Source organism: Vibrio sp. N418 (genome assembly GCF_000222565.1).
Lineage (GTDB): Bacteria > Pseudomonadota > Gammaproteobacteria > Enterobacterales > Vibrionaceae > Vibrio > Vibrio scophthalmi.
In genome coordinates this window covers 1-57,671 of record NZ_AFWD01000089.1, presented here as the reverse complement: position 1 = coordinate 57,671, position 57,671 = coordinate 1, and the positions used below count along the sequence as shown (strand labels likewise).

General features: G+C 43.8%; 53 protein-coding genes and 2 tRNA genes (1 of these 55 running past the window's edge). 23 read left to right on the top strand and 32 right to left on the bottom strand.

The features are described 5' to 3' along the window. On the bottom strand, positions 1-1,179 hold the 5' portion of the coding sequence (gene metG / locus RH86_RS17990; RefSeq protein WP_005593883.1) for a methionine--tRNA ligase. Its footprint begins 879 nt before the window's first position; only the first 1,179 of its 2,058 coding nucleotides appear in the window; the start codon lies at positions 1,177-1,179; the stop codon falls past the left edge of the window. Between the two features lie 158 nt (positions 1,180-1,337). On the opposite strand from metG, the gene apbC reads away from it, so the two are divergent. The 3 genes from apbC (at position 1,338) to RH86_RS17975 (ending at position 5,599) form a co-directional block, all read left to right on the top strand. Beyond that, positions 1,338-2,411 (top strand): iron-sulfur cluster carrier protein ApbC, encoded by a 1,074-nt coding sequence (gene apbC, locus RH86_RS17985; RefSeq protein ID WP_005593884.1) that lies wholly within the window; start codon positions 1,338-1,340, stop codon positions 2,409-2,411. 244 nt (positions 2,412-2,655) lie between these two features. Then, the gene (gene udk / locus RH86_RS17980; RefSeq protein ID WP_005593888.1) at positions 2,656-3,297 is read left to right on the top strand and encodes a uridine kinase; all 642 of its coding nucleotides are present in this window, start codon (positions 2,656-2,658) and stop codon (positions 3,295-3,297) included. 172 nt (positions 3,298-3,469) lie between these two features. Next, a complete protein-coding gene (locus tag RH86_RS17975) occupies positions 3,470-5,599 on the top strand; it encodes an AsmA family protein (RefSeq protein WP_009387860.1) in 2,130 nt (709 codons plus the stop codon). Positions 5,600-5,765: 166 nt separating this feature from the next. Here the strand turns inward: RH86_RS17975 and RH86_RS17970 are convergent, their stop codons facing one another. Continuing rightward, a complete protein-coding gene (locus RH86_RS17970) occupies positions 5,766-6,752 on the bottom strand; it encodes a DUF6929 family protein (RefSeq protein ID WP_009387859.1) in 987 nt (328 codons plus the stop codon). A 283-nt stretch (positions 6,753-7,035) separates the two neighbouring features. Further along, the gene (cobO, locus tag RH86_RS17965) at positions 7,036-7,641 is read right to left on the bottom strand and encodes a cob(I)yrinic acid a,c-diamide adenosyltransferase (RefSeq protein ID WP_009387858.1); all 606 of its coding nucleotides are present in this window, start codon (positions 7,639-7,641) and stop codon (positions 7,036-7,038) included. Positions 7,642-8,182: 541 nt separating this feature from the next. Here cobO and RH86_RS17960 point away from each other — a divergent pair. From RH86_RS17960 to RH86_RS17915, 10 genes are all read left to right on the top strand, one after another. Next, positions 8,183-8,599 carry a hypothetical protein gene (locus tag RH86_RS17960; RefSeq protein ID WP_009387857.1) on the top strand — a complete coding sequence of 139 codons (417 nt, stop codon included), beginning with the start codon at positions 8,183-8,185 and terminating at the stop codon, positions 8,597-8,599. Further along, positions 8,600-9,370, top strand: a complete 771-nt coding sequence (gene atpB, locus RH86_RS17955; protein ID WP_009387856.1) for a F0F1 ATP synthase subunit A — start codon at positions 8,600-8,602, stop codon at positions 9,368-9,370. A gap of 39 nt (positions 9,371-9,409) precedes the next feature. After that, positions 9,410-9,661, top strand: coding sequence for a F0F1 ATP synthase subunit C (atpE, locus tag RH86_RS17950; RefSeq protein ID WP_406734049.1), 252 nt, complete (start codon positions 9,410-9,412; stop codon positions 9,659-9,661). Positions 9,662-9,712: 51 nt separating this feature from the next. Next, positions 9,713-10,183, top strand: coding sequence for a F0F1 ATP synthase subunit B (locus RH86_RS17945; protein WP_009387855.1), 471 nt, complete (start codon positions 9,713-9,715; stop codon positions 10,181-10,183). Between the two features lie 17 nt (positions 10,184-10,200). Further along, a complete protein-coding gene (locus tag RH86_RS17940; protein WP_009387854.1) occupies positions 10,201-10,749 on the top strand; it encodes a F0F1 ATP synthase subunit delta in 549 nt (182 codons plus the stop codon). Between the two features lie 12 nt (positions 10,750-10,761). Beyond that, entirely contained in the window at positions 10,762-12,303 is a 1,542-nt protein-coding gene (gene atpA, locus RH86_RS17935) for a F0F1 ATP synthase subunit alpha (RefSeq protein WP_009387853.1), read from the top strand. A gap of 37 nt (positions 12,304-12,340) precedes the next feature. Next, entirely contained in the window at positions 12,341-13,207 is an 867-nt protein-coding gene (gene atpG, locus RH86_RS17930) for a F0F1 ATP synthase subunit gamma (RefSeq protein ID WP_009387852.1), read from the top strand. Positions 13,208-13,227: 20 nt separating this feature from the next. After that, positions 13,228-14,613, top strand: a complete 1,386-nt coding sequence (gene atpD / locus RH86_RS17925) for a F0F1 ATP synthase subunit beta (RefSeq protein ID WP_009387851.1) — start codon at positions 13,228-13,230, stop codon at positions 14,611-14,613. A gap of 16 nt (positions 14,614-14,629) precedes the next feature. Next, positions 14,630-15,076: a F0F1 ATP synthase subunit epsilon gene (locus tag RH86_RS17920; protein WP_009387850.1), complete on the top strand. Its 447-nt coding sequence runs from the start codon at positions 14,630-14,632 to the stop codon at positions 15,074-15,076. Positions 15,077-15,248: 172 nt separating this feature from the next. Continuing rightward, on the top strand, positions 15,249-15,695 hold the full coding sequence (locus RH86_RS17915; protein ID WP_009387849.1) for a low molecular weight protein-tyrosine-phosphatase: 447 nt from the start codon (positions 15,249-15,251) through the stop codon (positions 15,693-15,695). 25 nt (positions 15,696-15,720) lie between these two features. Here RH86_RS17915 and RH86_RS17910 read toward each other — a convergent pair whose 3' ends face one another. The 3 genes from RH86_RS17910 to sodB all read right to left on the bottom strand — a co-directional run bounded on the left by RH86_RS17910 (position 15,721) and on the right by sodB (position 17,781). Then, positions 15,721-16,383, bottom strand: a complete 663-nt coding sequence (locus RH86_RS17910) for an SDR family oxidoreductase (protein ID WP_009387848.1) — start codon at positions 16,381-16,383, stop codon at positions 15,721-15,723. 186 nt (positions 16,384-16,569) lie between these two features. Then, on the bottom strand, positions 16,570-17,073 hold the full coding sequence (locus tag RH86_RS17905; protein WP_009387846.1) for a VC2046/SO_2500 family protein: 504 nt from the start codon (positions 17,071-17,073) through the stop codon (positions 16,570-16,572). 123 nt (positions 17,074-17,196) lie between these two features. Beyond that, on the bottom strand, positions 17,197-17,781 hold the full coding sequence (gene sodB / locus RH86_RS17900) for a superoxide dismutase [Fe] (protein ID WP_005593916.1): 585 nt from the start codon (positions 17,779-17,781) through the stop codon (positions 17,197-17,199). A gap of 387 nt (positions 17,782-18,168) precedes the next feature. Between sodB and RH86_RS17895 the strand changes: the two genes are divergently transcribed. Together RH86_RS17895 and RH86_RS17890 are read left to right on the top strand one after the other, a co-directional pair. Then, the gene (locus tag RH86_RS17895; protein WP_005593917.1) at positions 18,169-18,504 is read left to right on the top strand and encodes a Grx4 family monothiol glutaredoxin; all 336 of its coding nucleotides are present in this window, start codon (positions 18,169-18,171) and stop codon (positions 18,502-18,504) included. Positions 18,505-18,603: 99 nt separating this feature from the next. Continuing rightward, positions 18,604-20,547, top strand: coding sequence for a DNA topoisomerase III (locus tag RH86_RS17890; RefSeq protein ID WP_009387842.1), 1,944 nt, complete (start codon positions 18,604-18,606; stop codon positions 20,545-20,547). 52 nt (positions 20,548-20,599) lie between these two features. Here RH86_RS17890 and RH86_RS17885 read toward each other — a convergent pair whose 3' ends face one another. Next, positions 20,600-20,803 (bottom strand): hypothetical protein, encoded by a 204-nt coding sequence (locus tag RH86_RS17885; RefSeq protein WP_005593921.1) that lies wholly within the window; start codon positions 20,801-20,803, stop codon positions 20,600-20,602. Positions 20,804-21,197: 394 nt separating this feature from the next. Here RH86_RS17885 and RH86_RS17880 point away from each other — a divergent pair, with 394 nt between their 5' ends. Continuing rightward, complete coding sequence (locus tag RH86_RS17880) at positions 21,198-22,115, top strand: histone deacetylase (protein ID WP_009387839.1); 918 nt, start codon at positions 21,198-21,200, stop codon at positions 22,113-22,115. 18 nt (positions 22,116-22,133) lie between these two features. On the opposite strand, the gene RH86_RS17875 is transcribed toward RH86_RS17880, so the two are convergent. The 22 genes from RH86_RS17875 to RH86_RS17770 form a co-directional block, all read right to left on the bottom strand. After that, complete coding sequence (locus RH86_RS17875; protein WP_009387838.1) at positions 22,134-23,762, bottom strand: sensor domain-containing diguanylate cyclase; 1,629 nt, start codon at positions 23,760-23,762, stop codon at positions 22,134-22,136. Positions 23,763-23,971: 209 nt separating this feature from the next. After that, positions 23,972-25,408 carry a Na+/H+ antiporter NhaC family protein gene (locus RH86_RS17870; RefSeq protein ID WP_009387836.1) on the bottom strand — a complete coding sequence of 479 codons (1,437 nt, stop codon included), beginning with the start codon at positions 25,406-25,408 and terminating at the stop codon, positions 23,972-23,974. Between the two features lie 3 nt (positions 25,409-25,411). Further along, complete coding sequence (locus tag RH86_RS17865) at positions 25,412-26,563, bottom strand: trans-sulfuration enzyme family protein (RefSeq protein ID WP_009387834.1); 1,152 nt, start codon at positions 26,561-26,563, stop codon at positions 25,412-25,414. A 213-nt stretch (positions 26,564-26,776) separates the two neighbouring features. Next, positions 26,777-27,685 carry a glucosaminidase domain-containing protein gene (locus RH86_RS17860; RefSeq protein ID WP_009387833.1) on the bottom strand — a complete coding sequence of 303 codons (909 nt, stop codon included), beginning with the start codon at positions 27,683-27,685 and terminating at the stop codon, positions 26,777-26,779. Positions 27,686-27,819: 134 nt separating this feature from the next. Further along, a complete protein-coding gene (locus RH86_RS17855; protein WP_009387831.1) occupies positions 27,820-28,548 on the bottom strand; it encodes a GntR family transcriptional regulator in 729 nt (242 codons plus the stop codon). Positions 28,549-28,710: 162 nt separating this feature from the next. Further along, positions 28,711-29,652, bottom strand: coding sequence for a transketolase family protein (locus tag RH86_RS17850; protein WP_006712375.1), 942 nt, complete (start codon positions 29,650-29,652; stop codon positions 28,711-28,713). Continuing rightward, on the bottom strand, positions 29,649-30,500 hold the full coding sequence (locus RH86_RS17845) for a transketolase (protein ID WP_009387827.1): 852 nt from the start codon (positions 30,498-30,500) through the stop codon (positions 29,649-29,651). Before RH86_RS17845 ends, RH86_RS17850 begins: the two co-directional genes overlap by 4 nt. Positions 30,501-30,553: 53 nt before the next feature. Further along, positions 30,554-31,906 (bottom strand): PTS ascorbate transporter subunit IIC, encoded by a 1,353-nt coding sequence (locus tag RH86_RS17840; protein WP_009387825.1) that lies wholly within the window; start codon positions 31,904-31,906, stop codon positions 30,554-30,556. An 11-nt stretch (positions 31,907-31,917) separates the two neighbouring features. Then, positions 31,918-32,184, bottom strand: a complete 267-nt coding sequence (locus RH86_RS17835) for a PTS sugar transporter subunit IIB (protein ID WP_005593935.1) — start codon at positions 32,182-32,184, stop codon at positions 31,918-31,920. A gap of 10 nt (positions 32,185-32,194) precedes the next feature. Continuing rightward, the gene (locus tag RH86_RS17830) at positions 32,195-32,638 is read right to left on the bottom strand and encodes a PTS sugar transporter subunit IIA (protein WP_005593936.1); all 444 of its coding nucleotides are present in this window, start codon (positions 32,636-32,638) and stop codon (positions 32,195-32,197) included. Between the two features lie 578 nt (positions 32,639-33,216). Next, on the bottom strand, positions 33,217-33,924 hold the full coding sequence (gene aphA / locus RH86_RS17825; protein WP_009387822.1) for an acid phosphatase AphA: 708 nt from the start codon (positions 33,922-33,924) through the stop codon (positions 33,217-33,219). Between the two features lie 267 nt (positions 33,925-34,191). Further along, positions 34,192-35,514: a CoA-disulfide reductase gene (locus tag RH86_RS17820; protein ID WP_009387820.1), complete on the bottom strand. Its 1,323-nt coding sequence runs from the start codon at positions 35,512-35,514 to the stop codon at positions 34,192-34,194. Between the two features lie 76 nt (positions 35,515-35,590). Continuing rightward, positions 35,591-37,003 carry a cation:dicarboxylate symporter family transporter gene (locus RH86_RS17815; RefSeq protein ID WP_009387818.1) on the bottom strand — a complete coding sequence of 471 codons (1,413 nt, stop codon included), beginning with the start codon at positions 37,001-37,003 and terminating at the stop codon, positions 35,591-35,593. A 39-nt stretch (positions 37,004-37,042) separates the two neighbouring features. Then, on the bottom strand, positions 37,043-37,426 hold the full coding sequence (locus RH86_RS17810; protein WP_005593941.1) for a RidA family protein: 384 nt from the start codon (positions 37,424-37,426) through the stop codon (positions 37,043-37,045). A gap of 27 nt (positions 37,427-37,453) precedes the next feature. Next, positions 37,454-38,119 (bottom strand): transcriptional regulator, encoded by a 666-nt coding sequence (locus tag RH86_RS17805; protein WP_009387815.1) that lies wholly within the window; start codon positions 38,117-38,119, stop codon positions 37,454-37,456. Positions 38,120-38,579: 460 nt separating this feature from the next. Next, complete coding sequence (locus tag RH86_RS17800) at positions 38,580-39,986, bottom strand: YfcC family protein (protein WP_009387814.1); 1,407 nt, start codon at positions 39,984-39,986, stop codon at positions 38,580-38,582. Positions 39,987-40,034: 48 nt separating this feature from the next. Further along, a complete protein-coding gene (locus tag RH86_RS17795; RefSeq protein WP_009387813.1) occupies positions 40,035-41,144 on the bottom strand; it encodes an NAD/NADP octopine/nopaline dehydrogenase family protein in 1,110 nt (369 codons plus the stop codon). A 254-nt stretch (positions 41,145-41,398) separates the two neighbouring features. Continuing rightward, on the bottom strand, positions 41,399-42,322 hold the full coding sequence (locus RH86_RS17790) for a LysR family transcriptional regulator (protein WP_009387811.1): 924 nt from the start codon (positions 42,320-42,322) through the stop codon (positions 41,399-41,401). Positions 42,323-42,608: 286 nt separating this feature from the next. Beyond that, positions 42,609-42,699 (bottom strand) — tRNA-Ser (locus RH86_RS17785). 329 nt (positions 42,700-43,028) lie between these two features. Next, positions 43,029-43,105 (bottom strand) — tRNA-Pro (locus RH86_RS17780). 51 nt (positions 43,106-43,156) lie between these two features. Continuing rightward, a complete protein-coding gene (locus RH86_RS17775) occupies positions 43,157-44,956 on the bottom strand; it encodes a DUF3413 domain-containing protein (RefSeq protein WP_009387810.1) in 1,800 nt (599 codons plus the stop codon). Between the two features lie 25 nt (positions 44,957-44,981). Then, positions 44,982-45,206 (bottom strand): YejL family protein, encoded by a 225-nt coding sequence (locus tag RH86_RS17770; protein WP_005593944.1) that lies wholly within the window; start codon positions 45,204-45,206, stop codon positions 44,982-44,984. Positions 45,207-45,292: 86 nt separating this feature from the next. Between RH86_RS17770 and yejK the strand changes: the two genes are divergently transcribed. The 3 genes from yejK to RH86_RS17755 all read left to right on the top strand — a co-directional run bounded on the left by yejK (position 45,293) and on the right by RH86_RS17755 (position 49,195). Beyond that, a complete protein-coding gene (yejK, locus tag RH86_RS17765) occupies positions 45,293-46,291 on the top strand; it encodes a nucleoid-associated protein YejK (protein ID WP_009387808.1) in 999 nt (332 codons plus the stop codon). A 201-nt stretch (positions 46,292-46,492) separates the two neighbouring features. Then, complete coding sequence (locus RH86_RS17760; protein WP_009387805.1) at positions 46,493-47,836, top strand: Hpt domain-containing protein; 1,344 nt, start codon at positions 46,493-46,495, stop codon at positions 47,834-47,836. Positions 47,837-48,040: 204 nt separating this feature from the next. Then, the gene (locus tag RH86_RS17755) at positions 48,041-49,195 is read left to right on the top strand and encodes a hypothetical protein (protein WP_009387803.1); all 1,155 of its coding nucleotides are present in this window, start codon (positions 48,041-48,043) and stop codon (positions 49,193-49,195) included. Positions 49,196-49,271: 76 nt separating this feature from the next. On the opposite strand, the gene nhaC is transcribed toward RH86_RS17755, so the two are convergent. Next, positions 49,272-50,705: a Na+/H+ antiporter NhaC gene (gene nhaC / locus RH86_RS17750; RefSeq protein WP_009387801.1), complete on the bottom strand. Its 1,434-nt coding sequence runs from the start codon at positions 50,703-50,705 to the stop codon at positions 49,272-49,274. Positions 50,706-51,265: 560 nt separating this feature from the next. Between nhaC and asd the strand changes: the two genes are divergently transcribed. The 3 genes from asd (at position 51,266) to RH86_RS17735 (ending at position 54,059) form a co-directional block, all read left to right on the top strand. After that, positions 51,266-52,384, top strand: coding sequence for an aspartate-semialdehyde dehydrogenase (gene asd / locus RH86_RS17745; RefSeq protein WP_009387800.1), 1,119 nt, complete (start codon positions 51,266-51,268; stop codon positions 52,382-52,384). A gap of 327 nt (positions 52,385-52,711) precedes the next feature. Then, positions 52,712-53,368, top strand: coding sequence for a GntR family transcriptional regulator (locus tag RH86_RS17740; RefSeq protein ID WP_009387687.1), 657 nt, complete (start codon positions 52,712-52,714; stop codon positions 53,366-53,368). Positions 53,369-53,537: 169 nt separating this feature from the next. Continuing rightward, positions 53,538-54,059 (top strand): type II secretion system protein, encoded by a 522-nt coding sequence (locus RH86_RS17735; RefSeq protein ID WP_009387685.1) that lies wholly within the window; start codon positions 53,538-53,540, stop codon positions 54,057-54,059. A 114-nt stretch (positions 54,060-54,173) separates the two neighbouring features. Here RH86_RS17735 and RH86_RS17730 read toward each other — a convergent pair whose 3' ends face one another. Further along, entirely contained in the window at positions 54,174-55,025 is an 852-nt protein-coding gene (locus tag RH86_RS17730; protein ID WP_009387683.1) for an ion transporter, read from the bottom strand. 77 nt (positions 55,026-55,102) lie between these two features. After that, positions 55,103-55,744 (bottom strand): YchE family NAAT transporter, encoded by a 642-nt coding sequence (locus RH86_RS17725; protein ID WP_005593959.1) that lies wholly within the window; start codon positions 55,742-55,744, stop codon positions 55,103-55,105. Positions 55,745-56,394: 650 nt separating this feature from the next. On the opposite strand from RH86_RS17725, the gene RH86_RS17720 reads away from it, so the two are divergent. Next, on the top strand, positions 56,395-57,671 hold a 1,277-nt coding region (locus RH86_RS17720; protein ID WP_009387681.1), incomplete at its 3' end, for an aldehyde dehydrogenase family protein.

Below are 57,671 nucleotides of genomic sequence, written 5' to 3'. Positions count from 1 at the left end.
CGCTAGGTTAACAATCTTGTTGACGACGTCTGCGTTAACACGTTGAGTGAAGTCTTCAAGGTTAAGGTCTAGATCGTCAATACGGCTGTTTAGCTTCGCTGCGTAGTAGTAACGTAGACACTCTGGATCTAGGTGCTGAAGGTAAGTGCTTGCTTTAACAAACGTACCTTTCGACTTAGACATTTTCGCGCCGTTTACGGTTACGTAGCCGTGTACAAATACGTTGTTAGGCTTACGGAAACCAGAGCCTTCTAGCATTGCAGGCCAGAATAGGCTGTGGAAGTAAACAATGTCTTTACCGATGAAGTGGTAAAGCTCTGTGGTACTGTCTTTTTTCCAGTACTCATCGAAATCCAGACCGTCAGTTTTATCACATAGGTTCTTAAATGAAGCCATGTAACCAACCGGTGCATCTAGCCATACGTAGAAGAATTTGTTCTTCTCGCCTGGGATTTCAAAACCGAAGTACGGTGCATCACGTGAGATATCCCACTGTTGCAGACCTGATTCAAACCACTCTTGCATCTTGTTTGCGGTTTCAGTTTGTAGCGAACCAGAGCGAGTCCACTCTTGCAGCATGCTTTCAAACTGAGGCAGATCGAAGAAGAAGTGCTCAGAGTCTTTCATGATTGGTGTTGCGCCAGAAACGGCTGATTTCGGGTTAATCAGTTCCGTTGGGCTATATGTCTCACCACAAGCGTCACAGTTGTCGCCGTATTGGTCTTCTGACTTACATTTCGGACAAGTGCCTTTTACGAAACGGTCAGGAAGAAACATCTCTTTTTCTGGGTCAAACAGCTGAGAAATGGTACGGCTAGAAATAAAACCGTTTTTCTTCAGTTCAAGATAGATGTGAGAAGCCAACTCGCGGTTCTCTTCAGAGTGCGTGCTGTGGTAGTTGTCAAAGCTAATATCGAAACCAGCGAAGTCTTTTTGGTGCTCTTCGCTTACTGCTGCGATCATTTCTTCTGGCGAGATACCCATCTGTTGAGCTTTAAGCATGATTGGCGTGCCGTGAGCGTCGTCAGCACAGATGAAATTTACAGTGTTGCCACGTAGGCGTTGGTAACGAACCCAGATGTCAGCTTGAATGTGCTCAAGCATGTGACCTAGGTGGATCGAACCGTTAGCGTACGGAAGGGCGCAAGTTACCAGCAATTTTCTTGGATCGTTTGCCATACTTAATATTCGCTTATCTCGATAGGTATAAAAATTTGATGGATAATACTAACTCATGAAACCTCTAACTCCAAGGTGTCAGCGAATCGATTACCCTAGTTTTTTTGGGGTTCTGTAGCGCTTTACTCGGTGGTACGATGAAGTGATAAGGAGGGCCTATGCGCCAATTTACTTCAAAGCAAGATTTCTGTGATTGGTTGAACGAGTTTCGTCACCCAAATTTAACCCCTGGCTGGGCTGATGAGCCTAATTTAGTCAAGGTTGATCCTAATGGTTTTTTCGCCATCCAAATTCCTTACGCGGCCAATGATCTTGCCACTGCGATGCAGTGTTGGATTGAACATCAAGTTCGTACCGAGCAAGTGAGCCCATTTGAGTTTCAAATTAGTATTGCGCCGAAAGCGTTGCACACTCAGGTAACCACAGCGGTTAAAGGGGTGAAAAACATCATCGCGGTTAGTTCTGGTAAAGGTGGTGTGGGTAAATCAACCACTTCGGTCAACTTAGCCTTAGCGATCGCCCAATCGGGCGCGAAAGTGGGTTTGTTGGATGCCGACATCTATGGTCCATCAGTGCCGATCATGCTTGGCCAAGTGGAAGCAAAACCTGAGGTACGTGATAACAAATGGATGCAGCCGATCGCAGCGCATGGCATTTATACTCATTCGATTGGCTATTTAGTCTCTCAATCGGATGCGGCGATCTGGCGTGGACCAATGGCTTCAAAAGCCTTGGCGCAATTGATCAATGAAACCGAGTGGCCAAATCTCGATTATTTGGTGATTGATATGCCGCCGGGCACCGGTGATATCCAACTAACCTTGTCACAACAAATTCCGGTGACAGGTGCGGTGATCGTGACCACGCCGCAAGATCTTGCCTTAGCCGATGCCCGCAAAGGGGCTGCGATGTTTGATAAAATCGAAGTGCCAGTGATCGGTTTAGTAGAAAATATGAGTTACCACATCTGTAGCCATTGTGGCGAAAAAGAGCACATCTTTGGTTCGGGTGGCGCAGAGAAAATGTCAGCGGAATACGGTTTGGATATTTTGGCGCAAATTCCGCTGCATATTCACGTGCGTGAAGATCTTGATAATGGTGTTCCGACCGTGGTTGCAAGACCAGACTCTGAGCATACGGAACAGTACATGGCGTTGGCTGAATCGGTTTGTGCACGGATGTTTTGGCGTGGCGAAGTGAAGCCGGAAGCGATTGATATCACCTTGTTATAACGTCGATTTCATATAAGGAGTGGGCAGTTTCAAGCCAACTATAGCTAATTTTATACTGGTTAAACGTTTGCGTTGGTTTTGCTTATTCCTTTTTTGCTTTATCGTGAGAATAAAACTATTCCCTGCTGGAATCTCGGCAGGGTTCTCCCTATAATCAGGCGGTTTAATTAGGCACTGCTAACCATTCCATGCCACACTTTTAGCAGGCCACAGATCACCAATCAATTCATCGGGTGCAAGAATAATGTCTGATAATAATCAATGTGTCATCGTCGGTATTGCTGGCGCTTCTGCTTCAGGTAAAAGCCTAATCGCAAGCACTATTTATAATGAACTTCGTGAGAAGGTAGGCGATCATCAAATTGGTGTGATTACGGAAGATTGCTATTACAACGATCAGACTCATTTGAGCATGGAAGATCGTGTAAAAACCAACTATGACCACCCGAATGCGCTAGATCACAATCTATTGTGTGACCACCTAGAGAAACTGATCAAAGGTGAAGCGGTTGAAGTGCCAGAGTATAGCTACACAGAACATACTCGTATGACCAATACCACCACTATGACACCGAAAAAAGTGATCATTTTAGAAGGTATTTTACTGTTGACGGATCCACGCTTACGTAAGCTAATGCATGCGACCGTATTCATGGATACCCCTCTGGATATCTGCCTACTTCGTCGTGTTAAGCGTGATGTAGAAGAGCGCGGCCGTACGATGGAATCCGTACTAAAGCAGTACCAAGCAACAGTTCGTCCAATGTTTATGCAATTCATTGAACCTTCTAAGCAACACGCGGACATCATTGTTCCTCGTGGTGGTAAAAACCGTATTGCTATCGATGTACTAAAAGCTCACATTGCTAAATTGTTGAAATCTTAACAATACTCTCGCAATAGAGACTTTATTAATTTTTAGATAAGTGGCACTTTAAGTGTCACTTTTTTTTTGCCGCAAGTCAGCGCTGATTAGCGTAAACCTCGCCGTGAAGGGTTATACTTGCCGTAATCCCTGTTTATTTTTGGCCTTTGGCTGTGAAGTAAGGACACTGCTGATGAAAAAGCTTGCGTTAATAATCGCTATTCCTGTTGTAGCAATACTTGCGGTAGTACTCGCATTGGTATTGCTGGTTAACCCTAATCAATTTAAACCTCTTATCGTCGAACAAGCTAAGCAACAAACCGGCTTAGATTTAGTTATCGATGGTGATATTAGTTGGAAATTCTTCCCATCTGTTGGCTTTACGCTAGGCCAAACCGCGCTGAAAAACCCGCAAGGTTTTACTCAGCCTAACTTGTTTAAGGTTGAGCAAGTAGGTGTGGATGTTTCGGTTATGCCGCTCTTTAGCCAGCAGCTGGACATCGGTGAAATCACCTTAGATGGGGCTGAGTTCTACCTTGAAACTCGCAAAGATGGTGTTAAAAATATTGATGCGTTGAGCCAAAATCAAGCATCAGCGCAGCAAGAACCCGCGAATCAAGAAAGCAGTAGCAATGAAACTGCGCCAGCAGCATCTCCAGCGAGTGATTGGAGCATCAGCTTAGCGGGTGTGGCGATCACGAATGCTCTGCTGGATATTCAAGATCAGCAAACAGGTAGCCACACCAAGCTATATGATGTGTCATTGACCTTATCAGAGTTTGCATTTGATCAGTGGAGTAAAGCCGATTTTGCTGCCAAAGGTGAAACTAACCAACAAAAATTCACCGCGCAAGGCACCGCTGAACTGAATTTGGCCAAAGGTTTTAGCCAATACGCTCTGCGTAATATCGCCTTTGATGCGAGTTACAATGATGCCAATAATCAAATTGATGAAGCGAAAATCGAATTGGCGACTTTCGAGTTTGATAAAGCGAACGCGTTGAAATATTCAGTGAAAGGCACGGCGGCAGAGTTAGGTTTAAACCTGAAAGGTAACGCTCAGCTCAGTGTGGATAAAGCGCTATCAAAAGTAGTGATGAATCAGTGGGTGCTAGATGCTAACTTTGAAGGTGCCAGCCTACCGCAATCACCAATGAAAGTGGATATGCTGTCGGATCTCTCGTTTGATCTGACTAAAAACCATCTTAGTTTCATTCTTGAAAAGCTGACAGCAAACGCACTGCAATTTGACGGTAAGCTTGATGTCACGTTAACAGACATCCCTAAGATTGTGTTCAATCTGCATAGTCCAGATATCGATGTTGACGCGTTTTTAGGCCAGGGTAGCAGCGAGAAAACCGTCGCTAACTCTGAATCCGGCAGTAAGCCTGCGGCAGAAAAATCTTCTACACCAGCGGCGGCAACCACAGAGCAAGAGCCTGATCTCTCTGCGCTGAAATCACTGGATGTGACTGGTGCGATCACCATTGATAAATTCAAAGCTGCCAATGCCAAAATGCAGAATGTAACGGCGAAATTTAGTGTGAATCGCGGAGTCGCTAAGCTGACGTCATTTAATTCCAATCTCTATGATGGTTCAATTAAAGCCACCGCAACGTTAGATGCGCGCAAATCACCTGCGAGCTATTCTGCCAAATCATTCATCACAGGTGTTAAGGTGCAACCGCTGCTTATTGATGTCGCAGACAATGATAAGTTAGAAGGTACGGGTAACATCGATGTTGATGTCCGTGGTCGCAGTTTAACGCCGAGCGGCATTAAGCAGAATCTTGTCGGTACGGTAAAAATCAACTTTGCTGATGGCGCCGTGAATGGCTTGAACGTGGCACAATTGATTCGTGAAAACTACGCGAAATTCAAAGGCCAATCGCTTGAAGGCCAAGATGTGGCTAAGAAAACCGACTTTAGTGCCATGACCGCAACATTGACACTTAATAAAGGCGTGGTGAAGACGGATAACCTACATGCGCAGTCACCACTACTCCGTGTTCGTGGTGCAGGTAGTGCCAATTACATCAAAGAGACGGTTGATTTTACCATCAGCACTTCAATTGTGGGTTCGTTAGAAGGCCAGGGTGGTAAAGATATCGATGAGCTAAAAGATCTCACTATCCCAGTAAACGTTTCTGGTTCTTGGTCTAAGCCTAAATTTAAGTTGGTGTTTGATGACGTGCTGAAGCAAAAAGCCGAAAAAGAGATTAATCGTGGTTTAGAGAAGCTTGATGAAAAATTGGGCGATAAAATCAAAGATGAAAAGACTAAAGAAGCGGTGAATAGCTTGATCAAAGGCTTGTTCAATTAAGGTTCTATTGGGTCATTAAACTGCTTAGATAGAAATAAAAATCCCCATCACGCTCAATAGAGTTTGGTGGGGATTTTTGTTCCTGAGGTTAATCACTATCCATCAACATCGTTACTTAGTCATCACCTTGGCCGTCAACGAGCCGTTCTAGCGATCAGGTTGTAGGTTACTTTGTTAGTGTAAAATTGAAGAACTCACTGGTGCCATCATCGTTATCGCTGGCGACTACACCGCTGACGGCTGTATCACTTTGTTGAGTAAAGGCGACAGATTCTAGTTTAGTAATCAGGCGCTTATTGCCCTCCATCAGAGGGATCAAGTTCTGGCTAAGATCGACGGTCTTACTCGTACTGAGTTCATCAAGTTCAATCAGGCCGACATAGCTACCTAGGATCTCGCCATCGTTATAGGCATCACCTGTTGCTTCAATCGACGCGGTTAGCACGAGGCTTTCAGTTTCTTCCCAATATGCCGCACCAGAAAGACCGGCTTCAAAGCCTTCGACGACAGGTAGATTGACATGATAGGCCTTAATGTCATTCACCTGATCGACGGCGCCGGCAAGATACTCTTGGAATGTTTCCAAATCCAATTCAAAAATCACATTAGAGCCACCGTTACCACGGTTAATGATAAAGGCAGAATCATCAGATGTGGCTAAGCCTTCCACGTTGATCTCTTGCTCTGCACTGTAACCCGCTGCGACACGAAGATTTTTATAGAGCGGTTTTAGTGAACGCTCAATCTTTAGTTGTTTGTCTTGGCTAATGACAAATGCCCATTCACGCACGTCTAATTTACTGCCTGAACCGAGCATGACGAATGACGGTTTGCCACTGACTTCAATGTTGTCGAGCGCTTCGAAATCCGGCTTTACTTTTTTGACGATGCGACCATTCTCACGCACAGGGTATTCTTTGATCAGATCTTTTTCGACAATGGTAAATTCAGGGCTTAGCTGATAAAGCCAAGGTGAATCATCACCAACGGCGAAGATCTTTTTATCAACCACAACGACGCCGGAAGCCGAAGGTAAGTCGTTGTTCAGCGTACGGTTAGAAAACTCGAGCGTGGTCTCTTGAGCGACGGCTAACGATGAGAATGCACCTGAAAAAAGGGCCCCAATGCAAAGCGTTAAGAGTGTGTGCTTCATCTGTTTATTTCCTTATATGTAACAAATTGCAAGTTACGCTAGCACAGATGTTTAGCTTAATGGGGGGGAAGTCGGTCAAAAAGCGGTGAAGTTTGAGTCTGATTCCAGCGCTGGGGAAACAAATGTTGAAAAAGACTATTTACAGCATTATCTGAATTGAAATGCGTCGAAAAGTTCATTATGTTATTGTTTATTAACATAAATAACAGCAGCTAGCTAAGTGGGTGCCAGCTGACTGTTGGATGGTTTGAGTGTTAAAAAGAACGTAGAGTGATGAAATGGTCTACCAATCGACCCCTTTTAGCGCTTTCACACCCGATTCGAATGCGTGCTTGACGTTCTTAACTTCAGAGACAGTATCGGCCATTTCGATTAGGCTACGGTGTGCGCCGCGACCTGTGATGATCACCGATTGCATTTTAGGACGGTTGTTAAGGGCTTCGATGACCTCATCTAATTCCACATAACCATAACTGACCATATAAGTCAGTTCGTCAAACAAAATCACATCAAGATGTTCATCTTGCAACATGCGTTTGCACTCTTGCCAAACGACTTGCGCGGCATCGATATCCGCTTGTTTGTTTTGCGTTTCCCAAGTAAAACCGGTCGCCATAACTTGAAATTCAACACCCAACTTTTCAAGTAAGTTACGCTCGCCGTTATCCCAAGTTCCTTTGATAAATTGGGCGACAGCGCAATTTAAACCGTGGCCGACTGCGCGCGCTATGGTACCAAAGCCTGATGTTGATTTACCTTTACCGTTACCAGTGATGATAAGCAGCAAGCCTTTCTCTTCAGTGGCGGCAGCGACACGCGCATCAACCTCTTGTTTTACTTTTTGTTGTCTGGCTTTATGGCGGGCTTGTTTGGTCTCTTCAACTGACATGGGAATTCCTTTCTATGCATTGGTTTGGCTACATCATAGAGCAATGCGGTGTGCAGAAAAACTGATATCTAACCTTCAACACTAAGTAACTGAGGGTAAAAACGTCATCTTTTCTAGCCTTAAATCACTTCCATTTATCCTATTTATCCAATTAATCAGCGTATTTATGCAGTGGAAAGTAACTTTTAAATAATGAAACAAGCAAAAATTTGACGAGTTAGCATCAATACTTGACTAGAAATGTGCGAGATTATCGGTGTTAACTGAGTGAATTATCATCAACATAAGCATTCACTTTCCTTCTAATGTGTTGAAAAATAAAACTAAATTATTTCCCCTGTGTGTTTTTTGGTCGTTAATGGCCATTGTTTACCAATTATTATCCGCTCAGAAATGGAATGATAAAGCTCGATTTTTGCAATTTCCATATTTATAAATTAGGAGTAGTTTATTTTCCGCAACAGGAAGGCACTGCGAATAATTATATTCATTGATTCTTTTTATCGTTAGATAGAATAGAGCGAGACTAAAAGGTATAACTATGAAAGAAAGTACTGCTAGTAAAGATATATTATTGGCGATGAGGAAAATAATGTTATGCCAATTGACCTTCGGTCTTTTTGCAGTTGCATTTGAGGTATTATCTTCATTTCATAGAGAGTTAAATATTGAATCGGCGTTGATTGGTGTTTTCTTAGCAATTATTCCAGGTATGTTTGGGATGTTTGTGGCTAGCCGTAAAGTAAAATACAGACCTAATGTTGATTTAAAAGATTTAATGCAATTAAGCGGAAGTGTAAAACTAGTCTATACGGTAATTTCGTTTGCACTCGTTTTCCATTTTTTCAAAATGCGAAATGTCGTGATATTAATCAGCTATGCCATTACGTTCCTCGGTTACTTTGTTGCGCCACTTCTATATAAACAAGTACTCGATGATGATGCTAAGGAGGCGTAGGTGGAGAGTGTACAGACTGCTCATGAGTATATTGAACATCATCTGACATTTCTGACCAAGGGGACGGGTTTTTGGGCATTAAACATGGACTCAATGTTCATGGTTTGGATTCTTGGCTTTCTTTTTATTGGGATATTTAGATACGCGGTATCAAAGGGTACTCGTGGTGTTCCGGGGCGTTTGCAATGCTTCGTTGAAGTTGTGTTTGAGTTTGTAAACAACTTGGTGGGTGAAATCTTCCAATCAAAAGATAAGTTAATTGGTCCAATGGCACTCACCATTTTTGTTTGGGTGCTGTTGATGAATGCGATTGATTTAATCCCAGTTGATTTTGTTCCAGCTCTTGCTCGTTGGCTTGGTTTTGATCATTTCAGAGATCTGCCTTCGGCGGATGTGAATGTTTCAATGTCGATGGCCTTAGGTGTATTTTTCTTAGTGATTTTTTATACGCTTAAAGCAAAAGGTCTAGTTGGTTTTATTAAAGAGTTAACCACTCAACCATTTCAACATCCGTTGTTATATCCAGTGAACTTTATTCTGGAACTCGTAACGTTAATTTCTAAACCGATTTCTCTTGGTTTACGATTATTTGGCAATATGTATGCGGGTGAAATGATATTTATCTTAATTGCATTGATGCCATGGTGGATGCAATGGGCGCTAAGTGTTCCTTGGGCTCTATTTCATATATTAATTGTTTGTCTGCAGGCATTTATATTTATGGTTCTAACTGTTGTTTATCTAGCGATGGCTGTTGAAGAACATCATTAATATTTAAATTTATTTTCTAGTTTTAAATTATATACAAATATATCGGAGTTATTTATGGATATGGTAAGTGCAGTTCTTTACGTTGCTGGTGCACTATTAATTGGTTTAGGTGCAGCAGGTGCTGCTTCCGGTATCGGTAACCTAGCAGGTAAATATCTTGAAGGTGTTGCTCGTCAACCTGATTTAACCCCAATGCTACGTACACAGTTCTTTATCATGATGGGTTTGGTGGATGCGGTACCAATGATCGGTGTTGGTATTGGTCTATATATCATCTTCGCGGTCGCGTAATTGTCCTTAACCAGATCAAAACTAAGTACTGTCTGTTAATTAGGGGGCAAGATGAACTTAAACGCAACAATGCTTGGTCAAGCAATATCCTTTGCGATTTTTGTTTGGCTTTGCATGAAGTATGTATGGCCACCACTTGTCAAATTGCTGGATGAACGCCAGCAAGAGATCGCACAAGGCTTACGCAATACTGAAGATGCCGCGCAAGCGCTCGCGTTGACTCAAGCAAATTGCGAGCAAATGCTCGATCAAGCGAAAAAAGACGTCAATAAGCTGATAGAGCAAGGGCAAAAACGTCGTGCACAAATTATTGAAGAATCAGTAAAAGAAGCTGAAGAAGAGAAAGCACGCATTGTCGCTCAAGGTGATGTTGAGGTTGAAGCTGAACGTAATCGTCTTCGCCAAGAGCTTAAAGCTGAAATGGCAGATCTTGTCATTCAAAGTGCACAAAAGCTGATCAACAAAAATCTGGATACGGCATCAAACCGTGATCTTGTTGATCAGATGATTAAGCAAATTTAACGCAATAGGGAAGCAACATGTCAGATATTCAAACCATTGCTTACCCATATGCCAAAGCGGCTTTTGATTTTGCAAAAGAAAGTGACGCACTTGACGAATGGATGGTTGGGTTAAACCTCGTCACCAATGTGATGGCGCAGCCAAGTTTACGCCCTCAAGTGAAAGCTTTAGAGCAGGGAGGAAAATCTGAAGCAGATAACTTCTTGCACTTACTGTTCTCGATATGCGATGGATTTATTGATCTACATATTCAGAACTTGCTTAAGCTGATGGCAGAAAATCAGCGTTTAGTCGTCATGCGTAGTGTTGCTGATCTTTTTACTCAATTGAAAGATGACAACGATTTACGCCTTGATGTGACGGTGTCTACCTCAGAGCCTTTAGATGATGAGCAGCATGAAGAACTGCTGCAAGCTCTTGAGAAGAAGTTTGATCGTCATATCAACCTGACGAGCAAGATCGATAGAAGTCTTATCGGTGGCATGGTAGTTCAAGCCGGCGAGTTGGTGATTGATGGTTCATTGCAGACCTCAATTCAACGTTTAGCAACCAATTTGCACGTGTAGTAGGTATTTAATATGCAACTAAACTCAACAGAAATTAGTGATCTAATTAGACAACGTATTGAAACGTTTGACATTAGTACACAAGCACGTAATGAAGGCACCATCGTGTCGATTTGCGACGGTATCATTACCATCAATGGCCTTGTTGATGTGATGCAAGGTGAAATGATCGAGCTGCCGGGTAATCGTTACGCATTAGCTCTTAACCTTGAGCGTCACTCCGTTGGTGCGGTTGTGATGGGACCTTACGCAGACCTTAGCGAAGGTATGAAAGTCACAGGTACTGGCCGTATTTTGGAAGTCCCTGTCGGCACAGAACTTTTAGGTCGAGTGGTTAATACACTTGGTCAGCCAATTGATGGCTTGGGTGAAATCAACGCGAAGCAATACAATTCCGTTGAAATCATTGCCCCGGGTGTAATCGACCGTAAATCGGTAGATACACCAATTCAAACTGGCTACAAAGCCGTAGACTCCATGGTGCCAATTGGCCGTGGTCAGCGCGAGTTGATCATCGGTGACCGTCAAACCGGTAAAACAGCGATGGCGATTGATGCCATCATTAACCAAAAAGATTCTGGCGTAAAAGCCATCTACGTTGCGATTGGCCAGAAAGCCTCAACCATTGCAAATGTGGTGCGTAAGCTGGCAGAACACGGTGCGCTGGAAAACACGATTGTCGTCGTGGCATCAGCATCAGAATCAGCGGCGCTACAATACTTGGCTCCTTATGCGGGTTGTACCATGGGCGAATACTTCCGTGACCGTGGTGAAGATGCGCTGATTGTTTATGATGACTTGTCAAAACAAGCGGTCGCTTACCGTCAAATTTCTTTGCTACTAAAACGCCCGCCGGGTCGTGAAGCATTCCCTGGTGATGTTTTCTACCTTCACTCACGTCTACTAGAACGGGCAGCTCGTGTAAACGAAGCGTATGTTGAGCGTTTTACCAATGGTGAAGTCAAAGGTAAGAGCGGTTCGCTCACTGCATTGCCCATTATTGAAACGCAAGCTGGTGACGTATCTGCATTTGTCCCAACCAACGTAATCTCGATTACTGATGGTCAGATTTTCTTGCAAACTCAGTTGTTTAACTCTGGCCTGCGTCCTGCGGTTGACCCTGGTATTTCAGTCTCTCGTGTCGGTGGTGCCGCGCAAACCAAGATCATCAAAAAACTGTCTGGTGGTATTCGTACTGCATTAGCTCAATACCGTGAATTGGCTGCGTTTGCTCAGTTCTCTTCTGATTTGGATGACGCAACTCGTCGTCAAATTGATCATGGTGAGCGAGTGACTGAGTTGATGAAGCAAAAGCAATACGCACCAATGTCAGTCGCTGAGCAAGCAACGGTTATCTTTGCGGCTGAGCGCGGTTTCCTCAATGGTGTTGAATTGGCAAAAGTAGGCGCATTTGAAGAAGGATTGATCGCTTATGCGAAATCTAACTTCTCTGCGTTGATGGCAGAAATCAATGCCACTGGCGATTTCAACCAACCAATCGAAGCCGAGCTTACCAAGCTATTAGAAGAGTTTGTTGCATTGCAATCTTGGTAATTGCGTCATCCTTGAATAGATAAGAGCGGAGCTTTTTATGGCAAATACAAAAGAGATTCGCACGAAGATCGCCAGTATTAACAGTACGCAAAAGATCACCAGTGCGATGCAAATGGTAGCCGCCAGCAAAATGCGTAAGGTGCAGGAGAACATGGAAAAGACTCGCCCTTACGCAGCAGGTATGCGTCGAGTGATCAGCCATGTATCGGCTGGGACGCTTGAATACAGTCATCCATTTCTGATGGAACGAGAAGTGAAGCGTGTCGCTTATATCATCATCTCATCAGACCGTGGTCTATGTGGTGGTTTGAATATTAACTTATTCAAGAGAGTGCTCAGTGAGATGCAGCAATGGCGCGCAAAGGGCGTTGATGTGGATACCACATTGATTGGCTCAAAAGCGATCAGTTTTTTTCACGGTGTGACTCATGTAGTGGCTCAAACTTCAGGGCTGGGTGACCAACCAAAATTGGAAGATTTACTCGGTACCGTACAAGCGATGCTTGAACACTATAAACAAGGTGAAATTGATCGCTTGTATATTGCGTTTAATGAGTTTGAGAACACCATTGTTCAAGCTCCGACAATCAAGCAGCTATTGCCTTATCCGAAAGACGATTTGGATAGTGATGCGAAGAAAAAATCGCGTTGGGATTATATCTACGAACAAGATCCGCGAGTGATCTTAGATGAGCTAATTCAACGTTATATCGAGTCTCAAGTGTACCAAGGTACAGTGGAAAATGTCGCGTGCGAACAAGCATCTCGTATGGTTGCGATGAAGGCGGCAACCGACAATGCAGGCCAACTGATCGACGATCTGCGTTTGGTGTACAACAAAGCCAGACAAGCGGCCATCACTCAAGAATTGAGTGAAATCGTATCCGGCGCGCAAGCGGTATAAAGAACATTCCGAGGTTAATAATGAGTATCGGCAAAATTGTAAAAATCATCGGCGCTGTCGTTGACGTAGAATTTGAACATAATACCGGCCCACGTGTGTATGATGCGTTGCGTTTAGTGGATGAAGAGTTTTCATCACTGGTATTAGAAGTACAACAACAACTGGGTGGTGGCATCGTACGCTGCATAGTAATGGGTTCATCAGACGGCCTGCGCCGTGGTCTTGCGGTACGCGCAACTGGCGAGCCAATCACTGTGCCCGTGGGCGAAGAAACCCTTGGTCGTATTATGAATGTATTGGGTGAACCAATCGATGAGTGTGGTCCAATTGGTGAAAAACTCAGTTATGGTATTCACCGCCCAGCACCAAGCTATGAAGAGCAAGCGAATAGCACTGATCTATTAGAAACTGGCGTAAAAGTTATCGACCTTGTATGTCCTTTTGCCAAAGGCGGTAAAATTGGTCTGTTTGGTGGTGCCGGTGTTGGTAAAACTGTCAACATGATGGAGTTGATCAATAACATTGCGAAAGCTCACTCTGGGTTATCGGTTTTCACTGGTGTTGGTGAACGTACCCGTGAAGGTAACGATTTCTACTTTGAGATGAAAGAAGCCGGTGTTCTGGATAAAGTGGCGATGGTTTACGGCCAAATGAACGAGCCACCGGGTAACCGTCTACGCGTTGCACTAACAGGCCTAACCATGGCTGAACGCTTTCGTGATGAAGGCCGTGACGTGCTGCTGTTTATCGATAATATTTATCGTTATACCCTTGCAGGGACAGAAGTATCCGCGCTGTTAGGTCGTATGCCGTCAGCGGTTGGCTACCAGCCAACGTTGGCTGAAGAAATGGGTGTGCTTCAAGAGCGTATCACCTCTACTCGCTCAGGTTCGATTACCTCGATTCAAGCGGTATATGTACCAGCGGATGACTTAACGGATCCATCACCAGCAACGACTTTCGCGCACTTAGATGCGACCGTGGTGTTGTCTCGTAACATTGCAGCGCTTGGTTTATACCCTGCGATTGACCCACTGGACTCAACATCACGTCAATTGGATCCATTAATTGTTGGTCAAGAGCATTACGAAGTCGCACAAAATGTACAGATGACACTGCAACGTTATAAAGAGCTGAAAGACATCATCGCGATATTGGGTATGGATGAGCTATCAGAAGAAGATAAACAACTGGTGTCACGCGCACGTAAAGTAGAGCGTTTCCTTACTCAGCCTTACCATGTAGCCGAAGTATTTACTGGACAAAAAGGTGTCTTTGTTCCGCTTAAAGATACCATAGCAGGCTTTAAAGGCTTGTTATCAGGTCAATACGATGACATTCCAGAACAAGCCTTCTTGTACTGTGGTTCAATTGATGAAGTGCTAGAGAAAGCCAAAAAACTATAACGGCTAAGGAGTACATATGGCGATAGCAGTAAGTGAGAATACCTTTGAGCTTCAAATTGTCAGTGCTGAAGGTACGATCTTTTCTGGTCCTGCTCATGCCTTAGCGATTTCTGGTGCCAGTGGTGAGTTAGGGATTCGTCCTGGTCACTCACCACTGATCAGTAACGTTAAACCGGGTATTGCCAGTTTTGTGACTGAACTTAAGCAAGAGCCAACCATCTTGTATATTTCAGGCGGAATGCTTGAAGTGCAACCAGATACGGTGATGGTGCTGGCGGATACAGCGCTGCATGGCAGGGATATTGATCAAGCTCGTGCTGAAGGTGCCCGCCAAATGGCATTAGACAACATTAACCACTCTCAAGTGGGGAGTGTGAGCTTTGAGCAAGCACAGTTGGAACTGAGCAAAGCCTTGGCTCAATTACGAGCAGTAGAATTGGTAGGGCGCTTTAAGCGCCACTAAACAGTCACATCAAGCTTATAAAAAGGATTGAGTACAAACTCAATCCTTTTTTTATCGCAAACAACACTTATCTTCACTTTCCGCTAAAGGACATTTGTGCTGATGGCTTATCTCGCTATGATAAAGACAGGTCAGAGAAATGGCATGAAAGAATAACGGTAAGGAACCCAAGATGAAGAAAATACTGGTGGTTTGCATGGGCAATATTTGTCGCTCACCCACAGGTGAAGCTGTGTTACGCGCTAAAGCGAAGCAACTTGGCTTAGAAGTAGAAATCGACTCTGCTGGCACAATTGGCTATCACCAAGGCAACCTTCCTGATGCGCGCTCAAGAGAAGCGGGCGAGCGCCGTGGTTACTCATTTAAAGGGATTCGCTCGAGACAAGTTGAAGTGGCTGATTTCGCGTATTTTGATCTTATTTTAGCCGCGGATCGTGCCAATATTAACGACCTAAACGAAATTTGTCCTGAGCCATACCAAGACAAAATTAAGCTCTATCTAAGTTATGGGCAATCTGAACATCAAGAGATTCCCGATCCCTATTATGGCGGAGAGCAGGGCTTTGAGTTGGTGCTCGACCTGCTGGAAGAAGCGGCCGAGCAAATACTGCAACAGTAATGAGTTAGTTTATTGATTTTGGCGATTAGGCGGCCACGACTCGGCCGCTGAAATAATCATTGGCAACGATATATTCGGTATTTCTGATCACTTCATCTTGTACTTCTGCCCAGTGCTGACCATTTTTTTCGCTGCAAGGAACGACCCCACCAACTCGAATATTGAATGGAGTTAATTCTTTCGCCCAGCTCTGGGTAAACCCCGCCACCATAGAGGAAGCGTTATCAAACCCGGTGATAGCCTTGTTCTCAGTATGGCCAATAACATTCACAATCACGCCATTTTTTTTCTCATTCCGCATACGCTCTGCTGTGGCTTGACCAAAGCTAAATAGGGTATTGGCCATCATGGCAAGATGCTGTGAAAACACGTGGCTCGCCCCTTGGTCAAAAATGTCCGGCATCGCTTCGGCTGTGAAACTGTTGATCAATACATCGGGCGATGAGTTCAGGGTGCTGTCCATGAAGTTGAACAGTTGGTGGATAGATTGAATCGAATGATCGTCTAACGGGTACTGATGAACATTGTCGGTTACGCCACGACAACGTTGATAAGTTTCGTTGAGTAGACGTTTATCCGTATCACACACAACCACCGTTGCGCCAAGTGATGAAAAGTGTCCCGCTAAGGTGCTGCCAGTTTGTGATCCTGCGGTTGTCACTAATATCACCGCGCTTCCTATATTCATAAACAAACATCTCCATATAAATTGGACGAAAATTCTGTTCACAAAGAATGGTAGATAAAATGTTATTTAGATGTGAATAAGGTCAAATAAGTTGTGCATATATTTCATTGAGTGTTCATAATTTGCGTTTATTCACATTCTGTTACCGTGTTTCAGTATGTGTCACTTATTTGAGAATTATATGGCTTAAGCCTGAGCCTGAATTTGATAGGTACGCTGAGCCGTGACCAGCTGATTATATAAATCAAAGGGCATCAGCTTTTTCGCCGCCTTACTGCCGAGTTGGCTCTGCTGGTGAACGGAAAGGTTATGGTAAACCTCTTCGGGGAGATCGTGAGTTTGTTCCGGCCGATAAACCAGCACTTCCGGCACCAGATAGTGCGCCAACTTTGCACTGGCTAAACCACCATGGTGGAACTGGTGTGCCTGTTGGGCTGAGATCTGGTAAGAACTTTGATCGGACCTGAGTTGTTGCGGTGCTTGCAGATCGAAGCGTTGCCGTAAAGAGGCATCGGTAATTTCAGTGGTGTCAATTTGTTCGACTGGCGTGTTATCACGCACATCGTTAGAGAACATTGAGACCAGTAATGCAAAGTCGGCACGACGCCCTTCATGGACAGCGTGGTTAATACCACGGCTGAAATGAAGCTCGCTGATGGTGCTGATGTTATTAATGGTTTCGACTGGCATTTTGTTCCTCTCTGCTCAGTTAAATTAACGGCGAGAGAGCGAGAAACTTTAAGTAATTTTGTTACCAGAATAAAAAAAGCCTGCTAGATGCAGGCTTTTTAATCAATTTGCGCTTAGGCTAAATTATTTTGCTAGGTTTTCTGCAACGAAATCCCAGTTAACCAGTGCCCAGAAGCCGCCCATGTAATCAGGACGAACGTTGCGGTAGTCGATGTAGTAAGCGTGTTCCCACAGGTCAACCGTTAGAAGAGGTGTTGTACCTTCTTCTGTCAGTGGTGTTGCTGCGTTAGAGGTGTTAACGATCTCTAGAGAACCGTCAGCTTTTTTAACAAGCCAAGTCCAAGAAGAACCAAAGTTGTTGATTGCAGAATCAGTGAACTTCGCTTTGAATTCTTCGAAAGAACCGAATGCCGCGTTGATTGCGTCTGCCACTGCACCTGTTGGTTCGCCACCTGCGTTTGGCGCTAGGCAGTGCCAGTAGAACGTGTGGTTCCAGATTTGAGCTGCGTTGTTGAATACGCCACCAGTAGAAGTTTTAACGATCTCTTCTAGTGTTTTGCCTTCAAACTCAGTGCCAGGGATAAGACCGTTTAGCTTAACAACGTAAGTGTTGTGGTGCTTACCGTGGTGGAAATCTAGCGTTTCAGCTGAGATGTGTGGTTCTAGTGCGTCTTTTGCGTAAGGAAGAGCTGGTAGTTCGAATGCCATTGCTCGGTTCTCCATTATAGGTGGAAAGAGTGACCTCTTTCGATTGCTTCCAATTAATTGTTATTTTATCCGAATCGGCCTAGGCCGTTTCGTTGTCGATTCGACTGACTGTCGCCTAGTTTAGCAAGTTTTTGCTTGAATAAAAGCATGCAAATGTAAATTATCTAGGTGAAAGTTGGTATCTAAGTGTTTATTAAAGCACACAAAATACAAGGAATTAGCAGCTAAATGTTGTAAACGTGGGCCCTATTCACATTCTTTAACGATGACTTTTTGTCATAGCTAGGAAACAAACAGTCTAATTCCCTAAACATTCTGTGCTTTTTATTCTGCGTTAATGGTTTAGAATATGGCGATATATTGCAGTAACGCCATCAAGAGGAAGCAATGGAAACTATTGATAAAATTAAGCAGCAAATCGCTGAGAACGCAATCCTTCTATACATGAAAGGTTCACCAAAACTACCAAGCTGTGGTTTCTCTTCTCAAGCTGCACAAGCACTTATGGGCTGTGGCGAAAAATTTGCTTACGTTGATATTCTGCAAAACCCAGATATCCGTGCTGAGCTTCCTGCTTACGCACAGTGGCCAACTTTCCCACAATTGTGGATTGAAGGTGAGCTAATCGGTGGCTGCGACATCATCATGGAAATGTTCCAAAAAGGCGAGCTTCAACCATTAGTGAAAGAAGCGGCAGCACGCGTACAAGGTGATGCGGAATAAGTACCCCATCAGATAATACTGTTTAAATTTACAGTTTTTCTTGAATTATTAAGGCCACATTGGATAATGTGGCCTTATTTATTTGTGCAGATTTAATTTATGTCTCGTCTGTTTATCGCTGAAAAACCAAGCCTTGGTCGCGCTATTGCGGCGGCTCTACCCGGGCCAAAGAAAAACGATCAAGGGTTTATTCGCTGTGGTAACAATGACGTGGTGACGTGGTGTATTGGCCACTTGCTAGAGCAGGTTGAGCCAGACGCTTATGACGAGCGCTATAAAAAATGGAATCTGGCTGATTTACCGATTGTGCCGCAACAATGGCAGCTCCGGCCGCGGAAAAGCGCTAGCAAACAGCTGACAGTAGTGCGTAAACTCCTCAAAGATGCCGATCAAATTATCCATGCGGGCGACCCTGATAGAGAAGGACAGTTGCTGGTGGATGAGGTACTTGATTATTGCAAAGTCACTAAGAGCAAAAAAGAGTCTGCTCAGCGTCTTTTGATCAGCGATTTAAACTTACCTGCGGTCAAGCGAGCCTTGTCTAACATGCGCAGTAACCGTGACTTTATTCCATTGTCAGTTTCTGCATTAGCACGCTCTCGAGCGGATTGGCTTTATGGTATGAATATGTCCCGAGCTTATACCTTGCTTGGCCAAAAAGCGGGCTATCAAGGCGTACTGTCTGTTGGCCGAGTGCAAACACCGGTATTAGGTTTGGTGGTGCGTCGCGATGAGGAAATTGAAAACTTTATTCCGCGTGATTACTTCTCTTTACATGCCTTAATCCCTTATCAAGGTGAGTCTGGTGGCTTTGATATCCGCGCAAAATGGCAACCAAGTGAAGCGTGTCAGCCTTGGCAAGATGAAGAAGGCCGTGTTCTGAATCGTAAATTAGTTGAAAATGTGGCCGCTCGTATTATAAATCAACCCGCGACGGTGATTGAATCGGAGCAAAAGCAAACTAAGCAAACTGCGCCATTACCGTATTCTTTGTCTGCGCTGCAAATTGATGCAGCCAAACGCTTTGGCATGAGTGCCCAACAAGTACTCGATACGTGTCAGTCACTATATGAAAAATATAAGCTGATCACTTACCCGCGTTCTGATAGTCGATATTTACCCGTAGAACATTTTGCTCAAGCTCCGTCAGTATGTGAGGCGATTGCCAATAATGCTCAAGAGTTGGCAAGTGCTGTGCGTGGCGCCAATTTAAGCCAAAAGTCCAAAGCGTGGAACGATAAAAAAGTGGATGCCCACCATGCCATTATACCGACACCGAAAAAAGCCGCTTTGAACGCACTTTCTTCCTATGAAATGAAAGTCTACCAACTGATTGCACGCCAATATTTAATTCAGTTTTATCCGGCAGCAGTCTACGCCGAGGCTAAGTTGGTGTTTGATATTGCTGGTGGGAAGTTTATTGCCAAAGGGCGTCAATTAGTGACAGCTGGCTGGAAAGTGCTGATGGGGAAAAGTGACGATGAAGATAGCGGTGTTGACAGCGTTCCGCCATTGGAAAAAGGGCGAGTATTGACTTGCCGTGAAGGTGAATTAAAACAACACCAAACTGAACCACCTAAGCATTTTACTGAAGCGACGTTATTACAAGCGATGACGGGGATTGCCCGCTTTGTTGCCGATAAAGAATTGAAAAAAATTCTGCGTGATACTGACGGTTTAGGTACAGAAGCGACTCGCGCGGGTATTTTGGATACCTTATTCAAGCGCCAATTATTAACGCGCCAAGGTAAAAGTATTTTAAGCTCTGCCGCCGGTCGAGGCTTAGTTAATGCTTTACCAGATGAGTCAACCTATCCGGATATGACGGCGCATTGGGAGCATCAGTTGCAAGCGATGGCAGAACGTAATCAAGCATATCAACCCTTTATGAGTGATTTGCTCGCGAGAATGGATGCATTGATGGGACACGTAAAACAGGGCGTCGTACCAGAATCCTTGCGTTATTTGCCTAAGGTGGAAAGGCCTGCATTCAAACGTCGTAAGCGCAGTACAAAAAAAGCACCATCCGCTAAGAAATCATAGAACAGTAATATTGTGCTGATGAAAGCGGCATAGTGATGATGCCGCTTATCGATCAATCAAACAGGTTTTCGTTATCAACGATGGCCCCTTTTACGTCTGTTTGTGTTAATACCCGTTTGCCTAACTGATTTTTGACCTGTCGACCTAAATCGACAAGGGCATCTCTATTGGCTTGGGTTTGCCGTTTACCTGTACTTCTCAAACAATAATTTAGTTCGTGATCTTCACTAAAGTTAACCAAATGTCGGTCAGCCATGCTCATGCTCCTTATTGAGTGAAATCATAATAAGTCTGGAGCGAAGCGCAAAAAATTCAAGCAATCAGAAAAAAATAATGGATTTTACGTTTAAAAATGCCATGACAGTATTAGAGAGCGGACAGTATAAAGGTCACCGGTGGTGTATGAATAAGGCTTAGCCTTCAATACATTAGCAACCAATAACTGACTGCTGCAGAGATAACCATCATGGTGATAAAAGCCATCACAGCACCGATTGATCCGGCGATGACGCCAAGCAAAAGCATTAAACGAGAAGGACGCATAACTTACAAATCTAATTGATAACTATTTACATTAAATCTAAGTTGTCGATTAATAGCAAGCTGTTAACATAGTTCATCTTGATTTTGATGTGAATACTTGCCTATCCATGATTCCAGTCATCTACCATCCGATCTACTCTCAGTTGTCTCTCCCTGAGGGGCATCGTTATCCAATCGATAAATATCGTCTTCTTTATCATGCGCTTACTGACAAAATGCAGGGAGAGTGGGCAAATCGCTTTATGGTGTTTCAACCTAAGCCGTTAACTCAAGCGACGATCAGTCAGTATCACTGCTCTGACTATATTGATGCTTTGGTGAATGGCCGGTTACCAGCGGTGAAAATGCGTCGAATTGGTTTCCCTTGGAGTGAAGCGTTGATTGAACGCACATTTACCTCGGCTGGTGGTACCTGGTTGACGACGCAACTGGCAATCGAGCAGGGGATCGCTATCCATCTAAGTGGTGGTTATCACCATGCACACTATGATTTTGGTAGCGGATTTTGCTTAATTAACGATTTAGTCCTTAGTGCCAAACAAGCATTAACGCTGGAAAAGATAGATCGAGTTTTGATTGTGGACAGTGATGTACACCATGGTGACGGTACCGCAACCATGTGTAGCGATGATGAACGTATTATCACGCTCTCTTTTCATTGCGACAAAAATTTCCCGGCTAGAAAACCAAGTTCGGATATTGATATTGGATTTGCACGAGAGACACAAGATAACGAATTTCTGGAGCATTTCTACTCTGTGGTTGAAACAACCATTAACTTGTATCGGCCAGATGTGATTATCTACGATGCGGGTGTCGATATTCATCAAGATGATGAGCTTGGTTATTTTAATATATCAACGCAGGGCTTATATCAACGTGACCGCTTTATTCTTGCATTAGCGCAGCAACGTAACATTCCGATTGCTTGTGTTGTGGGCGGCGGTTACCGCAGTGTGCATCGAGATTTGGTCCCAATGCACATGCAGTTGTTACAAGCTAGTGCTGAAATTTACTCTGGCTGACAGATTTATTGTGGCTGACTATTGTGGTTCTGAGCGGGTGATTACAGCACAATTTTTTCCCGCACGCTTAGCTTGGTACATCGCCATATCTGCTTGATGCATAAGCTCATCAAGATGGGTGTGTACAGAGCGCTCCACAATCCCCCCGATACTAATGTTTATTTGGTCATAAGCCTGTGGTGCAACCTCGATCGGAGCTTGCAGCATCTGGATGAGTTTGTTGGCTAATTGCTCTGGCTGGTCGAGATGTTTGTCATTGTGCAATAGCACGGCGAACTCATCTCCGCCTAGGCGGCAAAGTAGTGCATTATTACCAAAGGTTTTTGTCATCATCTCCGCAACGTGGATCAATGCCTTATCTCCGGTCGCATGGCCGTATCTGTCGTTGATAGATTTAAAATCATCAAGGTCGATATAAATCAAACATAGCGGCTTTTGCCATTTCGTATAGGAACGAATGAGCTGCTCGGATTTGCTCCTAAATGCCCAGCGGTTGAGTAAGTTAGTCAAGCTATCATAGTGTGCGAGATAATGTATCCGCTTATCGTCACGATATTTACGCAGTTGATAGTGGGTGATTAGCGCGGCAAGAATCGCACTAATACCAAAGCCCAGTACAAACAACGTAGCGTGCGAAATCAGTGCATTATACAGGTTTAACTGCTGGTCAAATGAACTAAACGAAACCAATTTCCATCTTGTCGAATCATTGCTGCTAACGTGATATTCCTGAAAACAATAAGGGTTGTCGCGGCCAAGACTGCCGACAGACTCGATGGTCATGATGCCATTTTTGGTTTCAAATTGACCTTTTTGAGTTTGTTTTATTTGTTCTGCTACCGTGGGAAACTGAGAATAGATGGTTGCCGATTTTGATGCATCAAACATGAAGGCAAATTCAAGCTCAGGCTTAGCGTGGTTATATAAAAAATCACCAGCACTGTTAATCAGCATATAGTTAGTACCACTATTGAGATTAAACAGCTCAAGCCCGTCCAACAGGTAATGCGCGAGATAGTTGATGACCACGACACCTTGTTTAGTTCCCGACTCATCAAATACTGCCGTCGCAATGCGAATCATTGGTTTGAATGGTATTTCAATTTGACTATGTTCGATATTGAGGTCGAGAGGGGATACATAGATTTTTCGGCAGCCGAGCCGTAGTACTTCATCGAAATAGTAACGGTGTAGTTTATTTTGTAGTGCCTCTTTAGGCACGATTGTCGGTACCCCATCATTGAAATTGATGCGAATGACTTCATTGCCTTTTATATCGAGATAACGGATTTGATCATAGATCTCTTTACGATGGCTAATCACTTTAAGGGCATTGGCAAACTGTTGAAGTTGCGCCTGTTTTTGTTCACTTTCTGGTAGAGCGGCGGTGTGATAGATCTTCCGTTGCGTCAAAATATCTGCCAGTAATGCGGTTTCTTTCACCACTGAGCTCATTACCCACTCGATGTAATCTTTTTTACCTTCCAGTAGCGCTTTTTGTTGCACTTGAATATTACTTGCACGTGTCTCCATCTCCGAATTTAGGTCGTAGTAAAAAATGGCGATAAACATGCAATTCAATAAGAGGAAGATTGCGATGAATCGAGAAATGTAAAAACGAAATTCAGAGGTAGGTAAACGGTTCATTCAGTGTTTATAGTTTGTCGTTAGCGTGTAGGGAAAAGGCTGAGGATTATAGGTATCAGGCAGGGGTTTGGGTAGTGAAATATGCAAAAAAATGAGTATTCTCAATAGCGAAGAGTTATTAGGTTTTGGAATCTTACGAGGTAATCGTTTCCTATAAAAAACCAGCGCATTTCAGCGCTGGTTTTATTGGTAGTAGGCTCACTTGAGGGTTAGCCCAGCATACTAAAGCCGCAGATGGTAAAGAGTACCGTTGCCATTATCCCGGTCACGATCGCGTAGGGGAATTGAGTTCGGATGTGATCGATATGGTCGTTTTTTGTCGCCATAGAAGAGACAATACCGGTATCACTGATTGGAGACGTCATATCACCGAAAATGGCACCAGAGATCGCAGCTCCAATCATCAATTGTGGTTCAATACCGACCGCGGCGCCAATCTGGATACCGATAGGGATCATGATGGAGAAGGTGCCCCATGAGGTTCCGGTAGAGATCCCCATCACAACAGCAATTAAAAATACAAAGGCGGCTGAGAAACCGGAAGGGATCACGCCGTCGATCGCTTGGGTAATATAGGCGCCGGTATTGAGATCACCCGAGATGTTACCCATTAAGAAAGCCAGTGTCATGATCGCACCAAGTGGGATCATCGAGGCGTAGCCATCAAATAGGTGAGTAAAAAAGCTGTCGATGGTCAACAGCTTCTTACCAACGAAGTAAATAAATGAGCATAGCGTTCCTAGCATCACGCCCCAAAAGACAGAGGTTGAGCCTGAGCCATTGGAAATGTCGCCTCCACCAGTAATGTATAAACCAATCGGAACCATCAAGATGGTGGGAATCAGCGGAACTAAAAAGTTAAGCAGTGATTCTTTATCCTGAGCTGACTCGACAATGCTCACATCGTCTTCCGATGTAATCGGGAAAGCGCCGTCACGCAGTTCTTTACCACTGGCGGCTCTGACTTCCGATTCACCCATTGAGCCCCATTTGAAACCCGATAGGATGTAAAATAAAACGGACGCTAACGATAGCCAGGCCATAAAGTTGTACACCATTGAACCGGCTAAGATGGCAAAGGGTTCGCCATCAAGAAATCCTTTTGAGACTTGAACGCCGATAACGCCCATCATTGCCGCGCCCCAACCATTGATCATAATACTCGAGCAAACAGACACACACGAAGCTTGAATAACATAAGCCATCTTTTCACGTGATACGCCGTAGCGCTTGGCCAGCTCGCTGGTGGATGTGCCCGCGGCCATGATAGAAATTGATGACTCAATGAAAATGACACTGGTAATGAACATTGCCAGTAATTGAACTGCTTTTTTGTTGTTGATGATGTTGGCTTTTTCGGTCAAATAACGAACTAGCGCTTTAGTGCCGCCTGTGACTTGGATAAGACGGATCAGTCCGCCAACCATAAAGCAGAACAAAATGGTTCTTGTTGAACTGGCTGAGGCAAAAATGCCGACAATACCATCTAATGTCGATTCCACGCCGAGTAGCGGATTAAAGCCATTTAGCACGGTGAAGCCGACAAAAATACCCGCCAGTAAAGATAGAATCACCTGTCTGGTCACAATCGCCAGACCAATCGTAACCAAGGGGGTAATAATGGTCCAAATACCGTAATCAACCATCGCTTAACCCTCTAATGCTTGTTGTAGATCGTCGATAAGATCATCAGCATCTTCGATACCAATCGAAAGACGTAAGGTTTCAAAGTAAATCCCCATCGCTTCTCGCTCTTGTTTTGGTACCGAACCATGTGACATTGAAGCGGTGTGATTGATCATGCTCTCTACGCCACCTAATGATTCTGCTAACACGAAATAACGCAGCTTAGCGATGAACTGTCTTACTTGCTCTTCACCACCGGCAAGTCGAATAGTGACAACCGCCCCTCCGGTTTTCATCTGACGTTGGCACAATGCATGTTGTGGATGAGATGCGAGGCCTGGGTAATGAACTTCCGTGATCTTTGGGTGATTTTCTAAGAACTTCGCGACTTTTAGTGCGTTAGCGCAGTGACGTTCCATGCGAACATCGAGGGTTTTTAAGCCGCGTAGTGCAAGATAAGAATCAAATGGCGAAGCGATAGCGCCGACTGTGGTCTTATATGCGTTGATTTGAGTTGCCAATTCAGGGTTATTGGTAATCAAAGCGCCGCCAATAACATCGGAGTGACCACCAATGTATTTGCTCGTAGAGAGCATCACCATATCAGCACCAAGATCAAATGGGCGTTGGTTCCACGCAGTCGAGAAAGTGTTATCGACACAAGTGGTAATATTATGTTGTTTGGCTAGATCACAGATCGCTTCAACGTCGACCAGTTCTAGTAATGGGTTTGTTGGCGTTTCAATCCAAATCAATGCCGTGTTATCGCGAATTTCAGCAGTAACGGCATCGAGATCGTTTAAGTTCACATAGCTAAATTCTAAGCCAGAGGTACGAGTACGTAAGCTTTCAAATAAGCGATACGTTCCACCATAAACGCTCGACATTACAATTACATGCGCATCTTTAGATAGCACCTCTAAAGCAAGTGATGTTGCCGCCATGCCAGACGCGGTGGCCGTAGCATAAATGCCACCTTCAAGCTCGGCTAATGCTGTTTCGTAAGCATTGCGTGTTGGGTTACCGCAGCGTGAATAGAAAAACTCACCACTCTCACCGAGATTCGGTTGAATGAATGAGCTTGCGGTCACGATTGGTGGAAAGATGGCGTTGTTGCCTTTATCTGTCTGATTTCCGCCGTGGATGGCAATGGTGGCAATTTTATTGCTTTTCATAAGACGTCCTTGCTCACTCTGGTGTGAGTAAACATAAAAATAGAGTAGGTGCTTTGGTCGCTATTTTAATCTGTAACAGTAGTAAGGGGTAAGCGTTTTATTCTACCTGCTTGGCTGGGAATGGCTTTTATGACCGAATTTTGACAGAGAGGTAAGTGATAAAGCAGTACCTTCACTTGTGCTGGGTACTGCTTTATATGAGAACAGGATGGCTTAGTGGGTGAAGCGAATGCGCAGGCTTTGCTGACTATCGAGTTTGACGTTATCGAAGCTATCGAGCTGGTGGTGTTTGATGAGTGCGCGTAGATTATCTACGTAGGCTTCACCACGAGTAGAGTAGTGTGATAAGGCTTGAACAAGTTCATGGCCTGTCAGCTTGTTTTGCTCACGCAACTGATGACGTAAGTGCCAAAGCTCTTGGTAGGCTCCGGTGGTATTGAGGTTGTGCATATAGCTGGCCGTGCCTTGAAAAAGATCATCAAACGCCGCAACTTTGACATGTCCGCCAGGGGTGGTGAGGTATTTACCGCCATGGGCAGGAAGATGTTCACCATACAAGCTATTACCTTTGATGGCGAAATGACTGGTTCCCCAACCACTTTCATCGATGCCTTGTGCTAGCACCATTCCAACGGGAATAATATCCACATGCAGCAGGAGATCTTGGATGTTATTCGATTTGACATTGTATGAAGCATAGAGTTGATTGAGCCATTGCGTTTCACTGCTTGACCACTCGCTTGCAGGTTTATTGGCAAGCGCTTCAATTTGATGGCGAACGGCTAAAACTTGATCGTTAACCGCTTGGATGGTTGGTAGTAATAAGCGAATAAACCCGGATGTTTTTTGCTCTACCGGCAGGTTGTTGAGATCATCAGGGAGGTTTTCAATAAAGTATGCCGGTAAGCTTGAGGTCTTTGCGACGTTATCCAGTTGGTAATGGTGCTGTTTAAATAGCGTGATCAGTTCTGGTGCTGAGTGCAGCGTTTGCACTTCAATATTTGGGTAAGGTTGGCTGAGCTGATCAGGAGAAAGAGGCAGCTTAGCGTGAGCGAGAGTGAACGTTGAAACCAACAGAGAACAACAAGCAAAAGTTGCAAAAACAGGTTTTAATAAGGACATAGTTACCATTCCTTTGTTTATCATTAGGCTTATAAACCTAAATTAGTATAGGCGAACATTATCCTCCCAGAATTCCATATTATGCAAATAGTTACTAGATAGTTGATGAGCTCGTCAGCGTTATGCCTTTCTATCTACCTTCTGACCACTTGATGTATATTGAATAAATCACTGTTAATGGTCGCGACGGTATATTCAAATGGTGTGCCATCATCAAAAGAGACCAGTTCACGCAGTTCAATCATTGCTTGCCCTTCGTCGACTTTGAGTAATTTAGCGAGCCCAGCATCACTAAGGTTGAAGGCAGAAATATCTTGCTCTCTTAACTGGACTTTCTTGCCTGTTAATTGCTCCATATAACTGTATTTTGATTCTTCGACTTTATTGAATTCAAATGAATCACAAACGTTGATTGGAATATGAATTTTTTCGAATGAGACAGGCATGTTACCAAAACTCATTAGTCTCTCAAGGTAATAAATTTTTTCATTCGGTTTTATTCTAAGAGCGTGAGCGATTTGCACCGAAGGAACTTCAATAATCGCACTAGAAAGTACTTGGCGAACAGCGCTTTGTCCGGCTTGCTGAGCTTGGTGGTCGAATGGAGAGAGCACATGGAAATTGCCGCTGCTTTGTTTGTTTGGTGCACCGACATAAAGGCCTGAACCGTTAACGCGATAGATAATGCCTTTTTCAACCAAATAACGTGTTGCTTCTCGGACGGTCGCTCGAGTAATACCTAAGGCTTTAGCTATTCCTGACTCGGTATCGAGCTTTTCACCTGCCGGTATTTTATTGTCAGCAATTTTGCTTTCAATAAACTCGACAACAATTTGCTTTTTGCCTGTTAACGCTAACGTCATAAGTATTCTATTTATTTATATACGACTAGAAAATAAGGAAAAATTTGAGCTAAGATCAAACTGACGACTGGGTCTAGATAAAACCAGTCGTCAGTATAATTGACACTAAGCATTTAAAAAAGCCATTTAGATTTCATCAATGAAACCTAAATGAAACAAAGATTAACGCTTATTTAGAACTTCTAGGCAGAATTCGGTAATTTTCGTTGCGCTGATACCATAAGTTTCTTTTAAGAAATCCAATGAGCCAACTTGACCATATTGTTCTTGTACGCCGAGTTTATGGAACTGTTTTACAGCAACACCAGAAGAAAGAAGTTCACAAGCGACAGCATCCCCCAAGCCACCAATGACATTGTGGTTTTCAATGGTAATCACACAGCCTGTTTTAGCCGCGAACTTAGCCACTAACTCACTATCAAGTGGCTTGATCGTGTGCATGTCGATTACAGCAACACTATGACCCGTTTGTGCTTCAATCATATTTGCGGCTTGCATTGCATCGTGTACACAAATACCAGAAGCGATAAGGGTAATGGTCTCACCATCTTTTAGTACATTACCTTTACCAATTTCAATATCAGCTTCCGATTGATGTAAGTGTGGAAGATCTTTACGAGTAGAACGAATGTAGTTAACGCCTTTGTTGTTGTATGCGTAACGCATCGCAGCGCGTAATACATGCTCATCAGACACATCAATCACAGTAGCGTTTGGTACGAGACGCATTAGACCAGTATCTTCAAATGGCATATGAGTGCCACCGTTAGTGACTGCAGTAACGCCTGCATCACTACCAAAAATATTGATATGTTGCTTTGCGTAACCACCCGCAAGGAAGATTTGATCATAACAACGGCGTGTCGCGAAACAGCCAAATGAATGAACGAAAGGCACTTTACCTACCGCTGCTAGTCCAGCGGCAACACCGATCATATTCGCTTCTGCGATACCACATTGCAGGAAATTATTCGGGAAAGCATCGGCAAATTTACGTGTGCTCATACTGCCCATTAAATCGGCTTCTAATACCATTACGTCATCGTGTTGCTCTGCTAATTCAATTAACATTTCCGCATGAATGACTCGAAGTTCTTTGTTCATTTTAGCTCCTCAATTTTTTTGTCTAACAGAGCGATGTCAGTTTCAATAGCGGCACGAAGTTCATCATCTAAACGTAGGTGGTGGTTAGCTGAAATATTAACAACCGTTGGAATGCCTTGGCCTTTAACCGTATCTAGGATGATGGCGGTCGGGCGATCAGTGGTCGCGAGAGCTTGCTCAGTAACATCACAAATAGCGCCTACATTTGCGCCATCAACAGCCAGAGATTGGAAGCCAAAAGCTTCAAACTTTTTCTGTAGGTCGAAAGATTCTTGAATATCAGAAATGTCACCATCTAGTTGGCGCTTGTTGTTATCAACAAAAACAACGAGATTGCTCAGTTTATGGTGGGCAGCAAATTGAATCGCTTCCCAGCATTGGCCTTCTTGTAGCTCACCGTCACCGACGATAGTGAAAACGTTCGATTTTGAACCCGCAGCCATACCTGTCGCGCATGAGATACCTTGGCCCAGAGAGCCAGTGGTCATGTCGACGCCAGGCGTTTTATTCATATCAGCGTGGCTTGGTAGGTTAGTACCATTAGCGTTGATAGTTTGCAGCCAAGAAAGGTCGAAAAATCCACGTAGCGCGAGTGTGGCATACAGTGCTGGACCAGCATGGCCTTTAGAAAGAACAAATAGATCGCGGTCTTTCATTTGCGGATTTTGTGGGTTGTGTTTTAGGTAGCGACCGTACAAACAAGCTAAGGTTTCAGTGACAGATAAGCAGCCACCAAAGTGGCCGTAGCCCATATTTAACAATGCTTTAGAGAGTTCTTTTTTAATCGATAAATTAAACGATTCGATTTGACGCAGGTCGAGTGGAGACTGCATTTCATTAGTAGGCATAATAACCTCGGAAAATAGGAGAGAGCGGGCTGGGGGAACAGCCCGCTAGGAATTTAGATGTTTTCTGCAGTATCAGCAGATTTCTTGCCTAAGAAGTTAGTGCTTAGTACAGCACCAGCAACAAGTGCGATACCGATGATTACTGCTTCTTTACCAATCATTGCTAGGTAGCCAAGGAAGATACCTGTAACTGCGAAGTCAGAATCAGAGAATGTTGTGTTGGCAAAGCCTAGGTCGCCAAGTACAGGCAGTAGCCATAGTGTTAGGAACGTAATAACCACACCGTTGACGAAAGCACCGATTGCAGCGCCGCGACGACCACCAGTTGCGTTACCAAACACGCCTGCTGTTGCACCAGTAAAGAAGTGAGGAACCACACCTGGAAGGATAAGCGTTAGCTCCATCACACCCAAGATACCCATGCTGACCAAGCCGCCTAAGAAACTACATAGGAAACCGATAAGTACCGCATTTTGTGCGTAAGGGAATACGATAGGGCAATCTAGTGCTGGTTTTGCATTTGGTACCAATTTTTGTGAAATACCGGTAAAGGCTGGTACGATTTCAGCAAGTACTAGACGTACACCTTGTAGGATAACGAATACACCCGCAGCAAAGCCGATGGCAGTCAGAATTGCGTAAACAATTGGGTTTTGGCCATTACTTAGGTTTTCGGTAACAAACTCAGAGCCAGCGGCTAGAACAAGGATTAAGTAGATCACACCCATGGTTAGCGAAATAGAAATTGAAGAGTCACGAAGGAACACAAGGTTCTTCGGTAGATTCATTTCTTCAGTGCTCTTTGAGCCTTTACCGACTACTTGACCAACGAGAGCCGAAGCGACATAGCCAACCGTTGAGAAGTGACCAAATGCAACATCATCGCTACCGGTGATCTTACGCATGAATGGCTGTGCCATCGCTGGGAACAACACCATGATTAGACCTAAGCTCACTGAACCTAAGAACACCAACATCGCACCGCTAAAGCCAGCAACACTTAGGATGATGGCAATCATACATGCCATGTACAGAGTGTGGTGACCAGTTAAGAAGATGAACTTAAATTTTGAGTAACGAGCAAAGAAGATATTTGCCACCATACCGAATGCCATGATCATTGAGGTCGCCGCCCCAAAATCCGCCATTGCAGTTGCGTAGATAGCTTCGTTGTTTGGGATCACACCACGAAGGCTGAAGCCTTCTTCCATCAGTACGCCCATTGGAGTAACTGCGGCAACCAGAATACCAGCGCCACCGCCGATAACAATGAAGCCAAGAATGGTTTTAATCGTGCCCTTAATAACATCAGAACTCGATTTTTTCTGGATAGCCAAACCTAATAAGGCGACTAAACCAATCAGTATTGCAGGGGTGCTAAGAATATCAGTAATAAAATGGAGCATAATAAGTTCCTTTAGTTACGATTTAAGTAAGCTTCGATTTTTTCTTTCATTGCTGCTTTGTCGGTAATGTTTGGAATTGAAATAACATCACCAGCATGAATACTGTCCGCAAGATCTTTTGTACAAATAAAAACATCAGCCATGTCTGGAGTTACAGAGCCTAAATCGGTATGTTCAACTTCTGCATCGATACCTAATTCACGCATCACTTCTTTAACCTTCATTTCGATCATGAAAGAAGAACCTAGACCAGTGCTACATACAGCCATAATACGCATAGTTTTATCCTCAGAATTTTTTGATTGTTTCAATAATTTGTTGTTTTTCTAGAGCCTTTGATACTTCTAATACGTCTTCTTCACTACAGAAGAATTCTGAAATAGAGGTGATCAGCTCGATGTGTTGGTTGCTATCTTTAGCCGCTAGCAACAAAAGAATTTTTACTGGATCGTTATCTTCGCTATGAAATTCAACGCCATTACGAACCACAAGTAGGGATAGAGCGTTATTGTTGACGCCTTGCTCTGGACGAGCGTGTGGCATAGCAATCATCGGGGCAAGAACGTAGTAAGGGCCAAGTTCTAGAGTTGAATTGATGATGGCATCAACATATTCAGGTTGAATATCACCAGACTCAATTAATGGTTGGCATACCAGATGAATGGCATCCTGCCAGTTTGAAATGTCATCAACAATAGAGATGCGCTGTTCAGTAAGGAGAGTTGAAAGCATATGTTTACCTTTATTACGTTAACCTTGATATACACCATCAAAGCTGTCTATACAGGTAATGCTATAAGAGTTAAAAAATAAATAAGGTGATAATTCTCTCAATAATCCAAGGGTTAAAATTTAATTTCCATTGCTGTCTTTGGAGTCACAGTTTTGTGTTTATCTCTAATATGTGGGGGTAAACTTGTGAGGTATGTGGGTTTTATTCGTCAGTACTTGGTGTTATGTAAAATATCAAGGAAGTATTAATTTGAATTAAAAATTAAATTCAATGTTCTAGTTAGGTGGTGGATAAGTGTTGTTAGTGTTGATTTTTTATTAATAAAAATAACAACAAAAAGAAATATAAAGAGAAATAAAAGCGGCGAAGAGGAATAAATTAAATGGAAGCGATCGGTTTAAGAAGAGGTTGTGGTTATCTGCTCTGTATTTTTCCATAGGGTGGGTGATTGTACGCGGGTCCATGTGCGACTCAATCATGATATTAAGCCGTTAATCCATACAGAAATAGACATGACAAAATGAAAAGCCACCATTCATGAATCAATTGATGAATGGTGGCTCGAAAATCAAATGAATTAGTAGTTCGAATCAATCAATACTGCTTCACCATATTTGCCTGCTTGAGGCATTGGATTGTTGGTTGACTGAGCATTGCGTAGGAAACGAATACCTTCTGCACCAACGTGCTGAGCACTCGTAATATCGGCATCAGCATCACCATAGAACATCGTGATATTTGCCGCTTTCAGTTGTTTTTCTTTCTCTAAACCGCCAGCAAATACAACCGGTTTGATTTGGTCACGGTATTCAGCAGGGAATAGATTGCGAATCAATGTGGTTACGGTTTCTTGACCTTCAGGGGCCGTGCGACCAGTAATAAAATAAATCGTGTCACCATGCTTCAGGTGCATATTTACGAGTTTAAGCGCCGATTTTTTAGGAATAGAGAACTGATCTAAACCAGTACTAGCTTCATTCCAAAATTCTTGATTGTTAAGGTAATCGAAAGAGTTTGGAGAGTATTTTTGTTTACCATAGTAGAACGCAGGTGATGAGAATAGCATGGTGTCATCAATATCTAAGCCCACGGTAATTGGGTGTTTAGGTAGCTCTTTCTGAATATCAGAGACGGTTACCCAATCGATATCTTGGTAAGCTCCAGTGGCTGGAGATTGAGCAATATAAGACTGCATATCAATCGTCTCTAGTGGCGCGGCTGAAACGAAAGATGAACTTAATAGAAGGGCACTGATCGCAAGCGTTAAAGGTTTGGTAAATCGCATGATTGTTCCTTTGGATGAGCGTATTTAATTTTGGATGTCTAGGCCGGTATCGCCTGACGCCCGCAGCTTACTCTTCAGGATATTGGTGTTATGCAGTTCAGGTCACAAAATTTATGTAATATATTTGCAATGTAATGTTGTTGGTTTTTTTCTTGACGTGTCAATGGATGAGAAAGGCATTGAAGAGCCTAAAGATGAAGGGCCATCTAACCAGAAGGCCCTATATTAATGGGTTAATTTAGAATGCTATTTAAATGTCGAATGAGTTTACTTAGCGACGTTACCAGCCACGTTTAGTGCATCCCACGTACGTGAGAAAGGTGGCGCGTAGCAGAAGTCCATGTAACCAAGTTGTTCAGTGGTCATCTTGGCGACAATCGCGACTGCGAGTGCATTCACGCGGCCTACAGCGCCTTTTTTACCGATGATTTCACCACCCAATAGAACGTGAGTGTCTGGGTGGTATACTAACTTAACCTTAATATCTTCTTGGTTCGGGTAGTAATCCGTTTGGTTTTTATCTGCAATCGTCGAGGCTTTGACGGCCATATTATGCTCTTTGGCCAACAGTTCAGAGACACCGGTACATGCGAGTTCGTAATCCAATACTTTTAAGCATGATGAGCCTAAGAAACCGGTCATATGGGTGTCTTTGCCTGCAAGGTTATCTGCCATCATACGAGCTTGCTTGTTGGCTGTTGTTGCCAGCGGCAAATACATTGAGTGACCAAGCGCCATATGATGAACAACCGCACAGTCACCGACTGCGTAGATATGAGCATCTTCCGTCGCACCAAACTCATCGACAAGCAGTGCTCCGTTGGTCGCTTTAGCTAATTCGAATGCTTCTGTGTTTGGTCTAAAGCCGAGTGATAGGAGTACGATATCCGCTTCAACATCACCATTGTCTGTTGATACGATATAACCGCCTTGTGGAGCATCAGCAATAGCGGAAACACTACAACCGGTTTTCAGATCGGCACCCGATTCACGAATAGCCTCTTCCACAACCGAGATCATTTCTGGGCTGAATTGACGGCTCATGATGTGCTGTTCACGCTCAATGATGGTGACGTGTTTATCCAGACCATGGGCTGCGTCAAAGACTTCAAGGCCAATAAAGCCTGCGCCAATCACACAAACGCGCTGTTTGCTGCTGTCTTTAAAAGCTTCTTTAACCGCCAGGCCATCTTCTTGACTGGTAAGAGTGTAGACATGCTCTGGGTTGTATTCACCAAAAGCAGGTAGGATAGGACGAGCGCCAGTTGCGATAATCAGTAGATCGTAATCCAACACGCTTTCTGCTGCGTTATGGCGAAGCGTGATTTGTTTTTCAGTGCGATTCAGCGCCACCATTTCGGTGTTAACGCGAACATCTAAACCTGATTGAATAGCCTGCTCAGGTGTACGAGAAATCATACGTTCCGTGTCATCAAACATGCCACCTGCAAAGTAAGGTAGGCCACAAGCGCCGAACGAAATGTAGTCGCGTTTTTCAATCACGATGACATCGCTTGATGGTTGATTTCTTTTGTATTTTGCAGCGAAGCTCATACCTGCGGCATTACCGCCAATGACAACAACTTTCATTTTAACTACCTAAATAACTGAAATTCTGAAAAACGAAAGAGCACCCAAAGTGGATGCTCTTTCTTAAACCAAGAGATTAAGCTGCCGCTTCGCTCTCTTTAGCGCTAACAGCGCCATTGTCTGAATTGTATTGCTCAAGATTCAGTGAGCCATTCTTCTTCGCGGTTAATACGCCTGACAGCATTGAACCTGAAATGTTTAGCGCAGTACGTGCCATATCGATCAGAGCTTCAATTGAAACCAGAATCGCTACTACCGTGATGTCTAGACCCATAATAGTCAATACAGCTACTGCGGCAAACGTTGCACCGCCACCGACACCAGCGATACCGAATGAAGCAATCGCGATAACGGCAATCAGTTGCAGGATGAAGCCCATATCAACTGGCATACCCATTACTTGTGCAGCCATGATAGCAAGCATTGCAGGGTAAATACCCGCACAACCATTCTGACCGATACTGGTACCGAAGGTTGCAGACATATTTGCTGTTTCTTCATCTACACCTAAACGTTGTGTTTGTGCTTCAACGTTAAGAGGGATAGCAGCCATGCTTGAACGAGAACCAAAACCGAACACCAATACAGGCCAAGTTTTCTTCATGAATTTAGCTGGTGATAGGCCGAACATTGACACCATTACGAAATGGATAACGAACATCACACCGATGGCTACATAGCTTGCAACTAGGAAGCGGCCCATTTCTGCTAAAGCGAACAAGTCGTTGGTCATCATGAACGTGGTCATCAAAGCGAATACACCGTAAGGCGTTAGCTTTAGGATCTCACGAACCATTGAAAGAACCACTTCTTTAGCTGCGTTGATGAAATCAACAAAGCTTTGTACTTTTTCAGGCTTACGAGTTTTAACTTGTAGAATACAGTAGCCAAGGAACATACCGAACAGAACGGTTGATAGCGTTGATGTACGTTGAGAACCCGTTAGCATGTCGAAGATGTTGGTTGGAATGATAGACAGAGCCATGCCTGATAGGCCGCTGTTCGCCATTGCGTTTTGCGTTGCGATCAGAGAGTCACCACGCGCTTCGATTGCGCTGTTAGTTCCCATGGTGCTAACCAATGCGTTTGCATCGATACCAAATAGGTAAATGGCAGCAATACCAACGGCTGCTGAAATCGCACAAGTGAAAAGTAGAATACCAATGATTTTTGGTGCGATTCTAGACAGCGCGCCGCCACCTTCAACGTTCATGATTGAAGAGATCATTGCCACGAAAACAAGTGGAATAACGATCATTTGTAGCAGCTTGATGTAGCCTTTACCAAACACGGAAATCAGTTCAGCAAAGCCACTAGTCGCGACGTTACCCACGCCGAATACCAGCTGGATTGCGCCACCAAATAAAAGGCCGGCGGCAAGGGCGCTCAGTACGCGGAAGTTAAAACTTTTCTTCTGTTTTTTGAAGTTTGACAGTAAGGCGTAGAAGCCAAAAAACAGAACACTTAATCCAATAAACGAAACACTCATGAGAATCTCCTATTGATACCCATATTTTGCTGATAATGGTTATTTCTTGAAGGCAACCGCTTCAACTTCAACCAAAGCATCTTTTGGCAACCTTGCCGCTTCAACACAAGAGCGTGCAGGTGCATTCTCAGTGCCGAAAACCTCAGTGTATACTTCGTTAAACGCGGCAAAGTTTTCCATGTCAGATAGGAAGCAAGTTGTTTTTAACACGCTGTCTAGACCTGCGCCACTCGCTTCAAGCACCGCTTTCAAGTTCTCTAGAGACTGACGTGCTTGCTCCTTAATACCACCTTCAACAAATTGCATGGTTTCAGGCACAAGAGGAAGTTGACCTGAAGTAAACACCAAGTCGCTGTATGCGGTACCTTGAGAGTACGGGCCGATAGCCGCAGGGGCTTTTTCAGTCGCAATGATTTGTTTCACTATGTAACTCCTAAATGATTAACTTTTTTATGATTTGAATTCGCGAATAAATTTGTAAACGGCTTGGCGGCTAATGCCAAGTCGTTCGGATACTTGTGTGGTCGTCTCTTTAAGCTCAAAAATGCCATTGTCAAACAAGCAGCGAATGATCGCTTTGTTGCGCCCTTTCATCGTGATGGTGTCATCAAGGTCTACTTCAGCAATGGCTGTGCCAAGTGCTTGGTTAATGACATCATTAGCGTTGTTACTGAAGTTCTCATTCACCATGCTTGGCGAAACTCCACACTGTGGTATCAGTGTTTTTACGATTTCAGGGAATGGAAATGACAAGTTCATATTGATGCACAGCATGCCAATCGGTTTTTTCTTTGGACCCGTTAAGATAGAAGTGGTCGACTTGAGCAATGAACCGTCGGCGGCATTAGTAAAGTAACTCTTAGGTGACATTTCACCGACTTGTTCAAATGTTCTCCACATCCGCAAACCTAAATCGGTTATTGGAGAGCCGAGCGTTCGTCCCGTGTGATGGCCGTTAACGATCTTTACGACGGAGTTTTCTAAACTTTCAAAAGAATGAATAACGACTTCACTATGAGGACCAATTAAATCTGCAATGGAATCGGCTAAGTGAAAATAGCTACTTAAGTATTCTCTGTCTTCGTCGGTGAATCGAACTTGCTTCACATTTGTCATTTTGATTTACAATCTTAAACTTAATGACTTAAATCTACCTATTTAGTGTTAGATAGGCAATCCTTAGTAAACATATGTAAACCAAGATGTGTGGGTAAAAAAGCCAAAAAGTGATGGGTTTACGGGTTTTTCATAAAGTTATTTCGAGTGATATCACGAAAGTTAATGTTATTGGGTTTAATTTTATAAACTTTATCAAGGTTTACGAAATTAAACCAACTTGACGTATTTTTTGATGAGTTAATGATCTAAAACAAGTTCTGAAGGGCATGTGAGGTGCTTAACTGAGGAGTTCTTGTCGGCCGTCTGGGAAAATGATCTAGTCGCTAAGATGGCGTTTAGCAATGCGAGTGAGACTAAGTTGCTACGGGGTTGCCACGGGATAAAAAAGTCGCTCAATTTGGAGCGTAAGCCATCGTTACTTATGCTGCGGCTTATGTGTATTGAGCGACTCGTTGAATTAGCTGATCACAACACCTACGCTTAACAGTATCATCACCATAAGTGTAATAAGGCCAATTAAAGGGCCAATGAAGCGTAGCCATGATGAATAAGCAACGCGACCAATGGCAAGTCCCCCCATTACTACGCCAGAAGTTGGTGTGACAAGGTTTGGTAGACCGGACGCAGATTGGAATGCTGTGACAACGAGTTCACGATTCACACCTGCAAAGTCCGCTAACGGCGCAAGAATGGGCATCGATAATACCGCAAGCCCTGACGAAGAAGGCACCACAATACACAGCACAGCTTCAATCCAATATATCGCGTTAATGAAAGCGATTTCATTGAGGCCAGAAAGTAGACCTTCCGCGTAATTAAGAATGGTATGCGTAATGTTGCCATTATCCATAATCACCACCAAGCCACGAGCAATCGCGATGATCAAAGCGACACCAAGTAGATCGCGCGCACCATTAACAAAAGTGTCGGTAATTTGAGCCTCCGACATTCTTGCTACAAAGCCGACAATAATGCTGGCCCCAAGGAATAATGCCGATAATTCGGCCATCCACCAACCTTGGCTTGCTACGCCCCACATCATGAGAGCAAACGTAAAGCCAAATATGGCGAGAATCACTTTGCGCGTAGTTGTGAACTCAGGAACTTGTTGATCTTTATTGTGTAGAAAGTGGCGTAAGTTCTCATCATGCTGATGCGCGACAATGGAGCGAGAGGGATCTTGTTTCACTTTTTCGGCATAGCGCATAACGTAGATAACACAGATAAGCCAGCCAAGAACAAGAATTGCCAGCCGTAGACCGATGCCATCGATAAAATTGATTTCTGCTGCGTTAGATGCAATGACGGTAGCAAATGGGTTGATGGTTGATCCCAAGCAGCCAATACCGGCCCCAATCATGATGATGGCTACCCCAACAATGCTGTCATAGCCTGCGGCGATCATTACCGGAATAAGTAAGGCATAAAAAGGTATGGTTTCTTCAGCAGTTCCATAAACCGTGCCACCAAGAGCAAATAACCCCATTAATATTGGGATCATCCATTTTTCACGTCCGGCAAGGCGTTTCATTGTGCCGCCGATACCCGCATCAATAGCGCCTGTTTCTGTTACAACCGCGAGGAATCCGCCAATAACAAGAACGAATAAAGCCACATCAATCGCACGAGCAGCGTAGTTGGTCGGATCATAAAAACCTTGAATCGGAGCCATCAAGATATCAATCAACCCTTGGGGGTTAGCATCAATACTCTGATAAGACCCCACTAAAGGAACCATTTTCCCTAATGTTTCATTCGCCACCATCTGATATTGACCTGCAGGAACGATCCACGTAAGGATCGCCATTAAAACAGTCAGAAACATTAAGATGGTATAAGCAGAGGGAAACTTTATTTTATTCATTATTCTATCCTTAAGTGAGGCGCGATGCCTCACTAGTTGGCCTGCTTATTAAGCAACACATTCCATGATTTCTTCAATTGTTAAGTTACTTAGTCCCATTTTTTCAAGTGTTCGGCCTGTTTCAAAGTAATTGGTATCGTTGTAAGCATTGTCTATATGAAGGCAGCTGGTGATGATTGGCGTGTCGATATTCGCCAATTGAGCAAACTCATAGCAAGGTACAAGTAAATACGCGGCGTCTTCGGTGATATAACGGTTACTGGCTGAGTTGGGTGCGCTATTTAATTTGCCATGTGTTTCTGAGGTGCGATTGACGTCATAAACGCTGGTACAATTCATGTCGTACAAACTATTCATCGCCTCTAATTCTGGTTTTAGCGTTAATCCCAGTGCTTCTCCAACGGCAAGGCGCTCTTTCTCCATAACGGCGGCAGCTTTGGCTGTTGAGATAGAGCAGCAATCTTTGTAGTAATTAAATTGCCCATCGAAGTTTTCTAATAAGCCCATATTAAGACTGGTCATCAATGGGTGACCACCAAAGTTGATGTTTTCAAGGCCAGATTCGATAACATTGTTAAGGGCGGTTAGTTGAAGAGGCATCACCTCTTGTAGAGCGGCAATGGCATTTTCAGTACGGGTAGCAGGAAGCGCGGCAACGGGTAAAAAGCTTTTCATTCCCAGAATTGCCAGTTGGGCTGGGCCAACAATACGCGTAGCCCAGGGAATAGATATCGCATCGACGAAAGTGATGTCTAGGTTTTCGAAACCTTGTTCAAACTTGATTCGATTAAGTACCAAAGAACCGTAGTTACCAGGCATCAGCATGATAATTTGCCCATCACGCAAATACGGTAACATGTCGATAAATAGTGCTTCTTGAGCAAATGAGGGTACGGGCATAACCACCAAGTTGGCATAACGAAGAGTTTCCTCTAAATCACGACTTACTTTGTCAATAGGTTGGAAACCTGAGTATGTTAAAGACACATCATTAAAGCTGGCTAAGGCTTCTATTCCTCCTTTTTTTTCGATATCTGCTAGAGGCTGGTCAAAGCCTTTAGAACCATAAAGGCACACTTTAGCACCGTGCAGAGTGAAGTGGTAAGCTGCCGTTAATCCAGCATTTCCTGAGCCAATAACAGAAACACGAGTTGTCATGGTTATTCCTTAATGTAGTGATATTTGACCGTCACAGATTAAGGGGAGCATGAAAAGGCGTGCCAATGCCAAAGCTATAGAGAGCTATGCAAAAATGTAATAGCAGCTTGGGTTCTTGCATGTAATGTTTTGATTTTATGTATATAAATTAAAGATGATACTTTTGTTTAGTTTGTAGAGAAGTGTGATTTTTGCCAATGTTGTCGATATATTCACCGCTTAATAACTCTCTTTTTTGCATTCAATCATTCATATTAGTTCGTTGAATCTTGTAGTGAACCAATTTTAAGTTGTATACCCATTGAATCGGCGAGTAATAAAAAGTGTTCAATAAAACGTTCTGCGTGGCGGTGGATAGGTTTTAATGCAGGATAGAGAATGTCGAATTCAAACGGCAAGCTAAAGGCAAGAGGCCGTGTTACGAGTAATGGGCTCACACTATCCATAACCGCGGTAAATGGATCCGTGATTGCGATTCCTACGCCTTGTTGTACTAGGCTAGAAGCCGTACTGGCTAATGACACTTCAATTTGTTCGATAATCGTCAAATCATATCGACGTAACATGGCATCAATTCGACATTGTGGAACATCTTTTTCATGACGAATGAGTACCTGATCAGCCAAGTCATGTATATCAATAATCGCAAGCTTAGCCAGTGGTGATGAGGCAGGAATCAGACATACACATTCGCATTCAACATGCTGAGAAATAACCCCCGTCGTTCCTGAACCGTTAAACGAGAAGCCAATATCGATCGTTTGACTCTGGGCGTAACGAACCACTTCTTCAGAGCGGTATGTTTTGAGTCCAACTTTCAGTTTGGGTGCGCGCTGTAAAAAGTTACCTAGTACTCTGGGTAGGTAAGTGTTAGAGAGTAGAGGCATAGCAGCGATGTTTAGAGAACCAAACTGGTTGGTTCTAATTGAATTTGCCGCTTGATCAAGCCCTGATATGGCCTCGAAGACTTTAGCAACTTCAAAGTAAAATGCTTGACCTTCATTATTTAAAACTAAGCGATTTCCTTGACGAGTAAACAACTTAAAGCCGATGCGTTGTTCTAAATTTGATAATAAACGACTGACGGCGGGCTGACTCAGATTAAGTTGATTTGCTGCGGATGTCATTGTTTGGCATTCGACAATAGTTTTGAATGCACTGAGCTGGGAAAACTTCATAACAAGCCTATTTCACTACTCACAGTGATGGAGTGTACCAATTAAGGTAATGGTTATTTCGTGGATAAGAAGCAATATTAATGTTGCTGCTTGATTTACGTAAATCATAGAAGATGAGTCGGTGCATTTTCTTTGGCGCGAATATTACCCTAAATGAGAAGTGAAATATTTGAACCTTGCGAGGTATGTAGAGTTGCGTTTATCAGTGAGATAAAAAAGACTGGGGAGAACGAGAGATAACAAATAGCAAAAAGCCCGCTAATTGCTTAGCGGGCTTTTCTAAATGTGGCGGAGAGATAGGGATTTGAACCCTAGGTGGGCTATAAACCCACGCCGGTTTTCAAGACCGGTGCTTTAAACCACTCAGCCATCTCTCCGTTGAGACGCATAATATATAGGTCGGAGATCCTTGTAAACCCCTAAATTGATTGTTTGCCTTGTTTTTGAGCGATTTAACGGTTTTATTTTTCATTTGCTTGCTTTGTGTTCTATATGTTTGATTTTGAAATAAAAACAAGCTTATTTGCTGAACAGATAGTGTTACGGATGAAGCTGGTTAGTTCTTTAATTGCTGGATTTATTAAGCTTAGGAGCAATCATTATGGGGAGTCGTCCGGCTGACAAACTATTGAGATTCGACTGAGTCGTGTTTTTAGGGTGAGCAGAAAACAAAAAAGAGAGCCGAAGCTCTCTTTTTAAAGGTGTATGGTCGGACTGAGAGGATTTGAACCTCCGACCCCCGACACCCCATGACGGTGCGCTACCAAGCTGCGCTACAGTCCGATAGCTTCAATTTAACGAGTCGGTCTGCTGGCGTCAATATAACGAACTGATTTATTTGCTTTTTGTGTAAAAGCGCTGCAATTCAGTTAAGCCTTGCATCAGTACAGGCAGTGCGGGATTTTCATCACGTAAGCGCTGGTAGTTCGCATCATAGAGCTTATAGTTACCAAACTTATCGATCACAGTGGTGTTGCTGTTGGTGATCAGCGCGAGTTCGTGATGATCGCCAGCTAGAATCCACTTACGTGAACGTTCATCAAACAGATTGCGACCACTGCTGTAATCTGACGGGTTAGATGAAACGCCAAGTAAATCTTGCAGTAACGTGACAGATAAATCTAGGTGGCTGGTTCGATGGTTATACTGGCCAGCGACTTTACCTGGCCAATGAATCACCATCGGCACTTCAAGTTGGTATTGGCTGTAGTTAGAGCCTGCACCCCAGCTATTTGAGCCCGTTTCATTAAATTCAGTACCATGGTTTGACGTCACGATAATCACGGTTGAATCGGATAGGTTTAGCTCTTCAATTTTTGCATACAGTGCCGCTAATTCTTGATCTGCGATGCTAACGGATTGCGTATAGCTGACACTGAGTGATTCACTCGCGTTACCAGCAGAGTGCGAATAATCGTTAAAGTTATCGAGCGTGGTGAGCTCAATAAAGCTAAACCAAGGCTGGCCATCTTGCACTTGCACCCAATCGGCCCAAGCATTGATTGCTAACATGTCAGAAGATTTTGCCTTAGCCGTTTCAATCGATTGCAGTTCAAGACCATTAAAGACGATATCTTTGTACAGTGGGTCTTCAAAGTTATCACCACTAAAGAGACCAAATTGATAGTCTTGATCTTGCAGAGTTGACAATACGATTGGCAGTGAAGCTTGTTCTTTAATGCTGCTTGCGTAACTCGTTGGCAAGCCGTAGAGCAAGCCAAAAACACCATTGCTATCATTGCTTGAACTGAAATGATTATTGAAGCTCAAGTTATCTAAGGAATATTGGAAAGTATTAGGCATGGCCGAAGCATTTAACGCATCAGCACGTAAATTGTTGACGCTCACAACCAGTACATTAAGTGGGTTGGCGCGGCGACTAAATTCGATTTGTTCTAGTGGGTAGCGAACCAATTCTGATTCACCCAAGCTCTCAGCGCGTCGCTTGAGATACTCTTCTCGATCAAGCAGGCCATGTTTTTCCATAAAGGATTTCGCCGTCATTGGGTATGACAACGGGAAATTTGCCTGTTGGGAGGTGATTGGGGTGTAGAAATGCGCATCCGCCCAAGAGTAGATCAGGTGGCTTGAGGTAAAGCAGATGAAAAATATCGCAGCAATCGGGCGTCCGACATGCTTGTGCGATAGTTTACGTTGTTTACGCCACACCCATTCAGATAGCGCCAACTCAACTAAGAAAATCAGCGGTAATACAACGAAAAGATGCTGTAAATCGGCACTTACGGTACCACTGTTTTCAGAAAATAGGACTTCCCATACTACAGGAGTAAGGTGAAGATTAATGGTTTGATAGGCTTGCGTGTCAATAAGCAGCAGCGTCAAGCCTATAGTCACCAAACAGACCGACACTAAGCGAAATAGCTTACGTGACGGAATGATGAACGTCAGTGGAAATAGAACCAGTAGATAAAGCGCGAACACCAAGAAGCCAAAATGGCCAACCCAGGAAACCGCGAGGTAAAACTGACCGAGTAGTGTCTCAGGCCACGGAGATTGAGTGATGTATCGGGTACCGACAAGCATGGCTGCGATAATATTGAAAAACGCAAACCAATGGCCCCAACCAACCAAACGCGAAACGCGCTCTCCGTATGTATTTCCGTTATCTACCATGTACTGTTCTAAATTCCGGTTCTAATTAGTGTGCTTTGTCGTCAATTGAAGACAACAATGCTTGAGCAAATTTTTCAGCAATTGCTTTGCGTTGACCTTGGCCAACACGTTCGTTGATTACGTTTGTTGCAATGTTACCAGCGATCATTAATGATAAATCTGGACCAGCACCGTGCTTAGCTAGCACAGCCGCAACTTCGGTCAAAATGTTTTCAAATTTTTCGTCGCTGTATTTAGATGTAATCGGCATAAAGACTCTAATGAAGAATAGTAAAGCGGCTTATGATAACCTACAATGCCGAGCAACTGAATCCTAGAACGACGATAAATTTCATCATGAGCCTCTATCTTTCTAACGTTATCCTACATCAACTGCAAAAAAACGAATCCGAAGAACTGGTGGTTAACTTCCGCGCAGACGCGTTGGCGAACGATACCTCTAGTGAAAACCTTGTTGCTGAGCTGCATCGTGTATTCAACTCGAAAGCAGGTAAAGGTTTCGGTTCCTTTAAATCAGACAGCGAATTTCAAGTCTGGTTGCAAGAACTTCGTAAGCAAGATCGAAATTTTTATGATTTCTCACAAGTTAGCGCAAATCGTCTTAAAGATGAATTGTCTAAGTACCCATTTGCAGACGAAGGTATCTTAGTTTTTGCTGAATATCAGTCATTGGCGACGGATTATTTATTTGTCGGCATTATTCCTTCAAACCACAGTTTGAAAGTGACAGAAGGTCTAGATATTAGCGCAACAGACTATCTTGACCTTTCGAAAATGGATATCGCCGCACGCATTGATCTGTCGAGCTTTGAAACAGATAAAGATTCAAATCGTTACCTAACTTACATCAAAGGTCGTGTTGGCCGTAAAGTGGCTGATTTTTTCCTCGACTTCCTACAAGCCGATATCGGTCTTGATACTAAGCAGCAAAACCAAGTATTGATGCAAGCGGTAGAAGATTTTTGTACTGATTCTAAATTAGAAAAATCAGATGCAAACAGTTATAAAAAACAAGTGTTTGATTACTGCAGTGGCCAACTTAAATCTGGCGATGAAGTGCAAATTAGAGAGTTGTCTGGTGAATTACCACCTGCAGAAGATGGCTCAAGCTTCTTACAGTTTACTCAAGATCACGGTTATGAGCTGGAAGAGAGCTTCCCTGCCGATCGCTCAACCGTACGCAAACTCACCAAATACGTGGGTGCAGGCGGTGGTATTAACATGAGCTTCGATAGCATGCTTTTAGGTGAGCGTGTATTTTATGATCCAGAAACGGATACACTGACCATTAAAGGCACACCGCCAAATCTACGTGATCAGCTGACACGTAAATGATAAATCGTTTTACATAACGATTATTTAGCCTCGTCTCTCATGCGGGGCTTTTTATTACCTAAGGATTTTTGCCTACCATTGCACTTATTACATTTCTTATCGATAACCTGCGCTTGGCGACATTTTGTCCGTCCTAACCTGCATTACGGCCACTTTGCGTATATTCTTGTATTTTAGAGAATTAACCATGTGTAGGTGGACATGCAAAAAAGACAACTGATGCTTGGCTGGGGACTAATTCTAATTTGGGCCATTGCGCTCACAGCTTTAGTGGTGAACTACCATAAAACGGAAGCAAAGATGGTCAAGGTTGCCCAACTGGGTGACAGTATTGAAGAATTCCGCAGTCGGCTCTTTTTCGACGCCCCTTATCGTGTCAATCTTGTCGAGCAACAAGCCAGCAATCTGAATAAGATCGAACAGCTGCACCAGCAATTATCGCAAGCGTCAGCCAAAGAATGGTTCAATCCTGATGTCCAACAATTGTTGTTTACTACGGAATGGTTTGTTGAACAAAGTCATGCGTTTATCAATACAGAGCTCGCCTTGGTTGATTTGATTACTCAGGTGCAAGCAAAGCGTCTTGCCTATGCAGAGCAATCAGATCTTGAATCGTATTATTTCCGTTTAAGTGCTTATGTTTTTGAGGCACTCTTTTCTGACGCTTCTCAAGCTTCCATTGCCTATCGCGATCTAGATAATTTGTACACCCAATCCTTGTCATTAGCGGCAGAAGATAAGCAGCAACTGCAAGCTATCTTAGCCAATACCTCTCAGGTCATGGGCAGCTATGCGCAAGGATCGTATTTGGTCTCTCAACTGGTTAGCCACTCTGTGCATAATGAAGTGACCGCGATCGGTGACCAATATCATTTGTTACTCGAAAAACATCTTATTATCGGCGCACTGTTGAGTGGCTGTGTGATGCTGCTATTAATGGCGCTGTGGTATCGCAGCTTTACTTTGTTTGTCGCGCAAATCGCCGCAGCGACCCCGCTTCATGCGCAGACGGAGTCGCAAACACAAACTCGTCCCGATCAAGTCTCACCACAAAAACAACAAACGGAGTCGATGACATCACCGCAATTGGAAGAACAAGCGCATTACATTGCAAACAAGCAAGAGCGAGCAAATATTGTTAATTTTGTAGGCAATAATGGTGAGCTGGAGCCACAATCTATCTCGCAGAGCGATCCTACAGAGGTTGAAAGCCAAATCAATTTTCCATTGATGTTGGACTCGTTAGGCGATGATCGCGAGTCACTCTGTATGTTATTGGAAGTGTTCGTTGAAGATCACCAACGCGATGTTGCTGAAATAACTCGCTTACTCAGTGATGCGCCAGAGGAAGCGATTCGTAAAGCACATAGTCTTAAAGGGGTGGGCGGCAATCTTGGTGCCGATCGTCTACGCGATATTGCCGGCAAGGTAGAAGAGGCGATTCAAAAAGACAGCACTCAGGTCGCCGAGCTATTAGTGACATTGGATGTCTATTTGAGCCAAGCGATTAAAGAAGCAAAGGGATTTCTGACAGAAGAAGCGTAAGTCTGACAGCAATATTGAAATATCGTACGTTATTCTCTCATTCGTTGATAAATAACTCAGCGATTTAAAGGTACTCTGACTTAAACTTAAGCAAGCTGATGTATAAATAGGCTTATGTCACCATCAATAAGCCTTTGAACGGGTTTACTTAATTCGGTTGGCATTGTTCAAAGTTAGATAGATAAAGTAGTTGTAGGTGACAGTATGTTTCTCCGTCGATGTTTATTAGGCGCATTTTTATCGCTCACGGTAACGCTTTCTGGGTGTTCATTATTGGAAGTCAAAATTGACAGCCAAACTGTTCCATTGACCCAGCAAGAGCTCAATATGCGTATCATGACGCGTGAATATGCTCAGCAATTCTTTGCCCAAGTTGAACAAGCGGCAGATGTACTGCATAAACAGTATGAACCTAAAGATCAGCTCCATCAGTCTTATATCTTGTTATGGAAAATCAACGCTGAAGAAGGATTACAAGCAGCAGCATACCAAGTCTCGCCAATGGCAGGGCTAATTGATACATGGGTATTTACCCATCAAATGAATCAATTTTTCGCGCAAGGCGGAGGCAAAGACCTGTTTATTGGTGATGAAGCGAAACAAGTCTCAGCGCATCTTGCCAAAGAGATTGATAAGCTCGCCAAAGCACTGCTCAAACCGAGCGTGTATGCGCAATCAAATGAGTTTGTTACCCAGTTTGTCGCGACTTATCCCTTTGCCGATCTTAGCTTAATTCGTACGCCCGCTTATCGCGCATGGCTTGAGGCCAATAACATCAGTGAAGAAGAAGCGGTCACGACGTTGGGCACAATGCCAGAAGCGATAGGTGATGTGTCTGATCGCCTTAGTTTAGTCTCTGAGCAAACACCGAAAATCATGACGTGGAAAGCGCAATTACTGGCGTTAAATAGCACGGCCAGTATTGAACAGGTTAATCAAGCTTTAGATAGTTTAAAAGTGACCTCAGATGCACTGAACGATTTTATCCAAAACAATCCCGAGTACATGAGCGATTTAGCCGAGCAAATGGCATTGCAATTGCAACCGCTGGTGGAAGATATCGATCAAAAAACCGAGGCTAGATTGGCACAATTGAGTGTTGAGCGCCAAGCGTTAGAGGCGATGGTAGCAAGAGAGCGGCAAGAAGTAGCGCTAATTATTAGCCATGAGCGAGAGAAGTTTGCTCAAGATTTAGACCACGTTTCACAACAGGTGGTGAACCTTGCGATGGATAAACTTATCGAGTTAATCAAAAGCACCATTCTTTACTTTGTGCTGTTTATAGGCGTGATTTTCTTCGCCCCACTCGGTCTAGGTTATCTGTTGGGTAAACGATCTGCTGTCAAAGCAAAGCAGTAAATAAGTCGCTAACAGGCGATGGTGGGATAACAAAAAAGAGCGCCTAGGCGCTCTTTTTTCATTGGTAACGGAAAGATTAGGCGTTTTGCTGCTGCAAGCCGTTTTCTTCTTCCTCGCTTGCTTGTGCGGTTGGTTCGCATTTATCCACGAACAAGCCTAAGTACGAGGTTACGATGGTCACGATAATACAAACGAAGCTGAGCCACATAAATGGCGCATAAGAGAGGGTTGCGACGCCCAGAATACTTGCCATATAAATGCCATTATCACTCCATGGCACCATGCCCGAGGTTAATGTGCCGCCAAATTCCGCGTTACGTGAAAGGTTCTTACGTTTATAGCCCAGACGGTCGTAATTTTTAGCGCAAATCTTTGGCGTAAGGATAAGCGATACGTACATTGCAGAGCCAAAGACGTTACCCATAAACGCGGTAGCAATGGTCGAGGTAGCTAAAGAGCCGGCGCTGTTTACACGACGTTCAAACATTTTCGCCACCGTTTCTAGTACGCCCACTTTATCTAGTAAGCCACCAAAACCTAAACCAAACACGATAACCGCAACCGACCCCAGCATTGAAGACATGCCACCACGGTTTAAGATTGAATCGATGAAGTCTACGCCCGATAAAATCGAGTATGGTTCCCATGCGGTTTGAAATGCAGTTAGGAAATTCACATCTTGGATCATCACAGCCCAAACAATACCGAGCAAAGAACCAAAGCTGATCACAGGGAATGAAGGCATGCGCATGGCGAGTAAAGCTAAGACAATAACGACCGGAACAAACGAGAATGGCGTGATGTAGAACTGTTGATCCATCGCGGAAATCACACCGTCTACTTGTGACATGTCGATGTTACCAGCGTAGTGGAAGCCGAACAGTGTAAACAGAATACCAGTGATGATGTAGCTGATAAGCGCAATAGGTAGCATGCCTTTGATGTGCTCGACCACTTCAACGTTTGACATTGAAGAGGCTAGAATCACGGAATCAGACAGCGGTGACATCTTATCGCCAAAGTAACAACCAGAAAGGATAGCACCCGCCGTAATCGGTGCAGGTACGCCAAGGCCTTGGCCAATTCCCATCATCGCAATACCCGCAGTACCAGCAGCGCCCCAAGAGGTTCCCGTGGCCAAAGCGGTTAAAGAACAGATCACCATGGTAGCAAGTAGGAAAATAGAAGGATGGATCGCTTTTAGGCCATAGTAAATGATGGTCGGTACGATGCCGCCAGAAATCCAAGTTCCGACGAGTGCGCCAACGGCGAGTAGGATCAGTACCGCGCCTAAACCATTAGAAATGCCATTTAGAGCCGCTTGTTCTAGCTCTTTGTATTTATGCCCAAGTCGTAAGCCCAATACGATAATAATGAACCAGCCTATATACAGCGCAAGCTGAATGGGTAGGTTAAACTTGGCAGTAAACGAAAATGCCATTAACAGGAATAAACCAAGTGAAACAATTACTTGTGTCAAACTTGGTAGGCGAAGTGTACGTTGCGTCATCGCGAGCCTCTTAGCTATTTAATACTGTTCATTCCTTAGCTGGGGTGAAATCAACAAAATTTAGGGCAAACAAAGACCGAGGCCATGTGAATCACGTGGTCACTTCAGTTTGATTATGCAAGTTTGTTGAACGGATCTGCCCTCAGATTGACTCTGATAATGCTAAGTGATTGATACGAGTGTTAACTCCTTTTTGATAGTGCGGACTTTACCCTAATTAGATGAATATATCGAGCTTGTTTCATTTGTGTGCTTCATTTAGCTTTCAATTGGTTTGTTTACGGTTAAATACTCCGAATATTGTTAATGGTGTGATGCTGGTGGGTTTTTGTAGTGTGATCTTTATGTGTTACAGGTGTAATTTGGCTTTTTTGAAATAACAGCCGTTTGAGGACGTCGCTTTGAGCGGGCAAATCATCATGAAAATGGCCGTTTTATGGTGAAATTATTAAAATAATCGTAAAAGTTGTAGCAAAGGATGATTTTTCACTTGAGATTTTTGTTTGAAAATTGAAATATGGGTGAATACCCATTTTTAAAGAATACATGGAGAGTAGATGATGAGAGTAGGTTTAGTTGGTTGGCGTGGCATGGTTGGTTCTGTGTTAATGCAACGCATGGTTGAAGAAGGTGACTTCAATTTCATTGAGCCGGTATTTTACAGTACATCGCAAATTGGCATTCCGGCACCTGTTTTTGCCAATAAAGATGCAGGAAATCTGCAAGATGCCTTCGATATCGAAAGTTTAAAGCAGCTCGATGCCATTATCACCTGTCAAGGTGGTGGTTATACCGAGCAAGTGTACCCAGCACTTCGCCAAGCGGGTTGGAAAGGCTACTGGATTGATGCCGCTTCAACGCTACGTATGGCATCTGATTCGATTATCACTCTTGATCCTGTCAACCACGCACAGATCCAACAAGGTATTCTCGGCGGCACCAACACCTTTGTTGGTGGTAACTGTACCGTGAGCTTGATGCTGATGGGCCTTGGTGGTCTGTTTGAAAAAGGGTTGGTTGAATGGACTAGCGCGATGACGTATCAAGCAGCTTCTGGCGCGGGTGCACAAAACATGCGTGAGCTCATTTCACAAATGGGTGTGGTGAACGATGCTGTCAGCTCACAGCTTGCAAATCCAGCCAGCTCAATTCTTGATATTGACCAAAAAGTTGCCGATACCATGCGCAGTGGCTCTTTCCCAACCGATAAGTTCGGTGTGCCACTGGCAGGCTCTTTGATCCCATGGATCGATGTGAAGCGTGATAATGGTCAGAGTAAAGAAGAGTGGAAAGCGGGGGTTGAAGCGAACAAGATTTTAGGCTTCCAAAATGCACCAGTGCCAATTGACGGTACATGTGTGCGCATCGGTGCAATGCGTTGTCACTCTCAAGCGCTCACCATTAAGCTGAAGCAAAATGTGCCAATGGATGAGATTGAAGAAATCATCGCAACGCATAACGATTGGGTTAAAGTGATCCCGAACGACCGAGACATCACTGCACAAGAGCTGACCCCGGCAAAAGTGACGGGCACACTGTCTGTTCCTGTGGGCCGTTTACGTAAAATGGCGATGGGTGATGATTTCCTAAATGCCTTTACTGTCGGTGACCAACTACTGTGGGGTGCTGCAGAACCACTACGTCGTACATTGCGTATCATCCTGGCAGAAAAACAATAATTCGTTATCACTTCCCGTAACATATCGTTGTAAGGGGGCGAGTGAGTGACGCGTAACATCAAAGGCTACCATGGGGTAGCCTTTCTTATTAGTGCTAGATAAAGAATAGATCGCAGAGCAAAGAGGTAATGGCTTTGGTAGCGCGTGATTTATCACCATGTTAGTCGCCAACAACTCAATATTTAACCCGTTGCACTTGTTTTCACATTACAGTAGTGCGGTTGGAAAGCAGAGTTTGCTATGATACCCACAGATCCCAGACGATGTGCTCGATATGCCAGTTTAGGATGACTGTGTATAGATAAAGCCAATGGATAACTTCAAACAATGATAATCAATAAACAAAGCTTAGAAGAACAAGCCACCGACTACCTTCGCGAGAAGATCGTGAATGGTGAAATGGAACAAGGCGAGAAAATTGTTGAAAGCACCCTAGCCAAGGATTTGGAGCTGTCACGTAGTACAGTTCGAATGGCGCTTAACACCTTGTCCCACGAAGGTCTTGTGGTGCAAAAGCCTTACGCTGGCTGGCATGTATTCATGCTTGATGAAGACGATTTATGGGAACTGTATAACCTGCGAGTCGCGCTTGAAAGCCAGGCTGCGGCGATGGCAGCGGAAAAAGCTTCGGAACAAGATAAGCGAGCACTAAGCGAGTTATTTCAAGAGTATTGCGATTTGTGTGCTTCTGCACCCGATGATATTCAAGCAATCAGCCAAGCTGACTTTAAACTGCATCGTAAAATCATCGAGGTGAGTTGCAGTAAGCGAATGGAGAAAGCCTATGGTGAGATCGCTAACCAATTGCTGAGCTATTTAAGTATGACCCACATTGATTACGATTTGTCGCAAAGTGCGCTGAGCCATAAACCGATGATTGACGCGATCTGTGATGGCAATGCTGATCTTGCATGGCAAGAGGCCAAAGCAAACATCACACCAGTAACCCCACTTTGTGAGTCGATCAAAAATAACCAAGCATAATTGATCGTAGTCGGTGTTATACCTATCCTCAATACCCGCCACTGAGCGGGTATTTTCATATCTAGTCTTGTGGCGAACGATTTGGATTCTGACTTGCGCTAACAAATCAATGACATGCCGCTGACTTAGCTCCTTTACCGTAACTCCGCTTGGTAAAAGGGGATCAACGATGAAGCGAACGAAACAAGGTTTTACACTGATTGAATTGGTGGTGGTGATGGTTATCTTGGCGATCTTGGCTGTGGTGGCGATGCCTAAATTCATCAATCTAAAAGACAGTGCGAATACCTCTGCTCTGCAAGGTGTATCGGCAGCGGTGCATGATGCAGTGGAACTTGCTCATAGTAAGGCAGTGGTATTGAATAAACAGAACGAAGCGTATTATGCCATTGACGGGGCGGGCTCGATCCAATTTGGCTATCCCGCGGTGAACAAGCAAGGTTTAGTTGAATTTCTTACTTTAGATGAAGGCTATCATGATCTGAGTAAAGAATGGGTCTGGGCGGCACGAAATAATGGCTCGGTGACCACCCCTGATTATTGGATCGCAACGCGTTCGAGCTATCTGCATGGATACACGGGCAGTGATTTTAATGGTGAGATTGAGGCAACGCAGTGCTATGTCAAATACACAACGGCAATGCAGGTCGGTGATGAGTATGCCATTGAAACAGTGACGGATGGTTGTTAGTCCGCCACGACTAAGTGTGTTCTAAGATATCAATATCGCTAATTAAATCTGATCAACAAAAAAGGGTGTCACACGACACCCTTTTTAGTATTTCAATTCACAATCTTGTGCTGATTAATCGAGCTCTGAACCTTGCGTGACCATGCGAGCATCGGGTTCAGCCAACTCACCACCACAAAACTTACAGTACATCGCATCAGATTCATGCCCAGACTTTGAACAGTTTGGGCATTTAACCAATGTTCGGTGAGACTTCATCTCTTGGTTCAATTCTGCCGTAATGATCCCGGTAGGCACGGCAAGAATGGAATAACCCAATAGCATGGTAATTGATGCAATACCTTTCCCTAATGCTGTTTGCGGCACGAGATCACCGTAGCCAACCGTTGTAATGGTGACGATCGCCCAATAAATGCTTTGCGGTATGCTAGTAAATCCATTGGCAGGTCCTTCAATAACATAAATCAACGAGCCTAAAATGGTGACTAAAATCGCTACCGTGGTAAAGAAAATGAAAATCTTGCGTTTTGCCATCAAAAGCGAGCGCAACAAGATATTAGAATCTTGTAAATAACGCACTAACTTCAACACGCGGAAAATGCGCATTACACGCAGTAAACGCACCACACCCATAAATGACACCGCAGGGAAGAATATCGCCAGATAGGTCGGCAGAATCGCGAGCAGATCGATCACACCATAAAAGCTGGTGGCGTACGCTTTGGGTTTAGGCGAACAATAGAGCCTGAGGATGTACTCAAGGGTAAACAAGGCAGTAAAGGCGTACTCACAATAACGTAGCTCGGTACTCCACTCGGTCATGACTGAAGGTAATGATTCTAATACCAGAACCACCAATGAAATTAAGATTGCAATAATCAAACTAATATCAAAGGCACGGCCCGCTTTGGTATGGGTGCCGAAAATAATGACGTAGAGATGATGCTTTAAAGAAGTCTTTGGCATGATGTGTCATCGTTAAAAATCAGATGCCACATCATACCAGAAAGGGAAGGGGAGGCTAACCAGCGATCAAAGGAGTATTAACCTACTAAGGCTGGAAAAAGGCCACGCAAGCCATTCGCAATAAACTCAATACCAAGAGCACCTAAGATCAAACCCATGATACGGGTGATAACGTTAATGCCTGTTTGGCCAAGGAAGCGAACAAGCAGTGGGGCAGAGCGGAATAATAACCATGAGCAAAAGCAGAAAGCGATGATGGTGAGAATAATCCCCATAGTGTCGAACATGCTTGGGTAACGTGCGCCATAAACAATCGTTGAACTGATCGCACCTGGGCCCGCCATTAACGGCATAGCCAGTGGCACAACGCCAACTTGTTCGCGAGTGACTGACTCGGTCTTCTCTTGTTTGTTTTGTTTATCTTCACCCAACTTACCGCTCATCATCGAAAATGCGATGCTAAGAAGCAGCAAGCCACCCGCCACACGGAATGAGTCGAGTGAAATACTGAACATATCTAACAGCACTTGTCCTGCTAATAAAGAGACGATCAAAATAACGACAACCGCAACGTTTGCAGTGAGGGCTGTCTTTTTCTTTTCCTCCAACGTCATATGACCAGTGAGAGAAACGAACACCGGCATGATGCCAATAGGGTTAACAGCGGCCACAAGGCCTAAAAAGAACTGAAGAAATATCGCAAGCTCGATAGTTTGCATAATAGTGACTCACGCGTTGACGGAATGAAAAAGTTAATGGGGTAATTTCGCGCATAATGTAGTTCATTACGTAAGAGTAAACGAATGAAAAAATCTAACGTATAAAGGCCACTACGAGTGAGAAAATCTTATTATTGACGGTTTTGTGAACGACATTGGAACGATTTGTTACACCATAGGCGTGGAATATAAGGTTTCAAATTTCATAAACGTTAACATTCGCACACTTTCAACAAAAGATATGTGTAGTTGTAGAGAGATAATGGGATTTGGATATACTCTCAGTAGCACGTGAAACAGCACTTACAAGAGCCATTTTTGTATAAAAATGAAACTTTTTTACAGAATTTTGAAAGTTTTTGAGTTTTTGTTGTTTAACTGCGGTTTTTTTGAGCATTAGTGTTTTGGGGTTATATTTCTTTTAAATCAGTATGTTAAGGTTGTTTTTCTTAGGTGGGTACCACTAAGGGAGTAATTAATTTTTCAGAACTGATCTGAGTCAATTTTTTTCACACTCTGAAATATTATACTCAGCCCTGAAAGCAATTTACTAAGAGTGTTGTTAGTTACATCACCCAAGAGCGTGAACGAAAACCAACAACGAGCTTAATAAAAAGTTTTTAATATTTGTTAATTTTAGGAGATTCCCTATGCCTGTAACTAATTTGGCTGAACTAGATGCTCTAGTAGCTCGCGTAAAAGCAGCTCAAGAAGAATTCGCTACGTTCTCTCAAGAACAAGTAGATGCAATTTTCCGCGCAGCATCTCTAGCAGCTAACCATGCTCGTATCCCGCTAGCACAACAAGCGGTTGCAGAGTCTGGTATGGGTATTGTTGAAGATAAAGTAATCAAGAACCACTTTGCGTCTGAGTTCATTTACAACAAGTACAAAGACGAAAAAACTTGTGGCATCCTTGAAGAAGATGACAACCTAGGCACAATGACTATCGCTGAGCCTGTAGGTATCATCTGTGGTATCGTTCCAACAACTAACCCAACTTCTACAGCGATCTTTAAATCTCTGATCTCTCTGAAGACTCGTAACGGTATCATCTTCTCACCACACCCACGTGCTAAAAACTCTACTAACGATGCAGCTAAACTTGTTCTAGATGCAGCAGTAGCAGCGGGCGCACCAAAAGACATCATCGGTTGGATTGACCAACCTTCAGTTGAGCTATCAAATGCTCTTATGAAGCACGATGGTATCGCTCTTATCCTTGCGACTGGTGGTCCAGGCATGGTTAAAGCAGCTTACTCTTCTGGTAAACCAGCAATCGGCGTAGGTGCAGGTAACGTTCCTGTAGTTATCGATGAAACAGCAGACATCAAACGTGCAGTAGCCTCTGTTCTTATGTCTAAAACTTTCGATAACGGCGTAGTTTGTGCTTCTGAGCAAGCAGTCATCGTAATGGACGAAGTATACGATGAAGTGAAAGAGCGTTTTGCTTCTCACAAAGGTCACGTACTAAGCAAAGCTGACGCAGATAAAGTTCGTAAAGTGCTTCTTATCGACGGCGCACTAAACGCGAAAATCGTAGGTCAACCTGCTGTAGCAATCGCTGAAATGGCGGGTGTTAAAGTGCCAGCTGATACTAAGATTCTAGTGGGTGAAGGCCTAGGTGAAGTATCTTACGACGACGAATTCGCTCACGAGAAACTATCTCCAACTCTTGGTATGTTCCGCGCGTCTTCTTTCGAGAACGCAGTAGACCAAGCAGTGAAAATGGTTGAAATCGGTGGTATCGGCCATACATCTGGTCTTTACACTAACCAAGACGTGAACGCAGACCGCATCCGTTACTTCGGTGACAAGATGAAGACTGCACGTATTCTTATCAACATTCCTACAACTCACGGCGGTATCGGTGACCTGTACAACTTCAATGTTGCACCATCACTAACGCTAGGTTGTGGTTCATGGGG

What these genes read in the sequence shown, in the direction of transcription:
- apbC (WP_005593884.1), top strand. Translation starts at nt 1,338, where the DNA reads ATGCGCCAATTTACTTCAAAGCAAGATTTCTGTGATTGGTTGAACGAG.
- udk (WP_005593888.1), top strand. Translation starts at nt 2,656, where the DNA reads ATGTCTGATAATAATCAATGTGTCATCGTCGGTATTGCTGGCGCTTCT.
- RH86_RS17975 (WP_009387860.1), top strand. Translation starts at nt 3,470, where the DNA reads ATGAAAAAGCTTGCGTTAATAATCGCTATTCCTGTTGTAGCAATACTT.
- RH86_RS17970 (WP_009387859.1), bottom strand. Translation starts at nt 6,752, where the DNA reads ATGAAGCACACACTCTTAACGCTTTGCATTGGGGCCCTTTTTTCAGGT.
- cobO (WP_009387858.1), bottom strand. Translation starts at nt 7,641, where the DNA reads ATGTCAGTTGAAGAGACCAAACAAGCCCGCCATAAAGCCAGACAACAA.
- RH86_RS17960 (WP_009387857.1), top strand. Translation starts at nt 8,183, where the DNA reads ATGAAAGAAAGTACTGCTAGTAAAGATATATTATTGGCGATGAGGAAA.
- RH86_RS17945 (WP_009387855.1), top strand. Translation starts at nt 9,713, where the DNA reads ATGAACTTAAACGCAACAATGCTTGGTCAAGCAATATCCTTTGCGATT.
- RH86_RS17940 (WP_009387854.1), top strand. Translation starts at nt 10,201, where the DNA reads ATGTCAGATATTCAAACCATTGCTTACCCATATGCCAAAGCGGCTTTT.
- atpA (WP_009387853.1), top strand. Translation starts at nt 10,762, where the DNA reads ATGCAACTAAACTCAACAGAAATTAGTGATCTAATTAGACAACGTATT.
- atpG (WP_009387852.1), top strand. Translation starts at nt 12,341, where the DNA reads ATGGCAAATACAAAAGAGATTCGCACGAAGATCGCCAGTATTAACAGT.
- atpD (WP_009387851.1), top strand. Translation starts at nt 13,228, where the DNA reads ATGAGTATCGGCAAAATTGTAAAAATCATCGGCGCTGTCGTTGACGTA.
- RH86_RS17920 (WP_009387850.1), top strand. Translation starts at nt 14,630, where the DNA reads ATGGCGATAGCAGTAAGTGAGAATACCTTTGAGCTTCAAATTGTCAGT.
- RH86_RS17915 (WP_009387849.1), top strand. Translation starts at nt 15,249, where the DNA reads ATGAAGAAAATACTGGTGGTTTGCATGGGCAATATTTGTCGCTCACCC.
- RH86_RS17910 (WP_009387848.1), bottom strand. Translation starts at nt 16,383, where the DNA reads ATGAATATAGGAAGCGCGGTGATATTAGTGACAACCGCAGGATCACAA.
- RH86_RS17905 (WP_009387846.1), bottom strand. Translation starts at nt 17,073, where the DNA reads ATGCCAGTCGAAACCATTAATAACATCAGCACCATCAGCGAGCTTCAT.
- sodB (WP_005593916.1), bottom strand. Translation starts at nt 17,781, where the DNA reads ATGGCATTCGAACTACCAGCTCTTCCTTACGCAAAAGACGCACTAGAA.
- RH86_RS17895 (WP_005593917.1), top strand. Translation starts at nt 18,169, where the DNA reads ATGGAAACTATTGATAAAATTAAGCAGCAAATCGCTGAGAACGCAATC.
- RH86_RS17890 (WP_009387842.1), top strand. Translation starts at nt 18,604, where the DNA reads ATGTCTCGTCTGTTTATCGCTGAAAAACCAAGCCTTGGTCGCGCTATT.
- RH86_RS17885 (WP_005593921.1), bottom strand. Translation starts at nt 20,803, where the DNA reads ATGGCTGACCGACATTTGGTTAACTTTAGTGAAGATCACGAACTAAAT.
- RH86_RS17880 (WP_009387839.1), top strand. Translation starts at nt 21,198, where the DNA reads ATGATTCCAGTCATCTACCATCCGATCTACTCTCAGTTGTCTCTCCCT.
- RH86_RS17875 (WP_009387838.1), bottom strand. Translation starts at nt 23,762, where the DNA reads ATGAACCGTTTACCTACCTCTGAATTTCGTTTTTACATTTCTCGATTC.
- RH86_RS17870 (WP_009387836.1), bottom strand. Translation starts at nt 25,408, where the DNA reads ATGGTTGATTACGGTATTTGGACCATTATTACCCCCTTGGTTACGATT.
- RH86_RS17865 (WP_009387834.1), bottom strand. Translation starts at nt 26,563, where the DNA reads ATGAAAAGCAATAAAATTGCCACCATTGCCATCCACGGCGGAAATCAG.
- RH86_RS17860 (WP_009387833.1), bottom strand. Translation starts at nt 27,685, where the DNA reads ATGTCCTTATTAAAACCTGTTTTTGCAACTTTTGCTTGTTGTTCTCTG.
- RH86_RS17855 (WP_009387831.1), bottom strand. Translation starts at nt 28,548, where the DNA reads ATGACGTTAGCGTTAACAGGCAAAAAGCAAATTGTTGTCGAGTTTATT.
- RH86_RS17850 (WP_006712375.1), bottom strand. Translation starts at nt 29,652, where the DNA reads ATGAACAAAGAACTTCGAGTCATTCATGCGGAAATGTTAATTGAATTA.
- RH86_RS17845 (WP_009387827.1), bottom strand. Translation starts at nt 30,500, where the DNA reads ATGCCTACTAATGAAATGCAGTCTCCACTCGACCTGCGTCAAATCGAA.
- RH86_RS17840 (WP_009387825.1), bottom strand. Translation starts at nt 31,906, where the DNA reads ATGCTCCATTTTATTACTGATATTCTTAGCACCCCTGCAATACTGATT.
- RH86_RS17835 (WP_005593935.1), bottom strand. Translation starts at nt 32,184, where the DNA reads ATGCGTATTATGGCTGTATGTAGCACTGGTCTAGGTTCTTCTTTCATG.
- RH86_RS17830 (WP_005593936.1), bottom strand. Translation starts at nt 32,638, where the DNA reads ATGCTTTCAACTCTCCTTACTGAACAGCGCATCTCTATTGTTGATGAC.
- aphA (WP_009387822.1), bottom strand. Translation starts at nt 33,924, where the DNA reads ATGCGATTTACCAAACCTTTAACGCTTGCGATCAGTGCCCTTCTATTA.
- RH86_RS17820 (WP_009387820.1), bottom strand. Translation starts at nt 35,514, where the DNA reads ATGAAAGTTGTTGTCATTGGCGGTAATGCCGCAGGTATGAGCTTCGCT.
- RH86_RS17815 (WP_009387818.1), bottom strand. Translation starts at nt 37,003, where the DNA reads ATGAGTGTTTCGTTTATTGGATTAAGTGTTCTGTTTTTTGGCTTCTAC.
- RH86_RS17805 (WP_009387815.1), bottom strand. Translation starts at nt 38,119, where the DNA reads ATGACAAATGTGAAGCAAGTTCGATTCACCGACGAAGACAGAGAATAC.
- RH86_RS17800 (WP_009387814.1), bottom strand. Translation starts at nt 39,986, where the DNA reads ATGAATAAAATAAAGTTTCCCTCTGCTTATACCATCTTAATGTTTCTG.
- RH86_RS17795 (WP_009387813.1), bottom strand. Translation starts at nt 41,144, where the DNA reads ATGACAACTCGTGTTTCTGTTATTGGCTCAGGAAATGCTGGATTAACG.
- RH86_RS17790 (WP_009387811.1), bottom strand. Translation starts at nt 42,322, where the DNA reads ATGAAGTTTTCCCAGCTCAGTGCATTCAAAACTATTGTCGAATGCCAA.
- RH86_RS17775 (WP_009387810.1), bottom strand. Translation starts at nt 44,956, where the DNA reads ATGGTAGATAACGGAAATACATACGGAGAGCGCGTTTCGCGTTTGGTT.
- RH86_RS17770 (WP_005593944.1), bottom strand. Translation starts at nt 45,206, where the DNA reads ATGCCGATTACATCTAAATACAGCGACGAAAAATTTGAAAACATTTTG.
- yejK (WP_009387808.1), top strand. Translation starts at nt 45,293, where the DNA reads ATGAGCCTCTATCTTTCTAACGTTATCCTACATCAACTGCAAAAAAAC.
- RH86_RS17760 (WP_009387805.1), top strand. Translation starts at nt 46,493, where the DNA reads ATGCAAAAAAGACAACTGATGCTTGGCTGGGGACTAATTCTAATTTGG.
- RH86_RS17755 (WP_009387803.1), top strand. Translation starts at nt 48,041, where the DNA reads ATGTTTCTCCGTCGATGTTTATTAGGCGCATTTTTATCGCTCACGGTA.
- nhaC (WP_009387801.1), bottom strand. Translation starts at nt 50,705, where the DNA reads ATGACGCAACGTACACTTCGCCTACCAAGTTTGACACAAGTAATTGTT.
- asd (WP_009387800.1), top strand. Translation starts at nt 51,266, where the DNA reads ATGAGAGTAGGTTTAGTTGGTTGGCGTGGCATGGTTGGTTCTGTGTTA.
- RH86_RS17740 (WP_009387687.1), top strand. Translation starts at nt 52,712, where the DNA reads ATGATAATCAATAAACAAAGCTTAGAAGAACAAGCCACCGACTACCTT.
- RH86_RS17735 (WP_009387685.1), top strand. Translation starts at nt 53,538, where the DNA reads ATGAAGCGAACGAAACAAGGTTTTACACTGATTGAATTGGTGGTGGTG.
- RH86_RS17730 (WP_009387683.1), bottom strand. Translation starts at nt 55,025, where the DNA reads ATGCCAAAGACTTCTTTAAAGCATCATCTCTACGTCATTATTTTCGGC.
- RH86_RS17725 (WP_005593959.1), bottom strand. Translation starts at nt 55,744, where the DNA reads ATGCAAACTATCGAGCTTGCGATATTTCTTCAGTTCTTTTTAGGCCTT.